The sequence below is a fragment of the Natronococcus amylolyticus DSM 10524 genome (assembly GCF_000337675.1).
GTDB lineage: Archaea > Halobacteriota > Halobacteria > Halobacteriales > Natrialbaceae > Natronococcus > Natronococcus amylolyticus.
This window is the reverse complement of record NZ_AOIB01000005.1, coordinates 1-54742: the sequence shown is the minus strand read 5'-3', so window position 1 is coordinate 54742 and position 54742 is coordinate 1. Positions and strand designations below refer to the sequence as shown.

Below are 54742 nucleotides of genomic sequence, written 5' to 3'. Positions count from 1 at the left end.
AAGAACCGTTACATTGTATCTAACGTCGGCTTGACCCGCCGAACGACTGCAACCGTTCCCGGAGCCGTCGGAAACGATTTCCTCGCTTTATTCGCGACGAAACCCTCCCTCGAGTCGTTTCGGTGACGGCGCGAAGCGGTCACAAACGATTCGATATGGAACGAACGGAACTCACGAGCGTCGACGAGGGAAAACGCGTGCTGAACGCCGACGGGACCGCGGTCGGCCGACTCGTTCGGGTCGACGACGGCTACGGGTACGTTGATCCGGATCCGACGATCGTGACCACGCTGCGAGCCAAACTCGGCCTTCGACCCGACGGGACGGCCGCCCACCCCTTCGATGCGGGAAGCATCGAGGAGATCACCGACGACGCCGTCCGCCTTCGGGGGACGCTCTGATCGACTCGGGGAGCGACCCAACCCGCTCGAGCAGCCGATCGAGCCGGGACTCCGCCCGACACTTGGCGATGATGACCGGACACTCGGCCTCGCGGCCGACGGCGTCCGCGACGGAACCAATCACGGGTGGGCGCACCAGTCCGGTGCCGGTCGCACCCAGCACGATCAGATCGTGGTCGGCCGCGGCCTCGAGGATCCCCGTCGTCGACGAGGGGGCGTCGACGAGCCGCTGGTCGACCGGCACGGCCGGGAACGAGGCTGCGGCGCGGCGAAGGCGTCGTTGCGCGGTGGCTCGGTCGGCCATCGGTCCCTCGTCGGTCATCACCGAGAGGACGGTGACTCGAGCGCCGTTCATCGCGGCGATCGCCGCGGCGACGTCGCTGGCCAGGCCCGCGTGAGGGCCGCCAACGGTCGGGACCAGCACGGTGTCGACACCGTCGGCAACTGTTCCCATCCGCTCGACCAGCACGTCACACGGGGGTCGGCGCAACACGGGATCGACGGACGTTCCCAGAACCGCGTCGGCGGTACTGGCGCGTTCGCGCCACCCCATGAGCAAGACGTCGGCGCCGACCTCGTCGACGACGTCCCGGATGGCTCCCGGCACGTCGCTGCCGACCCGGAGGTCGGTCGTGATCGGCACGTCCGAAACGCCCTCGGCTCGCTCGAGCAACTGCGTGCTCTCCTCGGCGTACTCCGCGGAGATGTAATCGTCGGAGAACAGCAAGAACGGAGAGTTGACCGGCTTGTGCTCGATCGCGATGGCGTGGATGCGACCGTCGTGTCGGGTTGCCAGGTCCGAGGCCGTTCGCAGGAGCTGCTCGACGGCCGCGGGGTTCGACAGCGCGACGAGGATAGTGTACTGTTCCCCCATACCACACGTTCGCGGGCCAGGGGCAAAAGGCTCACCCGCTGGCGTCGACGGTAACGGTACGTTCGGCCGCGTCGTCGGGGCTCTCGACCCGAACGGGGAATGTGTCCTCGGTAGCGACTGGGTAGGTCTCGTACCCGAGGGTGACCGTCTCGGTCGTTCCGAACGGCACGGTGACGGCAGCGGTGTCGACCCGCTCGCGATCCGTCCCGACCAGGAGTTCGATCTCCTGGGTCGTGTCGCCGACGACCATCATTCCGCCCTCGTTCTCGACCTCGACCGTGATCTCGAGCCGATCGCCGCCCTCGAGGGGTTCGTTGGTGCCGACGATCTCGACCGCGAACGGGGGTCTGATCTCGGGGCCGTCGACGACCGCCTCCGCGCTCGTTCGGCCGTCCTCGCAGACGACCCGTGCCCCGGTCGGGTAGCCGGCGGCGACCCAGCCCGGACCCATCCGGGCGAGCGTCGACTCGTCGCGTTCCCCCTCGAGGTCGTCGACTCGAAGCACCGTCCGGTTCTGTCCCTCGATCCAGACGACGCGGTCGAGCCGCCCCTCGGGATCGCGCGCGACGAGCCTGTTCTCGACGACGTCGTCGACCCCGACGGTCGCGTCCGCATCGGGGTCGCTGTCGAACGACTCGATCGTCGGCGGCTCTCGACCGGTGGAATCGACCTCGAGGATCCAGTCGTGGCTCGCCGATCCCGTCTCCGTGGGAACGGTCGCGCCGACGTCGTAGCTTCCGGTAGCCTCGGGCGCCGCGAGGTAGGCCCCGGTTCCCGTCAGGAAGGTGTAGTCGCTCGCGAGCGCGAGGTCGCCCGCGATCGCGTCGTCGGCCTCCCACTCGAGGTCGGCAGGCTCGAGCCGCCGTCCCGCCGCGACCTCGAACAGCACTGTGGTACCCGGCTGCACCGTAATCTCGTCGGCGTCGGGCCTGATCGCCGCGCTCTCGCCGTCGTCAGTGCCGAGTACGGTGACGGTTCGCTCGTCGGCGTCGGCGCCGGCCTCGAGTCGCACCGGAAACGACTGGGTACGCCGGACGCGGGGCGTTTCGTAGCCGAGCGTGATCGACGCCGTCTCGTCGGGCTCGAGAGCGACGGATCGCTCCTCGACCGTCTCGGGGTCGTGCCCGACCACGAGGCGCGCGTCGACCGTCGTCTCCGTTCGACCCTCGAGATCGGCCGTCACCTCGAGGCGCTCGCCGGCCGCGACGGGCGCGTTCGTCTCGCGGAGCCGAACCCCGACGCCTTCGGGTCGAGTTCGACCGACGGCGACCGACGTCGCCGCGAGCACTGCTCCGGCCGCGATACCGCCGAGGACGCGACGACGTCCGTATCGTCGCAGCTGTCGGTCCCCCCACATGGTGCTCGAGGGGCGTCTGGCCGGAGCGATAACTCCCTGGGATCGTTACCCGAATAAGGAGTGATTCACGGATCGTCGGAAGTCGAAAACGAGCCGTTCAGTCGAGGAGGCCCTCGTAATCGGTGCCTACGCCGAGTCTCAGACGCCGGTGGAGTACCGGAGGATGCCGGCGAACCCGCCGAAGGCGTTGTAGAGCTGTTCGCCCTTCTCGAAGTCCGTCGAGATGAACTTCGTCTCGGTGCCGCGCTGTTCGGCGATCTCGATGAGGTGGTCGATGGCGTCCTCGCGGTCCTCGTCGCTCGCCTCGACCTCGCTGCCGCAGTCGGTGCAGCTGTGCTCGGGCGTCGCCTTCCGTCGATCGACGACCTCGCGGTCGGTGTTCCCACACTCCTCGCAGTCGTAGGTGATGACGTCCCGTCGCAGGTCCTCGCTGATCAGCAGTCGGTCGACCGCGCCCATCATCAGATTGCGTCGGGTCTGCTCGAACCCGTACGTGGCGAGGTCGCCCGCGTTGAGTTCCTCGAAGAACTCCTCCATCTGCTTTTTGTCCTTCATTACCTCGGCGTCGGCCAGCGCGTCCTCGGCGTTGTCGACGAGGTCCTTGAGGCCGGACTCGTCGGTGTAGGCGACGTCGAACTTGCCGATGACGTTGTCCTGGATCTCGTGGTGGAGGTAGTCGCCGTCTAAGAACTCGTCCTTGGTGGGGGAGGGGCCGCCGACGAGGATCCCGTCCAGCTCGTGGCGTTTGGCGACGAACAGGTCGTTTGCCATGCCGGCGACCTCCTGGTAGAAGTTGTCGATCGCCTCGAGGCGCAACCGGGCGAATCGCTGGGCGGACTGGCCACCTTTCCGCTGCTTACCGGGCACCAGCGAGGAGGCGGACTTGACCGCCTCGACGCGTTTGCCCTTCAGCCAGCCGACGTTCGCTTCTCGACGGTCGAGGACGATCAGCCCGTAGAGGCCCTTGTCGGCCATCATCTCCTCGAGCGGCTCGATGAGGAAGTCCGAATCACAGTGATAGCGGAAGGACTCGACGGGCTGTGGCGGACTCTCTAAGACCTTCGTGACCATCTCGGTGCGGCCGCCGCCGGAGTCGACGGCGCCCGAGAAGATCACCATCCCGTTCTCCGGCGGGAAGGTGTCGTAGTAGCGCAACCGGTCTTTGATGCTGGTCAGCGCGTCCTGGACGGCCGTTCGGGTCTGTTTGGACTTGATGTTGGCCGCCTCGCTGTGTTCCTGCGTGACGTGTGCGACGACGTCGCTGATCTGGCGGTCCTCGGGGATGTAGATCGAGACGAGCTGCGTGCCGGAGCCGTCGAAGTCCTTGAGATCCTCGATGACCTTCCGGAACTCGTACTTTTTCCGGTCGGATTGCTCCTGTTCGGCCTCCTGGCTCATTGGGCGTACAAAACGGAGCTGTGGCTAAGTATCCTTTGACACGCGCTACGCGTCCGTCGATGGTTCACGCGGCCCGCGGGCACCGGAGCGGGCTGTGATCTGTCGGCCTACTGTGAGCCGCGGGCCTACATCGAACGCGGGGCCGCGACGCCCAGGATCGAGAGGGCGTTCGCGACCGTGTGTTTCGACGCCGCCACGAGCGCGAGACGGGCCTCCCGGACCTCGGGCTCGACGTCCTCGGCCAGCACCGGACACTCCCGGTAGAAGGCGTTGAACCGGTCGGCGAACGTGCGCGTGTAGGTCGCGATCTGGTGAGGCTGGAGGTCGTCGGCCGCCTCCTCGACGACCGCCGGGAAGCGGGCGATCGTCTCGAGCAGCTCCCGCTCTTCGGGGGTCTCGAGCAGGTCGGCGGCGACGGACTCGAGATCGATATCCTGGCCCTCGAGGTCGGCCGCGGAGTCGAGGCCGGCCTCCTCGAGGATACCGCAACACCGCGCGTGAACGTACTGGACGTACGGCGCGGACTGGGCCTCGAAGTCGAGCGCCTGCTCCCACTCGAAGGTGATCGCCTTCGAGGGCTGTTTCGAGACGATGTCGTACCGAACGGCACCGATTCCGACCTGGTGGGCGATGCGCTCGACGTCCTCGTCGTCCAGGTCGTCGTCGCGGATCCGATCGTCCAGGCGCTCCTCGACCTCCTCGCGGGCGCGGTCGATCGCCTCGTCGAGCAGGTCGTCCAGGTCGACGCCGGTCCCGCGACGTGTCGACATCTTCCCCTCCGGGAGGTTGACGTAGGAGTACAGCACCTGCCGGAGCGGTTCGGTGTCGTTGCCCAGCAGCTCGAGGGTCGTCCGGAGCTGGTCGGCCTGGAGGGTGTGGTCCTCGCCCAGCACCGTCACCGCGTTGTCGTAGTTCTCGAACTTCCACTCGTGGTGGGCCAGGTCCCGCGTCGGGTACAGGGAGGTGTCGTCGGCCCGCAGGAAGACGAGGTTCTTCTCGATCCCGTGGGCGTCGAGCTCGAGCTGCCAGGCGTCCTCTTCGTACACCGCCTCGTCGAGTTCCTTGAGCCGGGCGACGAGGTCGTCGGTGTCGCCGTTGCGCATGAACCGCGTTTCCTTGACGAACTCGTCGAACTCCGCTGGCAGGCGGGCGAGACACGCCTTCATCCCGCCGAGCACCTGGTCGACGACCTCGCTGACCCGCTCGTAGGCCTCGTCGTCGCCGGCCTCGAGACCCTGCATGATCGACTCGATCTCGGCCTCCGCGTCGGCGACCTTCGGCTCCGAGGCGTTCTCGAGGAAGGCGTTGCCCTTGCGGTAGTAGCGCACGAGGTCGTACTCCGGGCGATCCCGCTCGGGTTCGCCCTCGAGATCGTCCTCGTCGAACGTCTCGTAGGCCCAGGTGAAGACGGCCATTTGCCGACCCGCGTCGTTGACGTAGTAGTGGCGATCGACGTCGTAGCCGGCGTAGTCGAGCAGATTGGCGACGGCGTCGCCGATGATCGGGTTCCGCGCGCGGCCGACGTGGACCGGTCCCGTCGGGTTCGCGCTGGTGTGTTCGACGACGACGCTCTCGCCGCGGTCCTCGAGGGCGCCGTAGTCGGCTGCCGTCGCCGTCTCGAGCGTATTCTCGAGGTAGGCCTCGCTCGGCAGGAAGTTGAGGTACGGCCCCTGCGTCTCGATCGACGCGACGTACGTCAGCTCGTCGGCGTCGATCTCGTCGGCGACCGCCGCGGCGACCTGTGGCGGCGGGGCGCCGGCCTCGCCGGCCAGCCGGAACGCCACGCTCGAGGCGAGGACGCTGTCGACGTCCTCGGGCGGTTCTTCGATCCCGAGATCGTCGGTCGGGTAGTCGAGCGTCGACAGCGCCGTCTCGAGGGCGCTCTCGACCTCCGCGCGTAGGGAGAGGAACATACCCGCCCGTATTCAGGGGGCAAGTAAAGGAATGTCGGGTTCCGTTCCGGACCGCGGCAGGTTCGGTTTCGAACTGTGGCGTCGGCCCCGTCGGGCGATTCGTGTTCGCGCCCTGAAATGGACGGCCGCAACATCAACCGTAGTGGTTCCTTCCGGAGAGTGCATGACGACGCTAACCGAATCTGACGAATCCGAGTCCGAGTCCGAATCCGAGTTCGACGAACTGGAGGCGCTCGAGGAGACGCCGCTCTCGTCCGGGGACCCGGTATCGGTCGCAGCCGCGCTGTCGGTCGCGTACTCGTGGTACCTGTTCTACCTCAAGGAGGACAAGGTCGCCGGTCTGTTCGTCGGTCTCTGGGCCCCGACGCTGCTGGGCGCCGCGGCGTACTTCCAGCAGAAGGAGCTGTACGCGAAGCTCGAGAAGGGTCTCACCTTCGCCTAACTCCGGTCGACTCGAGCGCGAAGAGGCTGTAACCGCACGATTCTCACTCGATTTTTAACCCGCTGCCGGTCAGCGGGACGACGACGTCCGCATTAGCGTCCAGCACGCCGTCCTCGCGGTAGCGCTCTAAGGCGGCCGGGGCGACCGCGCAGGTCGGCTCGACGTAGAACCCGCTGCGGTGAAGCCGCTCCAGGGCGTCCTCGATTGCGGCCGGCTCGAGGGCGACGGCGTCGCCGTCGGTCCGCTCGATCGCCTCGAGGATCTCGTCGAGGCGGGCGGGCTCGACGATCTGGATCCCGTCGGCGACGGACTCGGTGTGGCCGGGTTCGGCCGCGACCGTCTCGCCGAAGCGGTTCGCGACGGGCGCGTAGCCCGTCTCCTGTGCGGCGAGCAGCCGCGGCAGCTCGTCGATGATCCCGGCCTCGGACAGCAGCGAGAAACCCCGGTAGGCGCCCAGAAACAGCGTGCCGTGACCGAGCGGGAGCACGACGGCGTCGGGCGCCGTCCAGTCGCGCTGGGCCGCGATCTCGAGGGCGAACGTCATCGTTCCGGCGTAGAAGGCGGGGTTCCAGGCGTGGCTGGCGTACCAGCCGTCGCCGGTCTGTCGGGTGGCGGCGCCGTCGCGGTCGTCCTCGCGTCCGCCCTCGACCGCCTCGATGCAGGCGTCGGTGACGTCCTGGCGCGTTCCCTCGATTCGAACCGGTCGGGCGCCGGTTCGCTCGATCGCCCCCAGCTTCGCCGCCTTGACGTCCGCGGGAACGTAAATCTCCGCGCCGATTCCGGCTCGAGCCGCGTACGTCGCGATCGCGGCGCCGGCGTTGCCCGAGGAGTCCTCGAGGACGCGGTCGACGCCGAGTTCGGCCGCCCGGGAGAGGGTCGTCGTTGCACCCCGGTCCTTGAACGACCCCGTCGGGAAGACGTACTCGAGTTTGAACGCGGCGTCCCACTCCGGGGCGTCGACCAGCGGGGTGAAGCCCTCGCCGAGGGAGACCCGCTCGTCGATCGGGAGCCACGGTGCGAAGTTCCAGAGGCCACGACCCGGCTCGAGTGCTAACGCGCTCGGATCGTCGGGAAGCAGTCGGTCGGCGAACTCGAGCGGACGTCCACAGTCACAGCGCCACGGCTCGTCGGGGCCGGCCGCGTAGACGGCGTCGCAGTCGGGGCAGACGAGGTCGCTCGCCATCAGTACTCGTCGATGTCGGTTGCGACCGAGCAGACGTACTCCCCCGTCGCGACCTGCGGAAGTCGACGGCTCCGCCAGAGGATCCCGTCGCTGTCGGCGGTCACCGTCTGCTTTGGCTCGCCAAACGGCGTCGTCACGGTAAACAGCGTGTCACCGGTGGTCACCCGGTCGCCGAGGTCGGGTTCGAGATCGACGAGCCCGCCGGCGGGCGCGCCGAACTGCTCGAATCCCTTCGCGCGCGTCTGGGGTTCGGGGCTCCGCTCGCCCTCGAGGAAGCCGTAGTAGCGAAGCACGTTGAACACGCCCTCGACGCCCTTCCGGATGCTCGTCTCGTCCCAGCCGACGCAGCCGCCGAGTTCGGGGTCGACGGTCGGGATCCCCTCGTCGGGCGCCGCACGGGCGAGCTGGCCGTCGGGGCCCTTCTGGTCGAGGATGTAGCCGCAGCCGAAGACCTTCGCGAGCTCGAGGCACTCGCCGTGGAGGCGGTGGCGGGTGCCACAGCGAACGCGGACCTCGTCGATCATCCGGCTGGTCGACCCCTGGTGGAGATCGAGGATGAGATCCGCGCGGGTGGCTGCCTCGAAGGTGGCCGCTGCGATCCGCTCGCTCGAGGTGCCCGCCGCGTTACCCGGGTACGCCCGGTTCATCTTCGTATCGTCGATCGGGTTGCGGTGTTCGGCGACCTGAAACCCGTGGTAGTTGACGATGCCGACGATCAGGATCGTGCCGCTGAGTTCCGTCGGATCGAGCTGCGGGACGACCTGCTGGACGACGCCGACGCCGTTGAGTTCGTCGCCGTCGCTGGCTGCCTGTATGTAGAGCGTCTTTCCGGAGTCCGCACCGTTTACGACGGCGACGGGAAGACCGAACGGGCTCCCGTCTCGAGTCTCGCCGACCTCGAGGCGACCCGTGTCGATCTCGCCGGGATCCGCGCTCGCCGTTCCGAGCGTCGTTGTCATGTGTAGAGGGGTTGAACCCGTCAGCCTTTATGGATTCGGTTAGACCTCACTACCACCGGAATCGCTCGAGCGAGCGGTCGGCGGTCTCGAGGGCGACGGGATGGCAAACGCCGTGAAAGCCTTTTAGCCGGCCGAATCGGAGACTATCGCGTGAATCGACGTAGGATCCTCGCGGCGTCCGGCGGTGCCCTCTCGGCGACCGTTGCCGGCTGCGCCGGCGTGCTCGAGACCGACGACAGCGACGGCGACGACGACCTCGCGGTCGAGGAGGTCGCCGACGGGTTCGAACACCCCTGGAGCCTCTCGGTCGTGCCGGACGACGGCCGACTGCTCGTGACCGAACGGGAAGGGGCCCTCTCAGTCCTCGACCCGGACGACGGCGACGTCGAGGACGTCGACGGCGTGCCGGACGTGTACGCGGAGGGCCAGGGCGGGCTACTTGACGCCGCTTTCCATCCCGACTTTCCGGACGAACCGTGGCTCTATCTCACCTACGCGACGGCCAACGGCGACGGCGAGTCGACGACGGCCCTTGGCCGCGGCGAGCTAGACCTCGAGTCGGGGAGCCTCGAGGGGCTCGAGGAGCTGTACGCCGTCGAGCCGTTTCTCGATGCGACCGACCACTACGGCTCCCGCGTCGTCTTCGGTGAGGACGGCGCAGTCTACGTGACCGTCGGCGACCGGGGCTCGAAGGAGTTCGGCCCCGATCACTACTCTCAGGATACGTCCACCGCCATCGGATCGACGCTGCGCCTCGAGCCGGACGGCTCGATCCCCGACGACAACCCGTTCCTCGACGACGACGACGTCCTCGACGAACTCTACAGCTACGGCCACCGCAACGCCCAGGGGATGACCATCCACCCCGAGACGGACGAGCTCTGGCAGTCCGAACACGGCGAGGAGGACGGCGACATGCTCCGGATCGTCGAGGAAGGCGCCAACCACGGCTGGCCGGTCGTCCACTACGGCTGCGAGTACGGCACCGACGACCCCGTCGGCGACGAGTTCGACGACCGCGACGACGTCGTCGACCCGGTCTACTACTGGGAGTGCAACAGCGGCGGGTTCCCGCCCGCAGGGATGACGTTCTACGACGGTGACGCCTTCGAGGAGTGGGAGGGCGACCTGTTCGTCGGCAACCTCGCCGGCGAGTACCTGGGACGGTTCACCGTCGACGGGACCGACGTCGAAGAAGTCGATCCGCTGCTCGAGGGACAGGGGTGGCGGATCCGGGACGTCGTGACCCACCCCGAGACGGGCGTGCTGTACGTCGCCGTCGACGACGCGGACGCCCCGATCGTTCGACTGACGCCTGAGTAGGACAACTGTCTCGAGGGGCGAACGCGAGTCGTAGCGACTCTATCTCCGTACTTCGGTGAGAACGGCGTCAGTCCTCGAGACGCATCGGCTGTCGCTTTCGGTACGTGAGCGTCCGCCACACCCACTCGACCGGTCCGAACCGGAACCGTTCCAGCCACCACACCGACAGCGGGATCTGAATCGCCCAGATCAGGACGACCATGCCGAGCAGCTCCACGCGGCTCAGCTGTCCGAACAGGCCGAGTCCGTGGCCGTAGAAGATCGTCGTCGCCAGGACGGTCTGGAGCAGGTAGTTCGTAAAGGCGGTGCGCCCGACTGCCGACAGTGCCCCGACGACGACGCCGTCACGGGCCCACCGACAGAGCAGCATGATCCCCGCGAGGTAGCCGAGTGCGAGCAGCAGGGAGCCCCAGTAGTTGAACTGGAACGCGAGCGTAATCACGGGTAGGGTCTCCCAGGCGAACGCCTCCCGAACCCACACCCCGACGAGGACGAGCGCGAGCCCGATTCCGCCGGAGCCGACGAACAGGCGCCGGTAAAAGCGCGTGCTCCGCCTGTTGGAGATCACGCCCCACCTGTAGAGCGCCATGCCGATAATCATCAGTCCGCCGAGCATCCAGAACGCCTCGAAGAGGAATCCGAGCGTGTGGAACTCGAAGAGGACGGGGACCCGGTGGGCCAGCTGATCGACCCAGCCGCTCTGGTAGATTTCGATCTCCCGCTCCGGCGAGAACCCGCCGCCGAACGAAGCGAGCAGCTCCGCCTCGAGTTCGGCCCGCCCGTCTTCGGGGAGCGCGAAGTAACCCAGGCCAGCCAAGAGGTAGAGGAGCGAGGGAATCGCGAACATCGTAATGCCGAGGGCGAACTGGCGGGCGGGCTGCCATCGCCACACCCAGACGACGAGGAAGCCGGAGAGGGCGTAGAGGACGAGGATATCGCCGTACCAGAGCAGGTACGCGTGTCCGAGACCGATGACGAGCAGCCAGAACGTTCTGGCGAAGTGGAGCCGCCGACCGGGCTGTTCCTTTCGGTCCTTCGACTCGAGGAACAGCACGATTCCGGCGCCGAACATGAACGTAAACAGCGTGACGAACTTCTGCTCGAAGAAGACGTGACTGACCAGCCAGGCGAGGTAATCCATCCCGGAGAAGTTCCCGTAGAGAGCCGGGTTGATGGCCGCCACCGCCGGCATGCCGAACAGCCAGATGTTGATCACCAGGATCCCGAGCAGGGCGAACCCGCGAAGCGCGTCGAGGGCGACGATGCGATCGGTCGGCGCCGTCGGTTCGGGATCGTCCGGAGCCGGCGTCGTCACGGGGTCGTGGGGTGTCACAGCCGACGCCGAACCGCCGTGTTCGTCAGTCATTCGCCGACGTACTGATACCGGACACTCGAACCTGTCGGGGGGAGTTCGCCGTCCGGCGGGGAAGGGAGTCGATCTTCAGTCGAGCTTCGTCGTACACGTGCTACAGCCCGCGGAATCGAGTCCTCGAGAGCCGCCGCGCGTGCGGACTGTGACATGATACGGACAGATACGAACGACGCCGTATATGTTTGTACTGTTATCTCTTCGGGAGCCCGTTTTCGGTACTGCGGACGATTCCCGCCGTCTCGCGTGCTCTGTAACTGGAAGCGGGGACCTAGATGAACGGCTGGTAGTAGTACGGGCTGACGAACCCCTCGATGAACGCCGCGACCGCGAGCACGATCCCGAGGCCGACGACGACCCAGAACGCCCGCTCGAGGGCCTCGACGACGTCCTGTCGGCTCGCGCGACCGCGGAACGCCCGCCAGCCGACGGCGCCGAGCCAGAGCCCGAGCGCGCTGGCGACGAAGATCGCGGGCACCTCGAGGATCCCGTGGGGGACGACGAACGCCGCGAGTTCGACGATCTCGACCTCGAGGCGGGCGACGGCGCCGAGCACGACCCCGTTGAACGCGAGCGAGAACAGCGCCGGAATCGCAAGGGCGAGCCCGCCGAAGGCAGTGGTGTACGCCACCATCCAGTTGTTCCCGAAGAACTCGAGGGCGGCCGTCGGCGGGACGTGCCCCTCGAGGCGCTCGTCGATGGAGGTCTCGACCGTCCCCGCGAGGGGCTCGGCCAGTTCCCAGCCGGCCCAGAACGTGCCGACGGCGGCAACGACGACGAACGCGTGCAAGAACGGCGTCGCCCGAACGAACGAGAACATCTCGGCCCAACCTCGGCGAAGCCCGTCCGCGAAGCGACTCCGGAACGGACGCTCCGGGGCCGACGGCGGGGAGAGTTTGTCCTTCGGGCCGCCGTACAGCGCCGTCTTCAGCAGATCGAGGAACGGGAAGACGATCAGCGTCGTGAGCAGCGTTCCGAGGGAGGCTACCTCGGCGACCACGAGCAGTCCCGTGAGGACCGACAGCGCGACCGACGCGCCGACCGCGAGGACGTAGTAGAAGCCGGCCGCGATCGGGTGTCGACGGAGGAAGCCGAGGGTCGCAGACAGTGAGCCGAACACGCCCGCGTCGTCGACGACGACGGCGACGGGAGCGAAGGCGAACACCGCTCGAATCGCCGCGATCGCGAGGCCCGCCACGAGAAGGGTCGGCAGGACCACGACGACGGCGGCGACACCGGCCCCGGTCGCAGGCGCGAGGGCGGCACCGAGCAAGACGGCGCCGACGAGCGCGATCGTCCCGACGGTGAGCCAGGCGACGATCTCGAGAACGTAGAGCCCGACGAAGCGGAGCCAGAACCGCCCCGCGCCGGCGAGGCCGATGACGAGCCCGCGGTCGTCCCGCAGTCGCCCGTAACAGGCCGAGAGCTGGGCGGCCGAGACGGCTGCGTAGAGGGTTATCGCCAGGACGATCGAGGCGAGGATGACCGCAGCCGCGAACAGTTGGAGCTCGAGCGGCAACAGCTGCTGGGCCAGCGGGGCGACCTCCTCGGCCCAGGCATCGAACGCCTCCGGATCCGTTTCGGGGTCGGGAGGGTCGGGAACGCCGGTTTCGAGCTCGGTGAGGACGGCGTCTAAGCGTCCAGACAGTTCGAGGTAGACGAACGCGACCGCGATCCCCAGGAACGGAAGGACGCGGACGATCGCCGGTATCGCGGCGCCGAGCAGGTAGAACGGCAAGATGTCTGCCGGTCGACGCCGAAGGACGGCGATAGCAGCAGTAACGGATTCGGAGAGGGCCATACCGACGGTTCGGTCTTCCCCGGGTTAAAATCGATTGAATGTTCAGCCGAGGACGAACGCGATCCTCACTCGTCGGTCGGTTTCCCGCCGTCCGTGGCGACGTCTTCCGCGGACTGCATCGTCTCCATCGGTTCGGGGCTGTGACACTGGCGAACGAGACGTTTGACGTCCTCGGGTGGATCCTCGGTGAACATCGAGACGACGATGATCGTGAGCATAACAGCCGGGACGCCGACGAGCGACGACGATGTCGCGGGAACGACCACCGCAAACGTCGGAAAGATCGCCTCTCCGGAGAGCGCGGCGACGTACTGCGGGAGGATCTCGTTGAGGATCGACCCGAAGCCGAAGAAGAGGCCGACGAACATGCCGGCGATCGCGCCCTCTCGAGTGGCGTCTTCCCACCAGAGTCCGAGGAAGAACACCGGGAACAGCACGGTCCCCGCGAGCGCGAAGGACATCCCGACGACCTCGGCGATGAGTGCGGGCGGGTTAAGCGCCAGGTAGGTAACGATGACGCCCAGCCCGAGGATCGTCGATCGACCGACGATCAGCTGTTCGCGCGCGGTCGCGTCCTCTTTGTAGAGGTTCGTGTAGATGTCGTGTGCAGCGGCGGACGACGCGGAGATGAACAGGCCGGCGGTCGTCGCCAGTCCGGCCGCGATCGCACCGGCAGCGACGATGCCGACGAGCCACTCCGGAAGATCAGCGAGGTACGCGGTCAGCACGACGAGCGTGTCGGACTCCGTCCCGGTCATCTCGGTGTACTCGCCGACGTTGTCCTGGTACAGCAACGAGCCGAACGCGGCGTACGCCGTCGTTCCCAGGAACAGCAACAGGGTGAAGAGCAGCCCCCAGACGGTCGCCCAGCGGGCGTTGCGCTCGTTGTCGGCGGTGTAAAACCGGACGAGCACGTGGGGCAGACCGCAGGTTCCCGCGATCAGGCTGACACAGAGTGCGATCCAGTGGTAGTACCCGGCGTCCTGGAACGGCTCGGTGTACTGGCGCTCGATTTCGGCCATCGCGGTCGCCTGTTCGCCGTACTCGACGAACGGCACGACCGTCGACCATCCCTGCGTCCAGCCGGTCGCGTACAATCCGAGGAGGAACGCACCGATGAGGATGACGTACTGCAGTGCCATGTTCTTGGTCGCACCGAGCATCCCCGAGAGCGCGACGTACCCGATGGTGATCGCCATCAGCAGAATCACGCCGACCTCGTAGGAGACGCCGAAAATGTACTGGGCCATCAGGCCGAGTCCGTTTCCTTGTGCGATGATATAGACGAACGCGATCAGCAGGGTCGTCGACGCCGCGATCGCGCGACCGAGGTCGGAGTAGTACCGATCGCCGACGAAGTCGGGGGCGGTATACTTCCCGAACCGGCGGAACTGCGCGGCCAGAAAGATAAGCAGGATGAAGTAGCCGGCCGTCCAGCCGACGACGTACGCCAGTCCGAAGTAGCCGAGCAATGCGACCGTCGAGGCAACCCCGAGGTAGGCGGCGACGCTCATCCAGTTCGCCGCGATCGCCATCCCGTTCTCGATCGCCCCAATCGAGCGGCCGGCGACCCACATATCGTCGACCGCCGCGACGCGGAAGAACCAGCCGACGCCGAGAAACAGCGCCAGCATCACCGTGAGCGTCAGCGCCGGAACGAGCTTGAAACCGCCGTCGAAGAGTCCGGTGTTGATCTCGAGAGCCGCCGCTTCGATCACGGGCGTTCACCACCGTCGGCAGCGACGTGCTGGCCGGCATCCCCGTCGGCTTCGGCCGGCACCTCGTGGCTCACGCCGTACTGCGCGTCCAGTCGATCGCGCTGCCACGCGTAGGCCACACACAGAACGAACACGCCGATCGGGGAGCCGAGCGCGGTCAGGAAGTAGTGAAGCTGAAATCCGAACACCTGCGTACTCGTCATGGTGTCCGTCGCGATCCAGGTCGCCGTCACCGGCCCGAACGTGACCAGTACCCAGACGGCGAACAGTCCCCAGATCACCTTCAGGTGATCCCGCATAAACGGCGTTGCCGGCTTGAACATGTGTATCCTGCTGTCGAGGTAGTCGGCAGTCTCACCGTTCGGCGTCTCGTCGTCGGTCATCGACCGGCCCTCACCGTGGAATTGGTCAACGACGTTCCGGTCGTCTTTCCGCCCGATTGGAGCCGCTGTCGTGGCTTCCGCCTCTCGAGGTGAACGCAGTGGGATTCGGTATCGCGGCTGTCTCGCATACGGGTCGTTGTTGAATTATAGTGATCGTTAAACCGCACTTTGATCACAATTATTGCACGGGATTCCTGCAGGAAAGTTCATAGTTAACACGTACCAGTATCGCCACCCGTAGTTCGGATGTGGGGACGAGCAGGTCGGGCGACGAAGCGCCCGGAAAGTGACGACGTCGTCGATCGAGATCGAACGCGACACGCGGTACCCCTCTCGAGTCGACGACCGGCGTGTAAGGGTGTGAAACCGCCACTACCGAGATGAACGGTTAGGAACGTCTACGACGAGGTCGCGGTCGGATCGTCGTCGGTCATCGGTTCGCCCACAAGCGCCGCACAGATCCGGGCGCAGACGTAGGTGGCGGCGTTCGCGAGGTGAACGAGGACAATCAACCCCACCGCGCCGAGTGCGCCCGCCAGCGCGGCTTCGGGCGCCATCTCGATCGTCCACGTGGCCGGTTCGTCGTTCACCCCGCCGCACTCGGCGGTCGTCGGATATCGGAGCGGCGCCGCGAGCAGCGACGCGACCGACGCCAGCAGGAAGAGCCCGAGGACGGCGACGATCGCGATCGGGACTTTCAGCGAGATGAAACCGACCGCCTGCCAAGTCGAGGGAGCCTCGAGGTACGCCCGGAGCCGCGAACCGCGCGGCCGTCGCGAGGATCAGTTGTACGTCCGATCGTCGAACGTGGCGTCGTCGCTCGAGCCCTCGGACCCGGAGTTCGACAGCCGGGGCGTGAACCCGCCCGTGAGGATGACGGCGACGACGACCAGCGCCGCCGAGAGGACCACGAAGTCGGCGCTCGGGTCGTAGCCGGCCAGCCCCGCGCCCGTCGAGACGACGAAGATCGCGACCGTGAAGACGACCGTCGCCAGCGCCCCGACGACGACGATGCCGATCACGCTGCCGAGCAGCCCGCGGAGGACGTTTCGTACTGCTGTCATGGCTGTCCGTTTCCGGTCCGGGGTCGTAGTGGTTGCGACTGGCCGTCGGCGTCGCGAGCCGTTTCGCACCGATACGCCGGCACATGTCGTAGAGACGTTTAGGTGACTCACCGGCGTACCTCGCGTATGGTTACCACCCTCACTGCGGATCGGCTCGCGGAGCTACAGGACGGCGACGAGGAGTTCGCGCTCGTCGATACGCGTCCCGAGGACAGCTACGAATCCTGGCACGTCTCCGGCGCGCTTCACTTCCCGTTCGGCCCGGAGGAGGAGCTCGACGGCCGCCTCGAGGAGTTCGAGGAGCTGGTCGGCAATACGGAGCGGGTGATCACCATCTGCGCGAAGGGGATCTCTTCGGGAAACTTGGCGACCCAGCTCGAGTCGGCGACCGACGCCTACGACGTCGAAACCGTCGACGGCGGGATGGAGGGCTGGAGCGGCGTCTACGACGCGGTCGAGTTCGAGGGGACCGGCGACGCCCGGATCGTCCAGGTTCAGCGCCGCGCGAAGGGGTGTCTGGGCTACGTCGTCGGCTGCGCGTCGAGTGGCGAGGCCGTCGTCGTCGATCCCACCGCGGACACCGACGAGTTCGCGGTCGCCGCCAAGGAGGCCGGGCTCTCGATCGCCGGGGTGATCGACACTCACGTCCACGCCGACCACGTCTCCGGGGGCCGCCAGCTCGCCGACGAGCTCGAGGTGCCGTACTACCTGGGCGAACGGGCCGAGAAGCGCGACGTCGAGGTCGAGTACACCGCCCTCGAGCGCAACGAGGTGCTCGCGGTCGGCGAGCGCAAGCTGAAGGCGATCGCCGCGCCGGGCCACACGAGCGAGATGATCAACGTCCTCGTCGACGACCGGGCGCTGCTGACGGCCGACACCTTGCACGTCGACTCGACGGGACGGACGGAGCTCGAATTTAGTGAAGACGAGGGCGAGGCGCCACGCGCCTCGGAAGGCTCGAGCGGTGGAACCGCGAGAGAGGGCGAGGAGGGCGCGCGAATGCTCTACGAGACGCTCCATCGGACAATCCTGGCCGAACCCGAGAGCGTTCGTGTCCTCCCGGGACACGTCACCGTTACGGCCGACGGGGAGTTCGAACACGGCTCGCCGGGCGGGGAGATCTCGACGACGATCCGGGAGGCACGCACGGGGATCGACGTTCTCGAGCTCGACGAGGAGGCGTTCGTCGACCGGTTGGCCGACGCCGGCGAGAAGCCGGCGAACTTCGAGGAGATCATCGAGCGCAACCGCGGGGCGCTCGAGCTCGCTCCAGAAGATCGGGTCGAACTCGAGATGGGGCCGAACAACTGTTCGGCGTGAGCGCCGTCGGTCGGTCGGGGCGGCGCTCGAGAGTCGACTCAGTGAGTCGTTACCGGCTCGCCGAGCAACGCGGCGCTCATCCGTCCGCAGACGTAGGCGATCGCGTTTGCGACGTGGACGAAGACGACCAGCAGCACCGCGCCGAGCACACCGGCCAGCGCCGCCTCCGGGACCGTTTCGATCGTCCAGACGAGCGGCTCGCCGTTGAGTTCGCCGAACTCGGCGTCGGTGGGGTATCGAAGCGGCGCGAGGAGAAGCTCGGCGATCCACGCGAGCGCGATCACTCCCAGGAGGGCGACGACGGAGACGAGCGTCTTCATCGAGAGGAAGCCGACGGCCCGCCAGGTCGAGGGTGCGTCGACATAGGCGCGGAGCCGGGAGCGAGCCCCGGGAGCGTCGGCGACGTCCCCGTACCGCTCGAGGTCGAGCCCCAGTAGTGCGTTCGCGAGCCGTCGTTCGAGCCCCGCGGCGATCCTGGCGCCGAGGAGGGCGACGAAGAGGATCGCCACGCCGACGAGAACGAGCGTCAGGAGCAGACCCAACAGGACGCCGAAGCCGAACGTGAAGTAGTACAGAAAGCCGAGCGGGATGGCCAGAAACAGGTACAGGAGGTTCTTGTACGTCTGGCGGGCGCCGAGCGCGCCGACCGCCCGTCGTCCGGCGCGCCCGATTCGTGCGACAGATGTCATCGGTAGCTGAACAGTTCAATTCTGACAGCAAAAACCCTCGGTCGCCAGCTACCGGCTGTACGTCTCGAGGCGAACGATCGCTCCGTCCTCGAGCTCGAAGACGTCGGCGAACTCGAACAGCGCCGACCCTGTTTCGTCGTCGACCACTCGCCCCCGAACCGCGACGCGTTCGTCGTCGACGAGGACGTCCTCGAGGTCGTGGCGTGTCCGCTTGTTCGGCCGGCCATCACGCATGAACTCGACGAACGCTTCCCGATTCTCGAACCGGCGGTCCGGGCGCCGCTGGACGAACTCGGGGTCGAGGACGTCCTCGAGGGCGTCGTACTCGTGAGCGTCCAGCGCGTCGTAGTAGCGTTCGACGAGGGCGACGGCGTCCATACCCCACGTAGCGGCCCGACTATCAAAAACGGCGGCGGTCCGGACGCGGCCGCTGCCTCGCGTTTTGTCGTCCTGCTCGCGTTTTGCTGCCCTGCTCGCGTTTTGCTGTCCTGCTGTCGCTCCCCGTACAAAAGCGAGATTCAGCGAACCCTTACGACCGTGCGTGTCGATTCCACGCACATGGCGACGACCGACGAGTTCCGGACGGCGATCCCGCTCGAGGAGCTACGAGAGCAGGGGCGCGCGCAGGTCAGCGTCGACGGGACGCCGCTGGCGCTATTCCACCACGAGAGCGAGGTTCGAGCCGTCGACAACCGCTGTCCCCACATGGGGTTTCCCCTTTCGGAGGGGACCGTCGACGACGGCGTCCTCACCTGCCACTGGCATCACGCGCGGTTCGAACTGGCCTGCGGCGACACGTTCGACCCCTGGGCCGACGACGTTCAGACCTACCCCGTCGAGATCCGCGACGGCGACGTCTACGTGAATCCGAACCCCGAACAGGACCTCCCACCCGACGAGCACTGGGCAGGCAGACTCGAGGCCGGACTCGAGGAAAATCTCGGGCTCGTCCTGGCGAAGGCGACGATCGGGCTGCTCGATGCCGGCGTCGACCACCGTGAGCCGACGGCGACGGTCCTCGACTTCGGCACCCGCTACCGCGAGGACGGCTGGGGACCCGGGCTGACGATCCTGGGCTGTCTGGCGAACGTGATCGACGACCTCGCAGCCGAGGACCGAAAGCGGGCGCTGTACGTCGGCGCGCGCCGCGTGGCGAACGACTGCGCGGGCGAACCACCGAACTTCGACCAGCCCTCGTTTGCGACCCGCGAAGTCGAGTTCGACCGGCTGAAGCGCTGGTTCCGCGACTGCGTCGAGGTCCGGGACGCCGACGGCGCGGAACGGTGTCTGCGAACCGCCGTCGCGGCCGACCGCTCGGAGCGCGAACTCGCCGAACTCGTCTTCGCCGCCGCGACCGACCACCCCTACCTCTCGACGGGCCACGTGCTCGACTTCGCGAACACGGCCTTCGAGAGCCTCGAGCACGCCGGCCAGGAGCACACCGACGACGTCCTCGCAAGTCTGGTCGAGCCGCTGGTGACCGCTGATAGGAGCGACGAGCGATCGTCGTGGCGCCAGCCCGTCGACCTCGTCGCCCTGCTCGAGGCCGTCTACGGCGGTGACGTCACCGAGACGAGCGGGCTCGAGGCGCTGGTCGCCGAGGCCGCGAACGCGGACTGGGAGCCGCCCGCCGACCTCCGGGAGACGCTGCTCGCGGACGACCCCGAGGCGATCGTCGATGCGCTGGCGGACGCCGTTCGGGGAGGCGCAACGAGCGAGGAGCTCGCGAGCGAGGTTGCCGGCGCTGCTGCGATGCGGGTCGCACAGTTCGGTACCGCCAACGAGTTCTCCGACTGGAACACGGTCCACCACACGTTCACCTACGCGAACGCGGTTCACGGGGCGACCCGCCGGACCGACGCCGCCGAGCTCTACCGGGGAGTCTTCGACGCCGCGATGAGCGTCTACCTCGATCGCTTCCTTAGCACGCCGCCCGCGCCAGTCCCGGAGCCGGGTGCGAACGAGACCGGTCGAGATCCCGAAGACGTTCTCGAGGACCTGCTCGAGACGTTCAACGTCGAGGGCGAGGTCAACGAGGCGGGGCGGCTCGTCGGCGAGTTCTTCGACTGCGGGGGCGACCCCGGGGAGCTGAAGCGGACTCTCGGTCACGGGCTCCTGCGGGAAGACGCCGGCTTCCACACGATCCAGAACTTCGAGGCCGCAGTCCGGCAGTTCGACCTCGCGGACGAGCGCGCGGCGGAGGGGACGGACGAGGCGTCCCATCTCGAGTCCCGCCGGCGAATTCCGATGGTCGCGACGGCGCGGTACATGGCCGCGCACTTCCCGACCAGGCGCGAGGCCGAACAGACGTTTACGATCGCTGCGCGGCTCAACCGCGGCGAGGCGATCCACGAGGGGTAATGGGACGAAGCGACGCACGCACAGGAGCATCGACGAGAGTTCGAGGGGCCGCTCGAGGAGACGGACTCGGCGAAATGGCCTCGAGGAGCGGTCGGTATCGGCGGGAGCGCCAGTACCGTTTTGACCACACCGGTCGTATGGCTGTCATATGCGAGTTCGCTATCTCGGGTTTGTTCTCTTCCCCGTCGCGATGCTCGCCTACCTCGGCGCGGTCGGCTACGACCTCTCGCTTACGGCGTCGACGACCACCCTGTTCGTCGCCGCGACGGGCGGATTCGCCCTCGCTGCCGCCCTCGCGGTCCGTGCCGGCGCCTGGGTTGCGGTCGCAATCTCGCTCGCGGTGTTCGTGCTCGTCCCCCACCTCGGCGACCTCGGGCTCGGTCCACACTTCGTCTCGTTCGCCGCGGTCGTCCACACGCTCCTGTTCGTCGCCGTCGGCGGCGTCGTGCTGATTGCCCTCGAGCACGCCGTTCGAAACCGAAAGCGGGTGCTCGAGTCGGTGTCGAGGCGGGGGCTCCTCGCGAGTCTCGCGGTCGGCATCGGTCACCTCTTCGCAGTGACCCTCGTCGCCGAGGCGGCCGGCGACGGCGTCTCCGGGATCGCCACCGAACTGTTCGCCGCACAGCCGGTCGAGTACGCGATGCTCGCGCTCGTGGTGGCCGGCCTCATTGCGCTCGGTACGGTTCCGTCGCTGCTGTTTGCCCGGTGGGGGCTGCGATTACCCGCGGTGGTCGTCGCGGGCGGCTTCGCGCTCGCGATCCTCCGGACGTGGCGCTACGTGCAGGAGACCGTCCACCTGGGCGCCTCGCCGTCGCCGATGCTCACCTACGCGGTGTTCTGGTTCGTTCCCCTCGCGCTCGCGCTGCTCGTCGGCGGCCTCGAGTATCGCCGGTTACACGGTCGATCGAAACTGGGTGCGACGGCGAACTGAGTCGTCGTGGACGCATCGACCGGCTTTTCTCACCGGCGCGCCTATCTCGCATCGACCGTGGACTGTCACGTCTACTACGAGGGTGACGACGACCCGAAGAAGTGCACCGCGCGCCGACTCGAGCAGTTCGACGAGGCGACGCTGTACCGTACCATGCGGCAGGTGCCCTACGGCGTCGTCCTCAACCCCCACGCCGAGCAGGCGCTCTCGCCGGCCGACGGCGACGAGGCGCTGGGCACGCTGGTCGCCCTCGACTGTTCCTGGGAGTCCGCCGAGGAGGCCGCCTTTCGGATGAACGGCGTCCACCGCGCGCTGCCCTTTCTGGTGGCCGCGAACCCGGTCAACTACGGCCGTCCGTTCCAGCTGACGACCGTCGAGGCGCTCGCGGCCGCCTGCTGTATCCTCGGCGACCAGGAGCGCGCCGAGGAGCTCCTCGAGCCGTTCCGCTGGGGGGAGACGTTCCTGACGCTAAACGAGGAGCCGTTGCGACGGTACGGCGAGTGTGCGGACTCGAGCGAGGTCGTCGCGGTCCAGGACGACTACCTGGCCGACGACGAATCGGCGTAGGGTCGGTGTCGCTCTCGACCCGATCGTTCTGATCGGCTACTGCCGTGAACGGATTCGCTCCCGATGCGCGAGCAGCGGCTGGTAACCGGCGTACCAGAGCGTGAGCAGCTCGAACAAGAGCAGCGTCGAACGACAATTCGTGTCGCCGAAACATAATTATTCGGCTCGGGACGGGTTCGCGACCACAGCGGTTATATGGACGACGGGCCAACGGAGCGACATGCCAAGTTTCGACGCCGCCAAAAACCGGACGCTCCAGAAGATGATCTGCATGCGCTGTAACGCTCGCAACGCGAAGGACTCCGACCGCTGTCGCAAGTGCGGTTACAAGAACCTCCGACCGAAGGCGACCGAGCCGCGAGCGGCCTAACTCGGTTCTCTGCGGCGTTTTCGATCCTCGAGTGAGTTCTCTCCAGTCCCAACCTCGAACGGCTCCGTCGGTTGCTCCTCAGGCGAGCGGCGGTAGCCGAATCCGTTCGGCAGCAGGGCCAGGGAGCCGCCGCCCGTACGCTCGGATATGAACCCGCTCTCGCGCGGCCGATCAGACGACGCCAACGCGGCGTTCGACGGCTGGGACGAGTTCGTCCCCGCTCACCTCCCCGATCCCGGGCCGTTCCTCGAGGGCCACGCGCTCCTCGAGGACGGGGATCACGCGGCGTTTCACCGACTCACCCACGACCTCTTCGAGGAGCGGGGCGTGTACGACGCCACCTTCGGCTACAACCTCGCCAGACTCAACCTCGACCGCCGACAGCCCGAGGCCGGCTTCAGGTACGCGGTCGACGCCGACGACCCCGGCGTACTCCGGGCGGAGTTCACCCCGACGACGGCGTTCTGTCCGATCGCCGACGCGCTCGTCACGGGGTCGTTCCGGGCGTGGAACGCGCTCGCGGACCGACACGAGTACGATCGGGTTCGGGTGCGCGTCCACCCGATGCACCAGCAGGCCGACGCGCTCGAGGCCTCGCTCGAGCGGGCCGAACGGGCGCTCGAAGCGGGCGAACCGCTCGAGTCGGCGCTCTCGGACTGAACCGTCAGCTCGTTCGCCAACGTCTCTTCTGTCGAAGATCGATCGTCGGCCTGGAGTGCGGTCGAAAATGATTCGTCCGGGGACCTAATCGCCGACGCGGTCGACCTCAGTCGCGTCGGGCTCCGAATCGCTACCGGTTCCGCGGACGACGTCGCCCACACCCCCGGGACCGTGTCGGCGGAGTGTCCACACCATATTAGCGGCGAAGAGCGCGAACCCGACGCTCGCGAGGGCGCCACCGACCGCGGCGAGCCAGGTCGGCAGCGAGAGCAGTCCGGCGACCGCGAGGACGAGGAAGCCGGCGAGCGTGAGCCCGAAGTCGGCACGCTCGAGCCGGCTCGAGTAGAGGTCGTCGATCGTCGGGACGGGTTCGAGTCCGATCCGATCGCTGTAGTGCTCGAGCCAGACGATAAACGGGATCACGTGGTAGAGCGTGCCGACGACGACGAAACCGAACACGCCGAGGACGAGCAGGTCGGTCGTTCCGGGTGCGCCGAACAGCCCCGCCTGGCCCGTCGGATCGCGCCACCACGCCGGTACGGCGAGGACGGCCCAGGCGAGCAGCGATCCGACGACGACCCAGTACCGTGCGGTCATCGGGCTGCGCTCGACGGTCGACCGGAACAGCGCTCGAGCGATCACGAGCCCCAGCGCGGCCGCACCGACGAGTACCGCCAGCGCGCCGGCGCGGGCGAGGGACTCGAGACCGACCCCGCGGCCGACGGCAAGCGCCGCGACGCCGCCGTAGAGGGCGAGTTCCTCGAGTCCGAGGAGATGTCGGTCGATCGTCGCGTACTCCGTCTGGGTGAACATCGTCGCGAGCTGTGACAGTGCGCCGGCGATCGTCACGAGGACGGCGCCGTAAAGCGCGACGGTCGCGTGAGCGAGGAGGATACCGCCTCGTGTGACGGGCAGGCTCTCGAGCACCGACGTCGAGAACGAGGCCGCGAGCAGCGTCCCGAGGGGGGCGAGCGCGGCGAAACAGAAGAGGGCGAACGCGAAGTGTCGCTCCGTCCGGTCGAGCGGCCGGGCTCGCAGCAGGGTTCGGCCGATCGTGTAGACGAAGAGCCACACGCCGGCGAGCAACAGTCCCGCGGCGATCGGCAGGAGCGAGACCGACCCGGTCGCGAGGGCGGCCGCGAAGCCGACCAGTCCGCCCACGACCAGCCAGAGCTGGGCCGTCGCGAGTCGCTTCGAGTGAAGTGCTACGCCGGACCAGACGGGGACGAACTGCGTCATCGCGCCCATGATGGTCAGCGCGATCCAGCCGACCAGAAGCAGGTGGAGCTGGGCGACGTCAGCCAGCCCCGGCAGCGCGGTGACCGACAGGATCGTTCCCGCGCCGATCCCGACGACGAGAAAACAGAGCCCGACCAGAAAGTGCTGGAGCGGGATCGAGATCGGTGGCGTCCGATCGGTCCGCAACCCGTCCGGAATCGTGCTCATACCTCGTCGTTCGGACCGGTCGACCGTCGCCCTGCTCCCGAACGGGTTCGGCGGACGTCGTCGGGCTGCGCAGCGAGGGGCCTCGCGATGCTCGAGTGGAGACGACCGGTTCGGAGCGGGAGCACGATCGGTTCGGGGCGGGTGGCCGACTCAAGGCGGGAGGGAGACCGCCTGGAGGCGCAGTCGAACCTGTTCGCACGAACGTCATCCTTGGGGCACGTGCTATCGGTCGCGTATGGGAACGACCACGACCGAGACGACCCTCGACGTTCGCGAGATCGACGGCCCGCCGTTCGCGCGAATCACCGCCGCACTGGACGCGCTCGAGGCCGACGAACGACTGCGGCTGATCGCGGGGTTCGAACCGGTGCCGCTGTACGAGGTGCTCGAGGGACGCGGGCTGTCGTTCGAGACCGAACGGTCCGGCGAGAACGAATGGCACGTGCTGATCGAGCGTCCCTGAGCGAGCGAGTCGGTCGAGTCCGTCGCTTCGAACGCCGCGCTCGAGGACGCCCGAACGGGTTCGGACGAATACCAATACGACCGGAGCCCGGAGCTCTACCCGTATGACACGACTCGACGTCAGGGAGGTTCCACCGCCGGAGCGCCACCCGATGATCCACGAGGCCTTCGAGGACCTCGAGGTCGGCGAATCGCTCACGATCGTCAACGACCACGAACCGAAGCCGCTGTTCTACGAGTTCCAGGCGGAGGTCGACTCGTTCGACGCGGACGGGTACGCCGTCGAGCGGGTCGCCCCGAACGAGTTCGAGGCGACGTTCCCGAAACGAAGCGATTGACGGGGGCGACGGCCGGCGCCCATCACCTGTCCGAACGCGTTCGGCACGAACGTCTGGTACCGTCGGCACGATCGTTCGAACATGGAGTCACACGTCGATGTCCTCGACCAAACCTGTGCCCCGACCGATCGGCCGACCGACCACCTCGACGTTCGGTCGCTCGGACCGCCGGAGCCCCTCCAGCGGACCCTCGAGCGACTCGCCGCGCTTCCCGACGAGACGGTGCTCGTCCAGCGCAACGACCGCGTCCCGCAGTTTCTCTTCCCGAAGCTCGAGGAGCGCGGCTACACACATGAGACGCTCGAGCGAGAAGAAGACGTAGTAACCGTCGTCTGGAAGCCCTGAGAGTTCGGTCGTTCGTCGCTCGCGGGTGCTACTCGTCGGGGTACTTCGGCTCCCGCGTCTCCGCCCGCGAGAGCGCCGTCTCGGACCCACCTTTTTCCGCTCGGATTCGCTCCTCGCGGTCGCGAACCCCTCGCGGAAAATCTGGACCAAAAAGCCGCTCGCTCCCGTCAGTCGCTCGCGGGTGCTACTCGTCGGGGTACTTCGGCTCCCGCGTCTCCGCCCGCTCGAGGGCTGTCTCGACGACGTCGCGGACGTCCCCGTGGAAGACGTCGCCGTGGCCCGCGTACATGTGCTCGACCCTGTCGGGCATGCGCTCGAGGAGGTCCTCGATGCTCTCGATGAGTCGCTCGCGGGACTGGCCGGCCATGTCGGTGCGGCCGAAGCTGCCGTAGTCGAAGGCGCCGTCGTCGTGGACGACCACGTCGCCGGAGAACAGCGTCGTCTCGGAGACGAACGAGACGTGGTCGTCCGAGTGGCCGGGCGTGTAGACGACGTCGAACTCCTCGTCGCCAATCCGAACGGTGTCCCCGTCCTCGATCGCGTGGTCTCGTTCCGGGTGGTGGTCGTAGGCGTACACCTCGGGGTCGAACGCCTCGCAGACGGCCTCGAGCTGTTCGACGTGGTCGCCGTGCTGGTGGGTCATCACGACGGCATCGAGGTCGTCGGTGTGCTCGCGGATCTCCTCGACGATGCCGTCCCACGACCCGGCGTCGACCAGCGTGGTTCGGTCGCCGACGACCAGATAGGCGTTGCAGGTGAACGTCTCGGCGTCCTCGGTGACGTGGTAGACCTCCATACGGAGTCGGTCGTGAGCCGACGGCAAAACGGTACTGCCGGATCCGTGAACGTCCTCTCCTCGGAGCGGGCGCAACTGTGGCGTCGTCGGAACGCCCCGAGGGAACGACGTTGGCCCGAATATGTGCTGTTTAAGGGGATTGAAGGTGGGTCACCCCGAGACTTTTCAGTTCCGCTCTCGAATGTGACACTGTATGGGATTCGGGAGCTACGACGAGTCCGAACAACAGGAGGTCGACACCGATTTTGATGATAACGACGCTGTCCAGTCGGAACAGAACCATCACCACGGCTCGATCGAGTTCGAGAACGGCGCCTCGAGCGACGAGCTGCTCGACCGTCTCGAGGAGATCAAGGACGACCCCGAATGAAGGCTGGGACGCGGGCGCTCGGCGTCGCCGAGTCGTTCCGCGTCGAATCGAACGCCCCGAGCGAACGGGGTCGGAGCACGGTCGCCGGTACCGTCGTCCGCGCCGACCGCGTTCTGGACGGCGTCGGCTACCGCAGGTGTACCGTGGGTGACACCGACGCGACCGAGGCTATCTGCCGGCTCGTCGACGACCTCGGTCGCCCCGACGTTCGGTACGTACTGATCGGCGCCGTCGCACCCGCCTGGTACAACGTTCTCGATCTTTCGGCAGTGTACGAACACGCCCAGCGACCGGTTCTCGCGGTGACCTTCGAGGAGAGTGAGGGACTCGAGGCCGGTCTCGAGGACGCCTTCTCCGGAGCGGCGCTCGAGGAGCGTCTCGAGCGGTATCGCCGGCTTCCCGAGCGACGCGCCGTCTCGGTGAACGACGAGACGGTGTACGTCCGCAGCGTCGGCCTCGAGTCGAGCGAGGGGGCCGACGTCGTTCGCAACTTCACCCCCGAGGGCGGGCGCCCGGAGCCGATCCGGGTCGCCAGACAGGCCGCTCGAGCGGCCGACGCGTACGCGGACTCGCTCGTCCACAGCGGGTGAGGGCGCCGTCAGCCGACGGCCGTTGATCCTCGATTCGTCGACCGGCAGCTGCGACCCGAAAGGCGTAGTAGGAAGCCGTCTGAGGGACGGCTATGGGAACGATGGAGGATCTCTGTGTCACCGAGTGTACCCGGTGTCCGAAACTCGTCGAGTCGCGAAGTCGGATCGTCAACGGCACCGGTCCCGAGGACGCCGACGTGCTGTTCGTCGGCGAAGGACCCGGTGCAAATGAGGATGAACAGGGCGAGCCGTTCGTCGGGCGAAGCGGCTCCGTGCTCGACGATAAGCTGCGAACGGTCGGGCTGGACCGCGACACCGTCCGGATCACCAACTGCGTGCGCTGTCGCCCCCCGGAGAACCGCGACCCAACGAAAGAGGAACTCGAGAACTGTCGAGGCTACCTCGAGACGGAGATCGATCGGCTCGAGCCGGACGTGATCGTCACGCTCGGGAAGGTGCCGACCGAACACCTGCTGGGCCGATCGGTGTCGGTGACGAAGGAGGCCGGCTCCGTCGAGGAGGTCCGCATTGAGGGAACGCCGCGCCGACTGCTGATCTGCGTCCACCCCGCGGCGACGCTGTACGACCGCAGCCAGGAGGAGACGTTCGCGGACGCGATCGAACGCGCCGCGGAACTCGCGGACGTCGACGGGTCGGAGGGCGGTCAGACGCGTCTCGACGGCTTCTGAGAGCTCGTACCACTTCGGTCGTCGACAGTGATCGTCTATTGATCGGGCCACGCTGCGGTGGCGCGCGCCGGACGATAGCGAGCGAACGGCGAGCTATCGGCCGAAGCTGTGCGAGGGATGAGGGAGGGAGCGCTGTGACCGAACGAATCGGATGGGGAGGGTGTGGAAATTTCCCGTTGTCAGCCTGGGCAGAACGCTCAATTCAGTTTCGGTAACACGTCCAGTGTCGGTTTTCCGACACCACGTTCGCTTCTGCTCCCTAAACCTCGTCGCGATCGGTAAACGAGTAGCGCCGTGCGATCTCCCCGTCCTCGAACTCGTGGAAGTCCGCGAAGGCGAAGGCGACGTCCTCGCCGCCCTGGCGACCCGTAAACGTCCCTCGTACGGCGACCGTGTCGCCCTGGACGACCAGGTCGTCGACCTCGTGGCTGCCCTCCTCGAGCGGCCGCTCCTCGAGGTAGAACTCCCGGAGTTCCGCTCGGCCCTCGATCGCACCCTGTCCCGGACGCTCGTAGCGGACGTCCTCGGCGAACAGCGCGACGAGGTCGTCGTAGCGTTCGTCGTCGACGGTGTCGTAGTACTCCCGGACCACCGTTTCTGGTTCGCGGTCGGCCATACCGGAGCTACGGGTCCCAGCACGTAGTTCCTGCGTTCGGTGGTCCCGAACGTCCTCGATTCCTTGCGGGATGCTGCGGCAATGGCAATACACTTCTTTCCGCCCCACCCAGATCGGGGCATGAGCACCGTCACGTCCGACCAGCAGCAGTCGCTCGCCGACGTCGTGGTCGTCGACTACGGCCTCGGCAACCTCCGCAGCGTCACCCGCGGGCTCGAGCGCGCGGGCGCCGACGTCGAGATCACCGACGATCCCGAGGCGTTCGCCGACGCCGACGGGGTCGTCCTGCCCGGCGTGGGCGCGTTCCGCGAGGGCGTCGAAAACGCCGACCCGCTCCGGGAGGACTTACTCGAGGTCGCCGACTCCGGCACGCCGCTGTTCGGGATCTGTCTCGGCATGCAGATGCTGCTGACGACCAGCGAGGAGGGAGCGAACGAGGGCGAGTCCGCGGTGCAGGGACTCGACCTGATTCCCGGAACGAACGTCCGCTTCGCCGAGGGCCAGAAGGTCCCCCACATGGGCTGGAACCAGCTGTCGGTCGAGCGCGACCACCCCCTCGTGAGAGGAGTCGACGGCGTCGAGTCGGAAAGCCAACGAGAGGACGGATCCGCCGCTGGCGGATCCGTCGACGGCCGGTACGCCTACTTCGTCCACTCCTACTACGCGGTTCCCGACAACGAGGACGCCACGGTGGCGTCGACCGACTACGAAATCGACTTTCCCGCAATCGTCGCGAACGAAGCCGGCAACGTCTTCGGTACCCAGTTCCACCCCGAGAAGAGCGGCGAGACGGGCCTGAGAATCCTTCGGAACTTCGTCGAGATCTGTAGCGAGGAGTAGCGGTCCAGGACTCGCGATCTCGAGTAACGTTTTAAGATCGTTCGCACGGCACTGAGAGCCATGTACGCCATCCTCACGGACGACCGCGACCTCGCTCGAGCCGGGGTCGGCGACCGAAGCTACTACTTCACGGAGTACGTCGACGGACGTCGGCAGGAGCCACTCGAGGGAGCGGTCAGCTCCGTCGCCTGCTGGGGTGACACAGCGACGGTCCGCGACGAACCTGAGCGGGCGGCCGTCGACGCCGACGGAACGCGGGCCGCGCCCGACGTCGAGGGCCACCACTGGGGCACCGTCTGTCCGACCGATCCGGACTACCGCGAGGGGCTGCTCGAGCGGCTGGGAGGAATCGAGGGCGACGTTCGGCTGACGACGCTTGGCTTTCCTGGACCGGGGTTCTGTCGGTGCGAGCGCTGCGACCGACGGTTCGGACGAAGTGGGTTCGACGAGCGCGACGCGTGGCGAGCCGATGTCCTTACGGCCTTCGTCGCGGAGGTCGCGAGCCGGGTCGACGGCGATCTGACCGCGACGCTGTACCCCGATCCCTACCCGGGGAACCTCCGGGCGCGTGCAGGGATCGAGCCGGAGGCGCTCGCGACCCACGTCGACGGCTTCCTCGTCCCGCTCTGTGACCCCGGTTACGGGACGAGCTACTGGGTCGAGTCGCTGGCTCGCGGGTTCGCGCGTCGCCTCGAGGGACTCGAGGTCTCGCTTTCGATCCAGCTGTCGGGAGCGGAGATCGACCCCGAGCGACTCGCGGGGGTCACGCGGCGGGTCGAACGCCACGCGGACGAGATCGTCTACGGCACGTACCCGGACGACGCTGCGACGGTTCGGGAGGCGATCGAACGACTGCGCGAGGAGAAGGCAACGCCTGCCTGAACCGGGGCCGTGAGCGAAACCGCTGGGAACTCGTGAGGAAGGTCGTCGCTCGGGGGCGTTCGGAGATCGATGAACCGCCTGTGGACTCAGGTGGGCGAGCCAACTGCGGACGTGAAAGTGGAAGAGACACACCCCGCGTTGCCGCTGTATAGCTCACGGAGAGGAGACGGGGTGGAAGACCGGACGGTCGCTGCGTGGAGGGGAAACCACCTCTCGAGCGGTCGTGAGACTTCACGACCCGCGATTTGGATTATCACTTCCCGACCAAGGGCGTCGATCCGCCCGGCAGGGCTCTTCGCTACGGATATCACCATACCTAAATACCATCACTGAGTCAAAGTCCATTAGCAGTATCGAACGTTACTTCGGTCGATCGTATCGAACGAGGAGAGGACTCGAGTCGAATCCGGGGTTCGGACTCGGGCCGGGTTCCGTTTCGGTCGCGACCTCCGACTTGTCACTCGAGCCCGCGGTGCTTGTCACTCGAGTCTGGGCTGGGAGTCTCCGTGAAGTTCCTCGCGGTCGGACGGGTCTTTCGTTGTGTGGCTATCGACGGCCGTTTCGAGGCACCTGCGATCCGTTTCGGAAGCTTCCCGGTATCCCTCGACGATATCGTGCAGCAGTCGAAGTCGGCGTCCGCTATCGCGTCGCCGCGAACGCCGGTTCTCGAGTACCCTCCGTTTCGACTCCCCCACCTCCGTCCTGTTACAGCGGCACTGCGGGGTGTGTGTGTATCTATACAGCGGCACCGAGGGGTGAGAAGCGAGCGAGTACGACCGTCTACCGAGAAATTTGTCCACATACAGAAGAACTCCGGTGTGTGCCCGCTCCTCGAGCCCCGTCGGAGAGGCTGCAGGCTCGCCCATCCGCTCGCCAATACAGCGGCATCGAGGGGTGGTCTCGACCCCATCTTGCACAGCGCCTCGCTACGAGAGGCCCGTTCATACAGCGGCACCGTGGGGTGTTTCCTCGAGCACCCCCCGACCAACTTACCGCGAGAGACACACTCATACAGCGGCACTCCGGAGTCCCCGGACGGCCTATACAGCGGCATCGAGGGGTGTCGTTCCCGTTTCTCAGAACGCGACACAACGAAACCGAGGGAATTACAGCGGCAATCCGGTTCCGAACGTTTACAAGCACCCCCTCCCGATAGTCGGAGTAGCTGAATGTCGGATTCGATGGACTACTTCGGCAGCGAAACCGAGATTTTCCGGAACAAGGAGCTGCTGCAGGTGTCACACCTCCCCGACGGCGACCGTATCATCGGTCGCGAGGACGAGTTGACGAACCTCGCGAACGCGATCAAACCGGCCACGCGGGGAAACACGCCGAACAACGTCCTCGTCTACGGGAAGACCGGGACCGGCAAGTCGCTGTGTTCGAAGTTCATCACGAATCAGGCGATCGACCGCGCCGAGGGTAACGACATCTCGATCGGCGTCGCCTACGTCGACTGCCTCCAGGAGTCGACGGAAACCCAGGCCGTCCAGTCGACGGCTCACCAGCTCAACGACCAGCCCGAGACGGGGATCTCGATCCCCCACTCGGGACTGAGCACCGCCGAGTACTACCGTCGGCTCTGGCGAATCGTCGACACCGAGTACGACGTCGCGCTGATCATTCTGGACGAAGTCGACAAGATCGAGGACGACGACATCCTGATGCAGCTCTCCCGGGCGGTCGAATCCGGCAAACTCACCGACAGCACGGTCGGCGTCATCGGCATCTCGAACAAGGTCCGGTACAAGGACTCGCTGGACGAGCGGATCAAGTCGAGCCTCTGTGAACGCGAGTACGTCTTCTCGCCGTACGACGCCTCACAGATCCGCGAGATCCTGCGCTCCCGCTCGGATGCCTTCCACGACGGCGTCCTCGAGGACGGCGTCGTCCCCCGCGTCGCCGCCCTCGCCGCACGCGAACACGGCGACGCGCGCAAGGCGATCGACATCCTCCGCTTTGCTGGCGAGATCGCCGAAGAGGACGACCTCGAGGCGGTCACCGAGGCCTGCGTCGACCACGCTCACGAGCGCGAGGAGACCAGCCGGCTGGCCGAACTCATCTCGAAGAGCCCGAGCCACGCGAAGCTCGTCCTCGAGGCGATGGCACTGCTTACCCAGCAGAAAGAAGGCGAGGACGCACCGGTGACGACCAACGAGGCCTACGACCTCTACAAGCGCCTCTGTGACCGGGACCGATCGGATCACCTGAAGCTCCGGCGGGTGCGGGATATCCTCTCGGAGCTCGAGTTCCTCTCGATCATCGAACAGGAGCGCAAGTGGGCGGGGAAGGGGAAGGGAAACTACATGGAAAACCGGCTGATCGACGATCCGGAGGTCATCATTGCGGCCTGTAACGAGTCCGACTAACAGTTCTGACTCCGACGAGCGGTTCCACCTCGCACGTGCGGTTTTCAGAGCAGTTCACGGACGTCGGAGTACCACATATCGTGGTAGTCGACATGGCCGACGCGACGGGCGATCGCCACCGCGAGGGCGTGCCAGCACAGCTCCGTGGGATCGTCGTCGTCCAGGTTGTACTCGCTGTCCTTGCAGGTACAGCCGCCGTCCTCGACGATGTACTCGTCGTCGTAACCGACGACGATCGTAAAGTCGCGGTAGGACTTCACGCGGTGTTCGCCGACCGCCTCGATGGCGCGAACCCCGCGGTCGCCGTGGATCGTTGAGACCCGGTCGACGATCTCCGGCGTGAGCTCGCCGGTCTCCTCGAGTCGGGCCTGCCAGCGCTCGACGGGGTTCGCTTCCGACACGTCCGGAATTCGGGAACGGACCGTCAAATCGGTTTGGTTGTTCGCCCGGGACCGACCGGGGGATNGATCGGTGTCGGTCGCTCGGCCGACGAGAGAATGCGGATCCCGTCGATGGAGAGAACGCGGATCTCGTCGACGAAAGCGTCGCTCAGCGTCCGAAAGAAACCGAGAAAGGGCTTCGGCGCGCGAGGCGGACGTGCTACTCGTCTTCGCCGTCCTCGTCGTCGGTCTCGTCGCCCGCCTCGTCTTCATCGTCCTCGTCATCTGCTTCACCGTTCTCGTCGTCGGTCTCCTCCTCTTCGTCATCCGCTTCGTCTTCACCGTCTTCCTCGCCGGCCTCTTCCTCGTCTTCGACCTCGGAGTCGGGCGTCGCGCCCTCGAGGACGATCGTCTCCTCTTCGTCTTCCTCTTTCTCGAGTGTAACGGTCTCCTCGACGTCGTCGAACTCGCCGTCCTCGCTTTCGACAGTGATCGTGTACTCGCCCTCGTGGAGGAGGTTGACGTCCGAGAGTTCGCCGTCCTCGATCTCTTCGGCGTGGGTGGAGCTGTAGTCCTCCTCTTCGTGTTCGATCAGGACGCTGAACCCGGTCGAAACCGGCTCGCCGTCCTCGGTCTCGAAGAAAAGCGTGAGGGCGCCGGGGTCGTCCGTCTCGAACGTGTCGTCGTCGCCGTTGTCGCCGTTCTCGTCGTCGTCGTCCGAACAGCCGGCAAGTCCGACCGCGGTCAGGGCCGCGGCAGTCGTCGTGAACTGTCGCCGGGTGAGCGGTTGTCGTTCCATACGCTATCACGTTCGGTCCGCGTGATAAATTTTCAGATTTCCTACCTATTGGGTGTTGATACCATTCACCATTCCCATGCGAGAGCCCGCGAGCCTGACGGAAGATCACGCGCTTTTTCGACCTCCGCGGACGAGAGACGGTATGCGCGTCACCGAGGGCGGAATCGAGCTCGAGGTCCCCGGGGAACAGACCGAGGGGATCGAGGAGTCGGTGTTCTACAATCCGCGACAGGAGCTGAACCGGGATCTGACGATCGCGACGCTGCGGGCCTACCGCGAGCGCGAGCCGCGCGCCGAGTCGTACCTCGACGCCATGACCGCGAGCGGCGTTCGCGGGACGCGCGCCGCCGCGGACGGCTGGGATGTCACGTGCTGTGATGTCGACGAGGAGGCCGTCTCCCTCGCCCGCGGAAACCTCGAGCGAAACGGCTGTGAGGCGACCGTTCGCAACCGCGACGTCAACGCCCTCATGCACGAGGACGTCTTCGACGTGATCGACCTCGACCCCTACGGGACGCCGATGCCGTTCGCCGACGCCGCGTTCGCGAACTGCCGGGATCTGGTCTGTGTCACCGCGACCGACACGGCACCGCTGTGTGGCGCCCACTTCAACAGCGGCGTCCGCTCCTACTCCGCGGTGCCACAGAACACCGACTACCACGCCGAGATGGGCGTTCGGATCCTGTTGTCGGCGCTTGCGAGAAGCGGGGCCCGCTTCGACGTCGGCGTCGAGCCGATCCTGACCCACGCGACGAGTCACTACGTCCGGACCTACCTCGAGCTCGAGCACAAACCGACCGCGGCCGACGCCGCCCTCGAGGAGCTGGGCTACCTCTCTCACTGCGAGGACTGTCTGTATCGCGAGGCGAGTCCGGGACTGATCGCCGACCCGCTCGAGCGCTGCCCGTACTGTGACGGCACCCGGATCCTCGTCGCCGGTCCGGTCTGGCTCGGTCCGATCCGCGACCGGGCGTTCGTCGCCGACGTTCGCGAGCGCGTTCCCGAGTCGTTCGGCACCGCCGGAAAGGCTCGAGAGCTGTGCGAGACGCTCGAGGCCGAACTCGACGAGCCGACCCACTACGACCAGCACAAGCTCTGTCGCAACTGGGGGCTGCCCGCGAACGCGATGGACGACTTCCTCGCCGATCTCCGGGAAGCCGGTTACGACGCCTCGAGAGCCCACTACGGCGGAACGACGTTCAAGACCGACGCTTCGGTCGGGGAGATCCGGGCGGCGACTGCGGATTCGCTGGAGTAGTCCGACCCGGTCTCAATCCGTCCGTCGAACCGAACGCCAATCGCCCGTTTCGGCAGGCGCTGCAGGCCAGTGCCACACGACCGCATATTTGAGTTCGACCCGAACGTACCCTCGTGCTCGACTACAGCCGCGCGCACGAGCTCGGAACACGGCTCGTCCGACTGGCCAGACAGGAGCAGCTGACGCTTCTGGCGGCCGGGGTCGCCTTCTACGCGTTTCTCTCGCTCGCGCCGTTAGCACTGCTCTCGCTGGCGCTTGCGGCCTCGGTCGGCGGAGAAGCGCTCGCGGCACAGGTGACCGACACGACCGAGGACGTACTGACACCGTCGGCACAGGCACTCCTCACAGAGACGATCGTCGACGAGACGGGCCAACAGGGTGCGACCGTCGTCGGGGCACTCGGTCTCCTCTGGGGCTCGAGCCGCGTGTTCCGTGGCCTCGATCGCGCCTTCTCGTCGGTGTACGGTACCGTGGCTTCGAAGTCGCTGATCGATACGTTCTGGGACGCGACGATCGCCGCCGCCGCGATCGTGATCGGGCTCTCGATCGTCACCGGTATCGAACTGGCGGTTCGATTCGTCCCCTTTACTGGACACCTCGTCCTCGGCCCGCTGTTCGTCCTGCTGGGGCTGATCGCCGCCTTCCTGCCGCTGTACATGATCTTTCCCGACGCGAACGTCGACGTTCGCGAGGCGCTTCCCGGAACGCTCCTTGCGGCGGTGGGATGGTTCGTCCTCAGTCGCGTGTTCTCGCTGTACGCGGGCCTCGCCGGGCAGTACGCCGTCTACGGAGCGCTCGGTGCCGTCTTTCTCGTTCTCGTCTGGCTGTACGCCGGAGCGATCATCCTCGTCTTCGGGGCGACCCTCAACGCGGTGCTCGCGGATCGGGAACTGGATCGGCAGCTACAAAGTCCCCGCCCTCGACAGCTTTCGACAGAAGCGATGACTGACGACGCCACGGGTGCCGACGAGGGGACCACGAGAGATCGTCCGGATCCGGACGATGCGGATCGGACGAGGACGTACTCGAGCGCCCGCACTCGCGATCGGGCGGACGACGCCGACGCGCTCCGCGAGGAGATCGAACGGCTCCGCGACCGGGTCGACGAGTTCGAGACGTCGGTCGAGCGACGCACCGTCGAGAAGGAGTCGCTCGAGGCTGAACTGAAACGGTACGTCCGTCGTCGGGTGCGACGCGGCCACGCCCACGGCTGGGGTCCCTACCTCGTCTTGTTGTACGGAACGGCGATGTCGATCGCGGCGTTTTACTTTCTCAGCGGGGGCTGGGCGATCCTGGCGCTACTGGTCGTCTTTACCTCGACGCTCGGGCTGTACGTCCTGATGGTGTTGCTCGGTGCCGGCCTCACCGTCCTCGGCGTTCCCGGCCGCATCCGAAACGCGATCGGCGAGCGACGGTCCTGAGAACAGACCGAACCGGACAGACCGTTGATTATAACCTCCCGTCCGCTGTAGGTGCTTCCGATGTGGTTCGAGTCGACGCGGGTCGAAGCCGTCAGGGATGCGTTCCCTGAGTGGCTGGCGTTTCTCGTCGCCTTTCTCTCTCATCTCGGCAGCGTCTGGTTCGTCGCGCCAGCGGTCGTCCTCGCGTTCTGGTATCTCGACCCTCGCCGGTTCGCCTCCTGGATCGGGATCGTGCTGGGGTGTTACGCCGTCATGATCGGGCTTAAGGGGTACTTCGAGACGCCACGGCCCGGCGTCGACCCTGCGGTCGCGGTCGAGTCACTCCCCCTGCCGGTCGCGCTCGTCTACGCCCCCGCCGTCGAGATCAGCACCTCGAGCTTTCCGAGCGGCCACGCGATGGCCGCGGTCGTGATCTGGACGATGCTCGCGCTCGAACTCGACGTCGGGACGCGGCGCCAGCGAATCGCAACCGCGGTCGCGATGGTCGGACTCGTCTCGCTCTCGCGGGTCGTCGTCGGCGTCCACTTCCCCGTCGACGTCGTCGTCGGGACGCTGGTCGGTCTCGGATACGTCGCGGCGATGCTAGCGATCCGACGTCGGATGCGGACTCGAGGCCGTCACGCGGCCACGACCGCCGTCTTCGCGATCGGCGTCGTCCTGGCGTTACTCGCGCTGGTGACCGACGGCCGAACCGATGCCGCCGCCCTGTTCGGCGGGTCGATCGGTGCCACACTCGCCTGGCGGTACGTGACGCCGCCGCGGGAGCCCTGGGATCGGACGCTTCGAGGGGCACTCCCGGCCGTGCTCGGGTCGGGGCTGCTCGGCGGAATCGCCCTGACGCTGCTCGTCGTCGACAGCCATCTCGTCTGGTTTCTCGTCGGGCTGATCGGTGGCGCAGTCGTCGTTGGCCTCCCCGCACTCGCCGCGACGCGATCGTCGGTCGCCGCGTTCCGGCAGCCGGCAAGCTAACGTCGCGTTCCCTATTCTGCGCGACGAGGCCTCGTCTCTCCGTTCGACCGAACTCCGAGCGACGTCGCGCAGTGCGTTCGAAATAAGCGGCGTGGATGTTCCCGCTTGTTAGCTTTCTCGGCTCGCTCCCCGAGCATCCCCATTACTAATTCTCACTGGTTCGAGCAAATCACTCGTCTACGGCTCGAAGTTGGATGTTCGTAAACTTCTAAAGGGCAGGGTGTGAGGAATTATGTGATGACGTACGAAAATCTCGACGCGAAGCTAGTAAACGCCCTTTTGGGCGACGGGCGGGCGAGCCTCCGGAGCCTCGCCGAGGAGCTCGACGTCTCGGTGACGACGGTCTCGAATCATCTCTCGGATCTCGAGGACGAAGGCGTGATCGAGGGGTACACGCCGCGAGTCAACTACGACGCGGTCGGTTACGACGTCACCGCCGTTATCCAGCTGCAGGTCGAGGGGAACGCCCTTCCCGACATCACGGACACGCTCCGGGAACACCGACAGATGACCAGCGTCTACGAGGTCACTGGCGACTACGACGTCATCGCCATCGGTAAGTTCAAAGATACCGACGGGATGAACGACCAGATCAAGCAGCTCCTGACCGATCCGGACATCAAAGCGTCGAACACGAGCGTCGTCCTCAACGCCGTCTCCGAGAACGAGCAGTTCGAACTCGAGATCGAGGACGCCTGAAAGGGCCTGCCGTCCTCGTCCGCCTTTCTCGTCCGAGCTCTCAGTCATCGCTCTCGAGCAGCGCCTCGGCCGCTCGCTCGCGGTCGCCCGCCTGGGCCGCCCACAGTCGGGCGTACGTCCCGTCCCGCTCGAGGAGCTCCTCGTGCGCTCCCCGTTCGACGACCCAGCCGTCCTCGAGGACGAGGATCAGGTCGGCGTCCTTGATCGTCGATAAGCGGTGTGCGATCGCCAGCGTCGTCCGATCCTCGGTGAGCCGGTCGATCGACCGCTGGATCTCGAGTTCGGTCTTCGTGTCGACGGCGCTGGTCGCCTCGTCGAGGATGAGCACCTCGGGATCGGCGAGCACGGCCCGGGCGAGCGCGATCCGCTGACGCTGGCCGCCCGAGAGCTTGATGCCGCGCTCACCGACGCGGGTCTCGTACCCCTCGGGAAGCTCGGCGATGAACTCGTGGGCTTGCGCTGCCCTCGCTGCGTCCCGAACCGCGTCGTCGGACGCCTCGAAGTGACCGTACCGAACGTTCTCGGCGATCGTGCCGTCGAAGAGGAACGTGTCCTGGCTGACGTAGCCGACGGCCGACCGCAGATCGGCGAGCGCGACGTCGCGAACGTCGTGGCCGTCGATCCGCACCGACCCCTCCTGGACGTCGTAGAGCCGCAACAGGAGTTTCAGCAGCGTCGACTTCCCGGCCCCGGTCGGGCCGACGAACGCCACCGTCTGGCCCGGCTCGGCCTCGAAGGAGACGTCCTCGAGGACGGGTTCCTCGAACGCAGCGTCCGAATCTCCGTCCGCGTCGGCGTGCTCGGTATCGGCGTAGCTGAAGGAGACGTCGTCGTACGCGACCCTGCCCTTCACGGGCTCGAGGGCGACCGGTTCCTCGGGATCGGCGACGTGGACCGGGATGTCCATCAGCCCGAACACTCGCTCGCTCGAGGCCTTGGCGTTCTCGTACTGGTCGACGATGTTCGACACCTCCGCGAGCGGGTCGACGATCCGCTGGGTCAGAAAGAGGAAGACGACGAAGTCGCCGACCGAGAGCGTTCCCGTCAGCGGGCCGGGCGCGGTCCCGGTCGTGAGCCAGAGCCCGCCGACGAGGAAGGTCCCAGCGAAGGCGATCCCCGCGAGCAGCTCCATTCCCGGCCGGTAGACGTAGCTCAATTTCAATACGGCCATCGTCCGATCGAAGAAGTTCCGCGAGGACCGGCGCACGCGATCGACCTCGTGGGCCTCGCTCGAGGTCGCCTTCGTCAAGCCCATCCCCGAAATCGCGTTCTCGAGGCGGGTGTTAAGCCGACCGACAGCCGAACGCTGGCTGACGTAGCGGGGTTCGGCGGCTCGCATGAACCAGATCGTGAAGGCGACCATCGCGGGGATCGCAAACAGCGTCACGAACGCTAGCTGCCAGTTGAGGTAGAAGAGCACGGCGGCGATGCCGCCGACCATCACCAGCAGTCGCGCCGAGTTCATCAGCGCGTCGTCCAGAAATCGCTCGAGGTTCTGCGTGTCGTTGTTCAGCACGGCCATGACCTCGCCGGTCTGTTTCTCGTCGAAGAAGGCCGTGTCGAGGCGCTGCATCTTCTCGAAGCTCTCGACCCGGACGGCGTGCATCACGTCGTGAGCGAACAGGTTGGCCGTGACGCCGTAGATCCAGGTGAAGACGGCGACGACGAGAAACGAGCCGGCGATAGCGACGACCGTAAACCAGAACTGCTCGGCGCTCTCGGTCGGCAGCCAGGCGTCGGGGACGATCGGCAGTTCGAACGGCCCGGCATCGAGGAAGATCGCGTCGATGGCGACGCCGAGGATCAGCGGCGGTACGAGGCTCGCCATCCGCGCGACGAAGTTGGCGAACATCCCCGCCGAGAACCAGCCCAGACGGCCGGGGGCGTACTCGCGAAAGAGCCGCGAGAGGGGGCGATCGACCGCCTCTCGGTAGGCGTCGAACGGGGTCTCGTCGTCGTGGGTACTCACTGACGACCCGCTACTGTTTCGAATCGTAAACGTTCACCGGTTCGACTCGTGGTGACGTGCCACGCTCACCCGAACGTCAGCGGATATAGAGGATAACGGCCCCAAGCGCGAGCAACAGCAGCCCCCACCAGAGCGAGTCACCGGGCATGACCTTGAGGATGAGCGTGACGATACCCGAGGAGAACAGCGACCAGCCGATCGTCGTCTGATATGCCATACTCGTTGTAGTCCGTCGAGCCCAATAGTTCACCGGCCTGCCGCCCCCTCACGGTCGCCGCGGAACCCACCGCGGCACCCGTTCCCGGTACCGCTCGTAGACCTCGCCGTGTTTCGCCGCCAGGTGGGGCTCCTCGTACTCGAGTACGCGGTTGTGAAAGCCGAGCCAGCAGCCCGCGGCCCACCAGGCAACGAGTACCGATCGGTACAGCAGGGCCTGTCCGCCGAGACACAGGAGAACGGCGACGTACATCGGGTTCCGGACGTAGCTGTAGACACCGCTCGTCACCAACTCCTCCGGCTCATCGGTCGGTGACGGCGTCCCCTCGTGTTCGGAAAATCGCCACGCGGTGTGGAGGTACAGGAGGACACCTGCGAGGAGAGAACCGATACCTGTCGCTCGAGCGACGCCCGCCGAAATCGGAAACGCGAGCTGATCGCGCCGGGCCAGCAACTTCGGGATGAGGCCCGCGACGGTACCCGGAACGACGACCGAGAACGCGGCGGTCTTCAGGAGGACGCGTGGCGATGCCATAGCGACGCCTCGACGCGCCAGCGTAAAGCGCTATGGACGCCTCGGCGGTGATACGTTCGAAAAAATCGGAGTGTGATCGGTGACGAGCGGTACGTGGTTCGGACGAGTGAGGGGGCGCTGACGGCCTACTTCACATCGCGCCGCCCATGCCACCCATACCGCCCATGCCGCCCATGCCGCCGCCGGGGGCGCCCTCTTCGTCGCCGCCCTTGTCGGTCGAGAGGTCGCCGGCGGAGATGATGTCGTCGATCTTGAGCACGAGGTTCGCGGCCTCGGCAGCGGAGGTGACGGCCTGGTCCTTGGCGTGAGCCGGTTCGACGACGCCGGCGTCGAAGGTGTCCTCGACGTCGCCCGTGAGGACGTTCAGGCCGGCGGTTACGTCGCCGTCGTCGTGGGCCGCACGCAGGTCGACGAGCGTGTCGATCGAGTCGAGGCCCGCGTTCTCGGCGAGAACTCGGGGAACGAGCTCGAGCGAGTCGGCGAAGGCCTCGACGGCCAGCTGCTCGCGTCCGGAGACGCTGTCGGCGTAGTCACGGAGCCGCGAGGCGAGCTCGACCTCGATGGCGCCGCCGCCGGCCAGCACGCGACCGTCGGAGACGGTCTGGGCGACGACGTCGAGCGCGTCGTTGACGCCGCGCTCGAGCTCGTCGACGACGTGGTCGGTCGAGCCCCGGAGCAGCAGCGTGACGCCGTGGGCGTCCTCGCCCTCGACGTAGAACAGCTCGTCCTCGTCGTCGCGGGTGACGTCGCCGTGGCCGAGGTCGTCGCTGGTGGCGTTCGCGAGGTCGGAGACGATGTTCGCGCCGACGACCTCCTTGAGGAACTCGAGGTCGGACTTCTTCGCGCGGCGGACGGCGAGGATGCCCTCCTTCGCGAGGTAGTGCTGGGCGAGGTCGTCGATGCCCTTCTGGCAGAAGACGACGTCGGCGCCGAGGTCGGCGATCTGCTCGACCTTCTCCTTGAGCTGTTTCTCCTCGCGGTCGAGGAACTTCTGGAGCTGGTCGGGGTCGGTGACGGAGACCTCGGTGTCGACGTCGGCCTCGTCGACCTCGATCGGCGTGTTCAGCAGGAGGATGTCGGCGTCTTCCGCCTCGGTCGGCATGTTGTCGTGGACGGGGTCCTTGTCCACGATGCCGCCCTCGAGCAGGTCGGACTCGCCGGCGCTGCGGCCGGTCTGGGTCTCGATGTTGAGGAACTCGAGGTCGACGACGTTGTCCCCCTCGTCGTTCTCGACGGTGACCTGGCTGATCGCGTCGATGATGAGCTGGGCGAGGTGCTCCTTGTTGACCTCGGTGCCCTTCCCGGTCATCGAGGTCTCGGCGACCGAGCGCAGGAGCTCCTCGTCGCTGGTGTCGACCTCGGTGGCGATATCGTCGATCTCCTCGCGGGCCTGCTCGCTCGCGAGGTGGAAGCCCTTGATGATCGCCGTCGGATGGATATCCTGCTCGAGGAGGTCCTCGGCGTTCTTGAGGAGCTCACCCGCGATCGCGACCGCGGTGGTCGTGCCGTCGCCGGCCTCGTCTTCCTGTGTCTCGGCGACCTCGATGATCATCTCGGCCGTCGGGTTGTCGATGTCCATCTCCCGGAGGATGGTGACGCCGTCGTTGGTGATCGTTACCGACCCCATCGAGTCGACGAGCATCTTGTCCATCCCCTTCGGACCGAGCGTCGAGCGAACGGCCTCGGCGACCGCTCGAGCGGCACGAATGTTGTAGTCCTGCGCGTCCTGGTCCTTGACGCGCTGGGAGTCCTCGCTCATCACGATCATCGGCTGTCCCTGCTGCATTCGCTGGCTCATAGTCAGCCGATTCATTGATTGTCCTTCTACATAAAAGCATCGCTATTGATCGTCGTAGTGCGCTCGGGTCGTTTCCGGCATGACGGCCAAAAACACGGTACTGCGGAGGGATGGAGCCGAGTCGTGCGACAGAATATCACAGCTACCGACGCCGGAGCGGTCCGATACCTTGGCTATATTTAAGTGCTTCCGTGCCAGTCTCACGGGTCGACCGGTTCGACCAGCGACGGCTCGTCCGTGCTCGGGTCGTTGACCGCCGTCGACACCGGGTAGGCTCGCAGGTCGTCGCCCGGATACGGCTGCAGACACGACCGTGGATCGTCGGCGGTCAGCCACTCCCGCTCCCGGCCGGGCTCGAGAATCACCGCCATCCGGTGGTGCAGCCGTGCGACCAGGTCGTTCGGCTCGGTCGTCAGGATGGTAAACGTCTCGAGGGGTCCCTCGTCGGCCCCGCCCTCGAGGCCGCCGCCGAACGCGTCCAACCCGGACTGGGTCGTCTCGGGCTCCCAGCGTTCCCACAGTCCCGCCATCGCGAACGGACGGTCGTCCTCGAAGGCGACCCGGTAGGGCTGTTGCCCACCGTCAGATCGGAGATCCGACGAGGATCGCGAATCTCCGATTCGCTCATCCTCCTCCGTCTCGACCCACTCGTAGAACCCGTCGGCCGGGACGAGACACCGCCGGGACTCGTAGGCCGCCCGAAAGCTCGGCTTCTCGTCGACCGTCTCCGCGCGTGCGTTGATGAGCCCGCCGCTGTCGTCGTCGGCCCACGACGGGATCAGCCCCCACTCGAGCCGGCGGAACTCCTCGGGTTCCTCGTTCGTGATCACCGGCAGCTCCTGGCCCGGCGCCGCGTTGTACCGCGGCTCGAACGGAGACTCCGAGTCGGGGAAGCGGGCGTCGAAGCGCTCCTCGAGCTCCTCTCGGTCGACGAACAGCGTGTAGCGGCCGCACATACGAGCGATTACGTGTCGAACGGGCAAATACGCCCCGCTCGAGGCTCGGTCGGCGATCGTTCCGCCGGGCGAAACGGTCGCCCAAGCGTCGCTTTCCCGACGTTCGAACTCGGTACGTCCCTCGTACTCATCACGACCCTCGTGCTCGAGGCGGGTATGGGAGCGAACGAGAAGTCGGAGTACGAGGCACGGTTCAGCGAGGACGGGTTCTTCGAGGTCCGCGAGTGTTCGGATCCGGACCGCTGGATCGCCTGCGACAGCCCGGTCGAAATCGAGCAGTAGCGCCCGATCGTGACTCGAGAGGGGTCTCGAGAGCAGAGCGGTCGGGCTGCTGTCGCTCGAGGGTTTGCTCGCGGCAGAATACGCCAGGACTGGGATTTGAACCACGGTCGGACGTGCTCACTTCGTTGCGCGCGACCTCTCTGATTCAAATCCCTTCGTTGTCGTTTTTCGCGGTCGATTGACTCGCGTCGCTACGCCCCGCTCGTCGGTGTGAAACGCGAAAAACGCCAGGACTGGGATTTGAACCCAGAATCCCAAAGGGAACACGCTTTCCAGGCGTGCGCCTTACCGTTCGGCCATCCTGGCTCGGGTTATCCTAACCGCGTCCGTCGTTTAACTGTTACGAGACGCGGTCACTCCGTGCGGCGAGTCGTCCAGGCGACGATGCGGTGCTCGAGCAGATAGCTGCCGATCCCCGCGCCGATCCCGACGAGGACGGCCACGAGCGCACCCTGGGCCATCGTCACGAGCCGTTCGACGAACAGGGCGTACCCCTGGACGAGCACCAGAAAGGAGAGCGCGCCGACGAGACCCCACAGCAGCGCTGACTTGGCCCGCCGTGAGAGGCCGAAGAAGCCGTTGGTCGAGGAGCCCATCATCGGTTCTCACTCGAGCGTCCGTCGCGTCGCCCTTACCCCGTTCGATCCTACGCGAGGACGTCGACCTCGTAGCCCTCGTCGCGCAGATCCGCGAGGAACCGCTCGACGTGATCGGTGCCCCGCATCTCGAGTTCGATCTCGACTTCAGTGTCGCTCATCTCGACGTCTCTCGAGGTCCGGTCGTGGTGGATCGCGTAGATGTTCGCCTGGTGGGCGGTCAGGATCGCCAGTAGCTCCTCGAGCGAGCCGGGGCGATCCTTCAGTACCGTCCGAATCTTGAGATACCGGCCCGTCTCGACCAGCCCGCGGACGATGACGTTGCTGAGGGTGTTGAGGTCGATGTTGCCGCCACACAGCGCGGGGACGATCGTCTCGCCCTCGTCGTAGTCGAACTTCTCGAAGAGGACGGCCGCAAGCGGCACCGCACCCGCCCCTTCGACTACCGTCTTCGATCGCTCGAGCAGGTGGACGATCGCCATCGCGATTTCGGGATCGGAGACCGTGACGACCTCGTCGACCCGCTCCTGGATGTAGGGGAACGTCCGTTCGCCGACGCTGCGGGTGGCGATCCCGTCCGCAATCGTGTCCACGCCGTCCAGCGAAACCCGCTCGCCTTTCTCGAGGGAGGGGGCGGCGCTGGAGGCGCCCTCGGCCTGGACGCCGATAACGCGCGCGTCGGGTTTCTTTCCCTTGACCGCCGTCGCGATCCCGCTGATGAGCCCGCCCCCGCCGATCGGGACGACGACGGTGTCGACGTCGGGACAGTCCTCGAGAATCTCGAGGCCGATCGTCCCCTGGCCGGCCATCACGTCCTCGTCGTCGAAGGCGTGGAGGTAGGTGCGGCCCTCCTCGCGTTCGATCTCGTGGGCTCGGTCGGCGGCCTCGCTGTAGTCGGTCCCCTCGAGGACGACCTCGGCGCCGTAGTTTCTGGTCGCCTTGACCTTCGAGATTGGGGCGTGCTGGGGCATGACGATCGTCGCGTCGACACCGGCCCGGGTCGCGGCGAGCGCGACTCCCTGGGCGTGGTTGCCCGCGCTGGCGGTGACGACGCCCGCTTCCTTCTCCGAGGGCGACAGCGTCGCGATCCGGTTGGTCGCCCCGCGGATCTTGAACGCGCCCGTCCGCTGGCTGTTCTCGAGTTTCAGGTGGACCTCGGCGTCGGTCATCGACGAGTAGGTGTACGAGTACTGCAACGGCGTCCGTCTGGAGGTTTCGCGAACCCGATCTTCCGCCTCGAGAATATCCGATAACTGAAGCATACGCTCGAGTAGTGGGCACGTACTGTAAGGATTTACTATCGGGAATAGGTGTATCGGCTACCCCCTCGACCCGATAGTCTGTGTTGCCGGTGGGGCAACACGACAGGGAATACAGGATTGCACGGCGTGTGACCTGCGACTGTAGTCGCGGGTGGAAACACCATAAAACCCATGCACCCGGAGCGGAAGTGAAACCGCAAGAGGGCGCCGCGGTCTATCGGCCGTCAGACGCTGGACCGACGTCCGTCATTCGCTCGTTCGTATCACGACATCCCGGTTCGAAACGTACGTTCGAATCCGGTCCTCGAGCGAGGAGCCGTCGGGCCAGTCGACCCGTTCGGCGACCCCGAGTCGGTCCGGGTCGCCGACGTAGACCCAGACTCCCTCGGCGTCCGGATCCTCGCGTGACACCGGGATCCGCTCGTACAGTCCCCGGTCGACACCCTCGTATCGGTCGAGGGCCTCGAGCCCGCGCTCGTCGACCGAGAGGAGTCGACCCTCGATGCGATCGCCGGGCGCCAGCGTCGGGTACTCGCCCTCGACCCGGTGAAGCCCCTCGAGGACGGCCGTCGAGCCGAGCTCGTACTCCGCGTTCGGGACGCTCCTGAGAACGGCTTCGACCCGATCGGGGTCGGTCAGCGTTCCGTAGACGAACACCGTCTCAGCCGTACGCGTCGTTGCCATGAACCGGTCACTCTCGCGCGTCGCAAAAAGTAGCGCCGGTTTTCTTCGAACGGTAGATCGTTCGGCCGACCGGTCGGCCTACCGCTCCTCGAGGGGGACGAACTCCTGATCCTCGGGGCCCGTGTACCGGGCGCGCGGGCGGATAAGGCGGTTGTCCTCCTGGTACTCGACGACGTGGGCGATCCAGCCGGGGGTGCGGCTCATCGCGAAGATGGGGGTGTAGAGATCGATCGGGATCCCGAGCTGGTAGTAGACCGAGCCGGAGTAGAAGTCGACGTTGGGCGCGATCCCCTTCTCGGCGAGGCCCTGCTCCTCGACCAGGTACTCCTCGATCGTCGTCGTGTAGTCGTACCACTTGCGCTCGCCCTGCTCGGCGAGCTCCTCGCTGCGCTCCTCGAGGATCTTCGCGCGCGGATCCTTGACGTTGTAGACGCGGTGGCCGTAGCCGGGGATGCGACGTCCCTCGTCGATCGCCTGTTCGATCCACTCGCGGTGGTCGAGGTCGCTCTCGTCGATCTCCATGAGAACCTCCATGACGTCCTGGTTGGCGCCGCCGTGGAGCGGTCCGGAGAGGGCGCCGATGCCGCCGGTGACCGCGCTGTAGATGTCGGCCATCGTCGAGCCGATGACCATCGAGGTGAACGTCGAGGCGTTCAGTCCGTGGTCGGCGTGCAGCGTCAGCGCCTGGTCGAACGTCTCGGCGGCCAGTTCGTCGGGTTCCTCGCCCGTCAGCATGTAGAGGAAGTTGGCCGCGAGTCCGAGGTCAGGGTCCGGATCGACCGGCTCCTCGCCGAGGCGGTAGCGCTCGAACGCCGCGAGGACCGTCGGGATCTTGGCGGTGATCCGTCGTCCCTGTCGCCGCGTCGCCTCGAGATCGTCGGGCTCAGCGTCGGCTTCGGGCTCGTACGCCGAGAGCATCGACACGGCCGTCCGCAGCGCCGCCATCGGTCGTTCGTCCGCGTCGGCGAGCTGCTCGATCGTCTCGAGAACGTCGTCGTCGACCGACCGCTCCTCGGTCAGCGACGCGGTAAACGACTCCAGCTCGTCTTCGGTCGGGAGTTCGCCGTGCCAGAGGAGGTAGACGACCTCCTCGTAGCTCGCGCCGCGAGCGAGGTCCTCGATCGAATAGCCACGATAGATCAAGCGTCCGGCATCACCGTCGACCGAGCTGAGCCCGGACTCTGCGACCAGAACTCCCTCCAGCCCTTTCTCGAGATCGTCAACCATACTCGGGCTTTCGTATAGTAATGGAAAAGTATTATCGTTTGCAGTCCCCGGGAACGGGGCCCTCGGCCGTGTCAGAGATTACACTCGTCGAACAGGGAATCGACGTCTGTCGACAGACGTTGGATTGGGGTTGGTGGAGGTCCGGGATCAGGAGTCCTGTCCCAGCTTCGTTCGGTTGATCCGTACGCCCGCGGGAGTGACGATGATCTGATCGTCGCCCTTGCGGACGATGTCGCCGTCGACCTCGTGGGCAACCTGTCGCAGCTCGTCGACGATGTGTTCGACGGTGCTGTCGTTGGTCCGCAGCCGAGTGATATCCGCGAACACGATGTCGCCGTCGTAGACGGCGTCCTTGATGGCGACCGCGTCGGCCTGACCGCTGATCTCGGCGATCCGAACCTGCATCCGCGCCTCGGCCGACTCGGTCGAGATGTCGCCGAGGTCCAGTTCGACGTAATCGTCGGTGGTGGTCGTAGGCTGGCCACCGGTGCCGACGATCTTATCCATGAATCCCATTGACGATATCCTGCGTGGCCGCCAGTATAGTTCTTGCGTCAGACGACGCAGTAGACCGACGCCGCTCCAGAAACTGTTCGTCTCTATCCTTTCCGGGAATACATTACATATATTACTAGTCAAGTATTTATACTATGGTCTGTACGATCATCATGTGATTTGAACACACATGCCCAGTGAAGATTTCGCACGACGGACGGTTCTTCGCGGCGTCGGCGCAGGTATCGCCGGGACGGCCCTCGTCGGACAGGCGTCGGCGACCGACGTCCGGGACGACGAGTACGTCGTCGGCGTCGAGCCCGACAGCGGACTCGAGCAGGCTCGCGAGGCCGCCGACGAGGTTCGGCGGGAGCTCGACTTCGGCTCGATCGGTCGCGCAGTGTCGGGCCGCTTCTCGGAGAACGCGGTCGAGGTCCTGGAGAACAATCCGAACGTTCGCTACGTCGAGCCGAACGGACTGATGTGGGCGCTCGAGCAGGAGACGCCCTACGGTATCGAGCAGGTCGATGCAGACCTCGCGATCGACGAGGGCGAGACGGGCGACGGCGTCAGCGTCGCGGTCATCGATACGGGGATCGACGCCCAGCACGAAACCCTCGAAGCGAACCTCGGCGAGGGGTACGCGACGGAGGACGCCGCGTGTACGACCGACTGCGGTGGTGGTCCATTCGGCGGGGGCAACGATATCGACGACTGTCTCGAGGAGTGGGACGACGACAACGACCATGGCACCCACTGTGCGGGAACCGCGGGCGCAGCAGACGACGGGACCGGCGTGCTGGGCGTCGCACCCGACGCGACGCTGCACGCGGTCAAGGTGCTGCAGTGCGACGGCGGTGGTACCCTCGACGACATCGCCGCGGGGATCCAGTGGTCCGCCGATCAGGGCCACGACGTCCAGAACATGAGCCTCGGTTCCGACACCGACTCCGACGTGGTCAGGGACGCGGTCCAGTACGCCGACGAACGGGGGGTCGTGATGGTTGCAGCCGCCGGTAACGACGGTCCGTGTACTGACTGCGTCGGCTACCCGGCCGCCTACGACGAGGTCATCGCCGTCTCTGCTACCGACGAAGACGACGACCTCGCGGACTTCTCCTCGACCGGCCCCGAAGTCGACATCGCGGCGCCGGGCGTCGACGTGCTCTCGACGATCCCGCGGGACGACTACGACGAGTTCTCCGGGACGTCGATGTCGTCGCCCCACGTGGCCGGCGCGGCCGCGACGCTCATCGCGGCGGGCACCGACCCCGCAGACGTTCGTGCGGAGCTGACGGCCGCAGCCGACGACGTCGGCCTCGACGACAACGAGCAGGGTGCGGGTCGACTGAACGTCGCCGACGCCCTCGACATCGAGGGCAGCGACGACGATGATGACGACGAGGACGACGACGATCCGGCCGACGCCGACCCGGTTATCGACACGTTCGCCGTCGAACGGTCCAGCTCCGGACCGTGGTCGAACGCCGACGTCGACTGGGCGGTCTCCCACGAGGACAGCGCCCTCGAGTCGGTCACCACCGAGCTGCTCGCGGACTCGAACGTCCTCGAGAGCGAGTCGTCGTCGGTCGGCGGTGCGAGCGCCGCCGGCGAGCACGAATTGCGCTCGCGCGACGACCCCGATACCGTCCGCCTGACCGCCGTCGACGAGTCGGGAACCGCGGTGACGGAGACGACCGACTACTGACGAGCCTGCCGGAAACAGCCGTTTTTTGCCGGATCGAGTCGTGTGCCCGACTATGACGTTCAGCATCTGCGTTCGCGAAGCGTACGAGACGCCCGACGGGGAGACACACGACCGGTTCGGGGTCGCGGTCACGACCCGCCTGCCGGGGGTCGGTACGCTCTGTCCGTTCGTCAGCGAGAACGGCGCCGTCGCGACCCAGAGTCTGGTCAACGTCGACCTCGGACGGGACGGGATCCGGTACGTCGACGACGGGCTCGCCGTCGACGACGCGCTCGAGGCCTTGCTCAACGCCGACGACGGCGCGTCCCAGCGCCAGCTCCACGGCGTCGACGCCGACTCGACGTTCGTCTTTTCGGGCGAGGACTGCGAGGGCTGGTTCGGCCACCTCGAGGGCGATCACTACACCGTCGCCGGGAACCTGCTCGTCGGCGAGTCGGTGCTCGAGGCGACTGCCGACGCCTACGCCGAGAGCGCGGTTCACGAGACGACCGACGAGACCGCGGGCGCAGGAGTCGGCGCCGACCCGCTCGCGAAGCGCCTGATCGACGCCCTCGAGGCGGGCCACGGCGAGGGCGGTGACAAACGCGAGGAGCTCCCGATCCAGAGCGCGGCCGTCGTCGTCGAGACGACCGAGGACTACGAGTTCACGCCGTCGTACAACGACCTGCGTGTCGATGCGACGGAGTCGCCGATCGAGGACCTGCGAGAGACGTACGAGCTGGCACTCGAGGGCTACGAGGACACCCTGGAACGGTACGCGGACGCCTTCGAGGAGGACTCCCTCGAGGAGGCCGCGGAGTAACCCGTGGAGCTGATCGAGAACGCGCTCGAGGTCGAGCTCGACGCGTGTCTGGCCCGACCGCTGTTCTGTTTTCTGGCCCAGCGGTCCGATAGCGGGCCCCGGGTCTCCCCGCTGTGGTTCCTGTGGGGGGACCAACGAGTGTGGCTCATCGCCCAGCTCGAGGGGCGCTCGTACCCGGATCGGGTCCAGCAGGATCCCGAGACCGCGCTCGCGGTCGTCGACTTCGACCCCGCGACGGGTCGGGTCGAACACGTCGGGATGCGGGGCACGGCGTCGCTCGAGCCGTACGACGAGAAGCGGGCCGGAGGGCTGCTAGAGAAGTACCTGGGGACGCGCCGCGAGAACTGGCCCGCGGCGTTCGTCGACCTCGATCCCGACGCGTACCGCCTCCTCGAGTTCACACCCGAGACGGTCGTCGCGCGGGACCAGTCGTATCCTGCACCGCCGACTCCGAAGGACTGCGGTTAGCCGGCGAACTCGTAGAGTTCGTCGCCGACGTGGTGCAGCGAGTCGATGACCTTCCCCTCGTTCCCGACCATCTCCGACCCCTCGACGCGGGCCCGGCCGACCGCCAGCACCTTCCCGTGGGACTCCTCGGCGATCAACACGAGGTCGTCGGGCGAGATGTCGTCGGTCGCCTCGGTGATGCCGGGACGCATCACGTCGGCCCCGTCGCTCACAAAGGAGATCGCGCCGCTGTCGACGGTGACCACGTGCTTTTCGGGATCGTACGCGTTCGCGCCACGGACCGTCAGGAACGGTTCCTCGTCGAAAAAGGCGACCTGCGGTTCGCCGTCGATCAGGACGACCTCCCAGTCGTTCTCCTCGAACTCCACGCGTTCGTAGGTGTCTCCCTCCGGGGAGACGCCGAGCTGCGCCGACAGCATCTCCTCGATCTCGGAGATGGCGTCGCTGCGGAGGTGGTGGCGAGACTTGACCTGCATACCCGGGGGGAGGATCGGTCGGAGTATAAAACGCCCGTTCCCGCGACCGACCGCCTCGGTGGAGACGCCGGTCGAACGTCAGGTGTGCCAATCGCTAAGTAGGTTCACGCGATGGTCGATAGTATGTGGTTCTCTCGGAACCGCGATCCGTCCGTTGTCTGTCCCGCGTGCGGATCCGAGATCCCGCGCTCGAGCGCCCGCGAGTACGACAAGTACGGCGACCGGTGGGACCGCGAGAACAAGCGCTTCGAATACCTCTGTAAGCCCTGTTACGGCGAGCTCTGCCACCTCCCACGCGAGGGACTCGAGTCGCTGCTCGTCGAACTCGAGGACGAGGAATACCCCTGGGAAACGTTTCTCACGCAGTACGTCGCCGCCGTCGAGAACCCGGACGGCCGACTCGAGGAGGAGTCCTGAACGTCCCCGTCCCGACACGACTTTGACCCCGACGTTCGTAGGCCAGCCCATGAGCGACGACGCACAGGCCCAGGCCGGTACGGCCGAGGGCCAGGGCCCGGTCGAAATCTCCGAGGAGGTCGCGCGCCACCTCGAGAACAAGCGCGAGGACCTGTTCGAGAAGTTCGAGATCCGCGACGAGTTCCCCGAGGCGGTACTCGAGGAGGCCCGCGAGCGAACGGAGGGCGTTCAGGCCGAGATCGAGGACGAGGTCGACGAACGCGAGGACCTCCGGGAGCTGACGACGTGGACGACCGACCCGATCGACGCCCAGGACTTCGACGACGCGCTCTCGATCGAGGAGCGCGAGGACGAGTACGTCCTCTGGGTCCACATCGCCGACGTCACCCACTACGTCCACCCCGACTCCGAAATGTGGGAGGAGGCCGTCGAGCGCGCCAACACGGTCTACCTGCCGGGGTACACCATCCACATGCTCCCACCCGTCCTCGCGGAGACGGTCTGTTCGCTCGTCCCCAACGAGGATCGGCTCGCCCACACCGTCGAGATGCACCTCGACAAGGAGAACCTCGGCTACGAAAACATCGAGATCTACAAGTCGGTGATCCAGTCCGACGAACGGCTCACCTACACGCAGGCCGAGAATCGACTCGAGGATCCCGACGCGCCGTTACACGAGGAGAACGTTCTCGTCCACGAGGTCGCCGATCAAATGCACGAACAGCGCAAGGAGGACGGCTCGCTCGTCCTGAACCCCGCCCGCGACCGCGCCCACACCATCATCGAGGAGTGTATGCTGAAGGCCAACAAGGCCGTTACGCACGAGCTCATGTGGTCTCGCGGCGTCGAGGCGATGTACCGGGTTCACCCCCAGCCCAGCCCCGACGAGTGGTCGGAGGCCCTGCGAGAGATCCAGGATCTCGAAGGTGTCTCGATCCCCGGCGACAAGTGGGACGATCCCCGGAAGGCGGTCAACGCCACCCTCGAGGAGGCGCCCGGTCGCCAGCTCGACAAAATCCAGTGGGCCGTGATGAAGGTGATGCCCCGCGCGAAGTACATGAACGACCCCTTCGGCGGCCACCACGCGCTGAACTTCGAGATCTACGGCCACTTCACCAGCCCTATCCGTCGCCTGTCGGACCTGATCAACCACTGGATCGTCTACCAGAACGACGTCCCGGAGAACCTGATCGAACTCTGCGATCGGGCCAGCGACAAACAGAAGGACGCAGAGCAGTGTGAACGCGAGTACAAACAGTTCCTCCAGGAGGTCGGCCTCGACCCCGCCGCGGTCAACAACCGGGGAATCGAAGTGGTCGACGACCCCGAGTAACCTCCACCCGTCATCGGGAACGGCCCTCCAATCGCCGTGAGCGGTTTGAGATGCGACTATCGGTGAGTTTCAACTAATGAGAAACTGACAAGTTATTTTATTAGATAGCATATAAATACGGCTGGAGTCTGGATCCCTGTCACACGCTCCACGACTCCGTTTTCCCGTTGCGGTTCACCGATACGTCACCTCGCTTCCCAGTGGACGGAGCGTCCCCTGTTGTCTCACTCGATCTCGATCCGGTGGTCGTCCTCGCGCTTGTCGTCGACGATCGGGAGTCGAACCTCGAGGACGCCGTTGTGGTACGTCGCCGAGATCCCCTCATCGTCGACGGCCGTCGCGATCGGGACCTGTCTGGCGACCCGTCGGGAACGACGCGCCCGGTAGCTCTCCGATCCCTCCTCGGCGTCGGCGTGAGCCCGGACCGACAGCACGCCGTCCCGGAAGGAGAGGTCGATGTCCGCCTTCTCGAAGCCGGGCAGGTCCATCACGAAGACGTACTCGCCGTCCATCTCCTCCAGGTTTGCTACCCCGTGATCCATCGCGGTCGGCTCGGCGGCGTCGGCCCCCTCGATCGCCGGTTGGCCGAACCCGCGATCGTCGGCCGGGAACTCCGCGTCCCAGCTCGAGCGGAACTGGTCGAACATGCGGTCCATCTCGCGGAACATGCGGTTCATTTCATCAAAGGATCTCATAACTGATCGAGATATATAGGCCACAGTTAATAATAAAGATTGCGAGAACCGGGATAGCACGCCGCTACAGCGCCAGATCGCGGGCGTCGGTGTCGTCGACGCAGTCCTGTTCGTCGCCGAGTTCCTCGCAGGCCTCCCGGAGCAGCCCGTCCAGAATTTCGGGCGTCGTTGGGTGGTAGGCTCGCTTGGGCACCTCGCGGACGTCGACTTTCATCTCGACGAGCATCTGCATCGTTTTGGCCATCACGTCGGCGTGGAGGTGGAGCCCCTGAAATCCGAGCACCGTTCCGCCCTCGGCGTCGACGATAATCGTCGCCCGTCCCTCGGGGTGACCCTTCGTTTTGAACACGCCGTCGTCGCTCGCCTCGCGGGTGACGACAATCGTCTTCATCTCCGTCCCGGCTGCCGTCTCGGGCGTGTGGCCGATGCGGGCGAACGGGTACGTTCCCAGCCCGGAGAAGATCACGTGGT

General features: G+C 66.4%; 58 protein-coding genes, 1 tRNA gene and 2 pseudogenes. 28 read left to right on the top strand and 33 right to left on the bottom strand.

What is annotated here, in order from left to right; genetic code table 11:
• Positions 1–155: 155 nt before the first annotated feature.
• A complete protein-coding gene (locus C491_RS00830; protein ID WP_005553026.1) occupies positions 156–401 on the top strand; it encodes a hypothetical protein in 246 nt (81 codons plus the stop codon).
• On the opposite strand, the gene C491_RS00825 is transcribed toward C491_RS00830, so the two are convergent.
• From C491_RS00825 to argS, 4 genes are all read right to left on the bottom strand, one after another.
• On the bottom strand, positions 364–1275 hold the full coding sequence (locus C491_RS00825; protein WP_005553025.1) for a universal stress protein: 912 nt from the start codon (positions 1273–1275) through the stop codon (positions 364–366). The two genes, C491_RS00830 and C491_RS00825, sit on opposite strands and share 38 nt — an antisense overlap.
• 31 nt (positions 1276–1306) lie before the next feature.
• Complete coding sequence (locus C491_RS00820; RefSeq protein ID WP_005553024.1) at positions 1307–2632, bottom strand: hypothetical protein; 1326 nt, start codon at positions 2630–2632, stop codon at positions 1307–1309.
• Positions 2633–2770: 138 nt separating this feature from the next.
• The gene (prf1, locus tag C491_RS00815) at positions 2771–4030 is read right to left on the bottom strand and encodes a peptide chain release factor aRF-1 (RefSeq protein ID WP_005553023.1); all 1260 of its coding nucleotides are present in this window, start codon (positions 4028–4030) and stop codon (positions 2771–2773) included.
• Between the two features lie 125 nt (positions 4031–4155).
• Positions 4156–5943 carry an arginine--tRNA ligase gene (gene argS / locus C491_RS00810; RefSeq protein ID WP_005553022.1) on the bottom strand — a complete coding sequence of 596 codons (1788 nt, stop codon included), beginning with the start codon at positions 5941–5943 and terminating at the stop codon, positions 4156–4158.
• Positions 5944–6106: 163 nt separating this feature from the next.
• On the opposite strand from argS, the gene C491_RS00805 reads away from it, so the two are divergent.
• Positions 6107–6385: a hypothetical protein gene (locus C491_RS00805; protein WP_005553021.1), complete on the top strand. Its 279-nt coding sequence runs from the start codon at positions 6107–6109 to the stop codon at positions 6383–6385.
• 43 nt (positions 6386–6428) lie between these two features.
• Here the strand turns inward: C491_RS00805 and C491_RS00800 are convergent, their stop codons facing one another.
• Positions 6429–7568 carry a pyridoxal-phosphate dependent enzyme gene (locus C491_RS00800; RefSeq protein ID WP_005553019.1) on the bottom strand — a complete coding sequence of 380 codons (1140 nt, stop codon included), beginning with the start codon at positions 7566–7568 and terminating at the stop codon, positions 6429–6431.
• Entirely contained in the window at positions 7568–8527 is a 960-nt protein-coding gene (locus tag C491_RS00795; RefSeq protein WP_005553017.1) for a succinylglutamate desuccinylase/aspartoacylase family protein, read from the bottom strand. The genes C491_RS00800 and C491_RS00795 overlap by 1 nt, the downstream gene beginning before the upstream one ends.
• A gap of 150 nt (positions 8528–8677) precedes the next feature.
• On the opposite strand from C491_RS00795, the gene C491_RS00790 reads away from it, so the two are divergent.
• A complete protein-coding gene (locus C491_RS00790; RefSeq protein ID WP_049891351.1) occupies positions 8678–9850 on the top strand; it encodes a PQQ-dependent sugar dehydrogenase in 1173 nt (390 codons plus the stop codon).
• A gap of 67 nt (positions 9851–9917) precedes the next feature.
• Here C491_RS00790 and C491_RS00785 read toward each other — a convergent pair whose 3' ends face one another.
• From C491_RS00785 to C491_RS00760, 6 genes and pseudogenes are all read right to left on the bottom strand, one after another.
• The gene (locus tag C491_RS00785; RefSeq protein ID WP_005553014.1) at positions 9918–11216 is read right to left on the bottom strand and encodes a DUF418 domain-containing protein; all 1299 of its coding nucleotides are present in this window, start codon (positions 11214–11216) and stop codon (positions 9918–9920) included.
• A gap of 274 nt (positions 11217–11490) precedes the next feature.
• Positions 11491–13020 carry a stage II sporulation protein M gene (locus C491_RS00780; RefSeq protein ID WP_005553013.1) on the bottom strand — a complete coding sequence of 510 codons (1530 nt, stop codon included), beginning with the start codon at positions 13018–13020 and terminating at the stop codon, positions 11491–11493.
• Between the two features lie 65 nt (positions 13021–13085).
• On the bottom strand, positions 13086–14738 hold the full coding sequence (locus C491_RS00775; RefSeq protein ID WP_005553011.1) for a sodium:solute symporter family transporter: 1653 nt from the start codon (positions 14736–14738) through the stop codon (positions 13086–13088).
• The gene (locus C491_RS00770; protein WP_005553009.1) at positions 14735–15121 is read right to left on the bottom strand and encodes a DUF4212 domain-containing protein; all 387 of its coding nucleotides are present in this window, start codon (positions 15119–15121) and stop codon (positions 14735–14737) included. Before C491_RS00770 ends, C491_RS00775 begins: the two co-directional genes overlap by 4 nt.
• A gap of 398 nt (positions 15122–15519) precedes the next feature.
• Positions 15520–15873: pseudogene (locus tag C491_RS22280) on the bottom strand (sensor domain-containing protein); the annotation flags it as partial.
• Between the two features lie 30 nt (positions 15874–15903).
• Positions 15904–16185: a hypothetical protein gene (locus tag C491_RS00760; protein WP_005553005.1), complete on the bottom strand. Its 282-nt coding sequence runs from the start codon at positions 16183–16185 to the stop codon at positions 15904–15906.
• A gap of 126 nt (positions 16186–16311) precedes the next feature.
• Here C491_RS00760 and C491_RS00755 point away from each other — a divergent pair, with 126 nt between their 5' ends.
• On the top strand, positions 16312–17505 hold the full coding sequence (locus C491_RS00755) for an MBL fold metallo-hydrolase (protein ID WP_005553004.1): 1194 nt from the start codon (positions 16312–16314) through the stop codon (positions 17503–17505).
• 38 nt (positions 17506–17543) lie between these two features.
• On the opposite strand, the gene C491_RS00750 is transcribed toward C491_RS00755, so the two are convergent.
• Positions 17544–18194 (bottom strand): sensor domain-containing protein, encoded by a 651-nt coding sequence (locus tag C491_RS00750; RefSeq protein ID WP_005553002.1) that lies wholly within the window; start codon positions 18192–18194, stop codon positions 17544–17546.
• Between the two features lie 48 nt (positions 18195–18242).
• The gene (locus tag C491_RS00745; protein WP_005553001.1) at positions 18243–18572 is read right to left on the bottom strand and encodes a nuclear transport factor 2 family protein; all 330 of its coding nucleotides are present in this window, start codon (positions 18570–18572) and stop codon (positions 18243–18245) included.
• A 180-nt stretch (positions 18573–18752) separates the two neighbouring features.
• Here C491_RS00745 and C491_RS00740 point away from each other — a divergent pair, with 180 nt between their 5' ends.
• From C491_RS00740 to C491_RS00720, 5 genes are all read left to right on the top strand, one after another.
• The gene (locus C491_RS00740) at positions 18753–20555 is read left to right on the top strand and encodes a Rieske (2Fe-2S) protein (RefSeq protein WP_005553000.1); all 1803 of its coding nucleotides are present in this window, start codon (positions 18753–18755) and stop codon (positions 20553–20555) included.
• 148 nt (positions 20556–20703) lie between these two features.
• Complete coding sequence (locus tag C491_RS00735) at positions 20704–21486, top strand: hypothetical protein (RefSeq protein WP_005552999.1); 783 nt, start codon at positions 20704–20706, stop codon at positions 21484–21486.
• A 57-nt stretch (positions 21487–21543) separates the two neighbouring features.
• Positions 21544–22053, top strand: a complete 510-nt coding sequence (locus C491_RS00730) for a DUF367 family protein (RefSeq protein ID WP_049891358.1) — start codon at positions 21544–21546, stop codon at positions 22051–22053.
• 220 nt (positions 22054–22273) lie between these two features.
• Entirely contained in the window at positions 22274–22423 is a 150-nt protein-coding gene (locus C491_RS00725) for a 50S ribosomal protein L40e (RefSeq protein WP_005552997.1), read from the top strand.
• Positions 22424–22570: 147 nt separating this feature from the next.
• On the top strand, positions 22571–23083 hold the full coding sequence (locus C491_RS00720) for a hypothetical protein (protein WP_005552996.1): 513 nt from the start codon (positions 22571–22573) through the stop codon (positions 23081–23083).
• Between the two features lie 84 nt (positions 23084–23167).
• Here the strand turns inward: C491_RS00720 and C491_RS00715 are convergent, their stop codons facing one another.
• Entirely contained in the window at positions 23168–24529 is a 1362-nt protein-coding gene (locus C491_RS00715; RefSeq protein WP_005552995.1) for a heme-copper oxidase family protein, read from the bottom strand.
• Between the two features lie 235 nt (positions 24530–24764).
• On the opposite strand from C491_RS00715, the gene C491_RS00710 reads away from it, so the two are divergent.
• The 3 genes from C491_RS00710 to C491_RS00700 all read left to right on the top strand — a co-directional run bounded on the left by C491_RS00710 (position 24765) and on the right by C491_RS00700 (position 25674).
• Positions 24765–24992, top strand: coding sequence for a DUF2249 domain-containing protein (locus tag C491_RS00710; protein ID WP_005552994.1), 228 nt, complete (start codon positions 24765–24767; stop codon positions 24990–24992).
• Positions 24993–25095: 103 nt separating this feature from the next.
• Positions 25096–25329 (top strand): DUF2249 domain-containing protein, encoded by a 234-nt coding sequence (locus C491_RS00705; RefSeq protein ID WP_005552993.1) that lies wholly within the window; start codon positions 25096–25098, stop codon positions 25327–25329.
• A gap of 81 nt (positions 25330–25410) precedes the next feature.
• Positions 25411–25674, top strand: a complete 264-nt coding sequence (locus C491_RS00700; RefSeq protein WP_005552992.1) for a DUF2249 domain-containing protein — start codon at positions 25411–25413, stop codon at positions 25672–25674.
• A 184-nt stretch (positions 25675–25858) separates the two neighbouring features.
• Here C491_RS00700 and C491_RS00695 read toward each other — a convergent pair whose 3' ends face one another.
• Positions 25859–26470: an MBL fold metallo-hydrolase gene (locus tag C491_RS00695; protein ID WP_005552991.1), complete on the bottom strand. Its 612-nt coding sequence runs from the start codon at positions 26468–26470 to the stop codon at positions 25859–25861.
• 193 nt (positions 26471–26663) lie between these two features.
• On the opposite strand from C491_RS00695, the gene C491_RS00690 reads away from it, so the two are divergent.
• The 3 genes from C491_RS00690 to C491_RS00680 all read left to right on the top strand — a co-directional run bounded on the left by C491_RS00690 (position 26664) and on the right by C491_RS00680 (position 28119).
• Complete coding sequence (locus C491_RS00690; RefSeq protein WP_005552990.1) at positions 26664–26840, top strand: DUF5786 family protein; 177 nt, start codon at positions 26664–26666, stop codon at positions 26838–26840.
• Complete coding sequence (locus tag C491_RS00685) at positions 26837–27430, top strand: endonuclease dU (RefSeq protein ID WP_005552989.1); 594 nt, start codon at positions 26837–26839, stop codon at positions 27428–27430. Before C491_RS00690 ends, C491_RS00685 begins: the two co-directional genes overlap by 4 nt.
• Before the next feature lie 92 nt (positions 27431–27522).
• Positions 27523–28119 (top strand): uracil-DNA glycosylase, encoded by a 597-nt coding sequence (locus C491_RS00680; protein WP_005552988.1) that lies wholly within the window; start codon positions 27523–27525, stop codon positions 28117–28119.
• A gap of 259 nt (positions 28120–28378) precedes the next feature.
• Here the strand turns inward: C491_RS00680 and C491_RS00675 are convergent, their stop codons facing one another.
• On the bottom strand, positions 28379–28735 hold the full coding sequence (locus tag C491_RS00675; protein WP_005552987.1) for a nuclear transport factor 2 family protein: 357 nt from the start codon (positions 28733–28735) through the stop codon (positions 28379–28381).
• Positions 28736–28855: 120 nt separating this feature from the next.
• Between C491_RS00675 and hisH the strand changes: the two genes are divergently transcribed.
• The 3 genes from hisH (at position 28856) to C491_RS00660 (ending at position 32826) form a co-directional block, all read left to right on the top strand.
• The gene (gene hisH, locus C491_RS00670; protein ID WP_005552986.1) at positions 28856–29575 is read left to right on the top strand and encodes an imidazole glycerol phosphate synthase subunit HisH; all 720 of its coding nucleotides are present in this window, start codon (positions 28856–28858) and stop codon (positions 29573–29575) included.
• A gap of 60 nt (positions 29576–29635) precedes the next feature.
• Positions 29636–30457, top strand: a complete 822-nt coding sequence (locus tag C491_RS00665) for a hypothetical protein (RefSeq protein WP_005552985.1) — start codon at positions 29636–29638, stop codon at positions 30455–30457.
• Positions 30458–31626: 1169 nt separating this feature from the next.
• Positions 31627–32826: a Cdc6/Cdc18 family protein gene (locus C491_RS00660; RefSeq protein ID WP_005552984.1), complete on the top strand. Its 1200-nt coding sequence runs from the start codon at positions 31627–31629 to the stop codon at positions 32824–32826.
• A 44-nt stretch (positions 32827–32870) separates the two neighbouring features.
• Here the strand turns inward: C491_RS00660 and C491_RS00655 are convergent, their stop codons facing one another.
• A complete protein-coding gene (locus C491_RS00655) occupies positions 32871–33227 on the bottom strand; it encodes a hypothetical protein (RefSeq protein ID WP_005552983.1) in 357 nt (118 codons plus the stop codon).
• A gap of 199 nt (positions 33228–33426) precedes the next feature.
• Positions 33427–34005: a hypothetical protein gene (locus C491_RS00650; RefSeq protein ID WP_005552982.1), complete on the bottom strand. Its 579-nt coding sequence runs from the start codon at positions 34003–34005 to the stop codon at positions 33427–33429.
• A gap of 142 nt (positions 34006–34147) precedes the next feature.
• On the opposite strand from C491_RS00650, the gene C491_RS00645 reads away from it, so the two are divergent.
• The 4 genes from C491_RS00645 (at position 34148) to lrp (ending at position 38352) form a co-directional block, all read left to right on the top strand.
• Complete coding sequence (locus C491_RS00645; RefSeq protein WP_005552981.1) at positions 34148–35263, top strand: tRNA (guanine(26)-N(2))-dimethyltransferase; 1116 nt, start codon at positions 34148–34150, stop codon at positions 35261–35263.
• Positions 35264–35376: 113 nt separating this feature from the next.
• Positions 35377–36684: a YihY/virulence factor BrkB family protein gene (locus C491_RS00640; RefSeq protein ID WP_005552980.1), complete on the top strand. Its 1308-nt coding sequence runs from the start codon at positions 35377–35379 to the stop codon at positions 36682–36684.
• Positions 36685–36744: 60 nt separating this feature from the next.
• On the top strand, positions 36745–37653 hold the full coding sequence (locus C491_RS00635) for a phosphatase PAP2 family protein (RefSeq protein WP_005552979.1): 909 nt from the start codon (positions 36745–36747) through the stop codon (positions 37651–37653).
• A gap of 237 nt (positions 37654–37890) precedes the next feature.
• Positions 37891–38352: an HTH-type transcriptional regulator Lrp gene (gene lrp, locus C491_RS00630; protein WP_005552978.1), complete on the top strand. Its 462-nt coding sequence runs from the start codon at positions 37891–37893 to the stop codon at positions 38350–38352.
• Positions 38353–38392: 40 nt separating this feature from the next.
• On the opposite strand, the gene C491_RS00625 is transcribed toward lrp, so the two are convergent.
• From C491_RS00625 to C491_RS00610, 5 genes are all read right to left on the bottom strand, one after another.
• Entirely contained in the window at positions 38393–40321 is a 1929-nt protein-coding gene (locus C491_RS00625; protein WP_005552977.1) for an ABC transporter ATP-binding protein, read from the bottom strand.
• 76 nt (positions 40322–40397) lie between these two features.
• Positions 40398–40538 (bottom strand): hypothetical protein, encoded by a 141-nt coding sequence (locus C491_RS23065; protein WP_005552975.1) that lies wholly within the window; start codon positions 40536–40538, stop codon positions 40398–40400.
• 48 nt (positions 40539–40586) lie between these two features.
• Positions 40587–41072 carry a methyltransferase family protein gene (locus C491_RS00620; protein ID WP_005552973.1) on the bottom strand — a complete coding sequence of 162 codons (486 nt, stop codon included), beginning with the start codon at positions 41070–41072 and terminating at the stop codon, positions 40587–40589.
• Positions 41073–41202: 130 nt separating this feature from the next.
• On the bottom strand, positions 41203–42870 hold the full coding sequence (gene thsB, locus C491_RS00615; protein ID WP_049891357.1) for a thermosome subunit beta: 1668 nt from the start codon (positions 42868–42870) through the stop codon (positions 41203–41205).
• 200 nt (positions 42871–43070) lie between these two features.
• Positions 43071–43826, bottom strand: coding sequence for an SOS response-associated peptidase (locus C491_RS00610; RefSeq protein WP_005552970.1), 756 nt, complete (start codon positions 43824–43826; stop codon positions 43071–43073).
• Positions 43827–43982: 156 nt separating this feature from the next.
• Between C491_RS00610 and C491_RS23925 the strand changes: the two genes are divergently transcribed.
• On the top strand, positions 43983–44108 hold the full coding sequence (locus C491_RS23925; RefSeq protein ID WP_275040000.1) for a hypothetical protein: 126 nt from the start codon (positions 43983–43985) through the stop codon (positions 44106–44108).
• 225 nt (positions 44109–44333) lie between these two features.
• Here C491_RS23925 and C491_RS00600 read toward each other — a convergent pair.
• The 6 genes from C491_RS00600 to C491_RS00575 all read right to left on the bottom strand — a co-directional run bounded on the left by C491_RS00600 (position 44334) and on the right by C491_RS00575 (position 48393).
• Positions 44334–44414: transfer RNA gene (locus tag C491_RS00600), tRNA-Ser, on the bottom strand.
• A 47-nt stretch (positions 44415–44461) separates the two neighbouring features.
• Positions 44462–44707: a hypothetical protein gene (locus C491_RS00595; RefSeq protein ID WP_005552968.1), complete on the bottom strand. Its 246-nt coding sequence runs from the start codon at positions 44705–44707 to the stop codon at positions 44462–44464.
• Between the two features lie 47 nt (positions 44708–44754).
• Positions 44755–45966, bottom strand: a complete 1212-nt coding sequence (gene ilvA / locus C491_RS00590) for a threonine ammonia-lyase (RefSeq protein ID WP_005552967.1) — start codon at positions 45964–45966, stop codon at positions 44755–44757.
• A gap of 246 nt (positions 45967–46212) precedes the next feature.
• On the bottom strand, positions 46213–46650 hold the full coding sequence (locus C491_RS00585) for a gamma-glutamylcyclotransferase family protein (protein ID WP_005552966.1): 438 nt from the start codon (positions 46648–46650) through the stop codon (positions 46213–46215).
• A 78-nt stretch (positions 46651–46728) separates the two neighbouring features.
• On the bottom strand, positions 46729–47877 hold the full coding sequence (gene citZ, locus C491_RS00580; RefSeq protein ID WP_005552965.1) for a citrate synthase: 1149 nt from the start codon (positions 47875–47877) through the stop codon (positions 46729–46731).
• A 147-nt stretch (positions 47878–48024) separates the two neighbouring features.
• Positions 48025–48393, bottom strand: a complete 369-nt coding sequence (locus tag C491_RS00575) for a cell division protein SepF (protein ID WP_005552964.1) — start codon at positions 48391–48393, stop codon at positions 48025–48027.
• Positions 48394–48562: 169 nt separating this feature from the next.
• Between C491_RS00575 and C491_RS00570 the strand changes: the two genes are divergently transcribed.
• From C491_RS00570 to C491_RS00560, 3 genes are read left to right on the top strand one after another with little or no spacing between them, the layout of a single operon-like run.
• Positions 48563–50080, top strand: coding sequence for a S8 family serine peptidase (locus tag C491_RS00570; protein ID WP_005552963.1), 1518 nt, complete (start codon positions 48563–48565; stop codon positions 50078–50080).
• Positions 50081–50132: 52 nt separating this feature from the next.
• Positions 50133–50882: a DUF1028 domain-containing protein gene (locus C491_RS00565; RefSeq protein WP_005552962.1), complete on the top strand. Its 750-nt coding sequence runs from the start codon at positions 50133–50135 to the stop codon at positions 50880–50882.
• A gap of 3 nt (positions 50883–50885) precedes the next feature.
• Positions 50886–51350 (top strand): pyridoxamine 5'-phosphate oxidase family protein, encoded by a 465-nt coding sequence (locus tag C491_RS00560; protein ID WP_005552960.1) that lies wholly within the window; start codon positions 50886–50888, stop codon positions 51348–51350.
• On the opposite strand, the gene C491_RS00555 is transcribed toward C491_RS00560, so the two are convergent.
• The gene (locus tag C491_RS00555) at positions 51347–51826 is read right to left on the bottom strand and encodes an RNA-binding protein (protein WP_005552959.1); all 480 of its coding nucleotides are present in this window, start codon (positions 51824–51826) and stop codon (positions 51347–51349) included. The genes C491_RS00560 and C491_RS00555 overlap by 4 nt on opposite strands.
• 123 nt (positions 51827–51949) lie before the next feature.
• On the opposite strand from C491_RS00555, the gene C491_RS00550 reads away from it, so the two are divergent.
• Positions 51950–52243 (top strand): DUF7562 family protein, encoded by a 294-nt coding sequence (locus C491_RS00550; RefSeq protein WP_005552956.1) that lies wholly within the window; start codon positions 51950–51952, stop codon positions 52241–52243.
• Positions 52244–52292: 49 nt separating this feature from the next.
• Complete coding sequence (locus tag C491_RS00545) at positions 52293–53576, top strand: RNB domain-containing ribonuclease (RefSeq protein ID WP_005552955.1); 1284 nt, start codon at positions 52293–52295, stop codon at positions 53574–53576.
• A 224-nt stretch (positions 53577–53800) separates the two neighbouring features.
• Here C491_RS00545 and C491_RS00540 read toward each other — a convergent pair whose 3' ends face one another.
• The gene (locus tag C491_RS00540; protein WP_005552953.1) at positions 53801–54253 is read right to left on the bottom strand and encodes an Hsp20/alpha crystallin family protein; all 453 of its coding nucleotides are present in this window, start codon (positions 54251–54253) and stop codon (positions 53801–53803) included.
• A gap of 82 nt (positions 54254–54335) precedes the next feature.
• Positions 54336–54742 (bottom strand): annotated as a pseudogene (locus C491_RS00535) (NAD(P)/FAD-dependent oxidoreductase); the annotation flags it as partial.

What these genes read in the sequence shown, in the direction of transcription:
- C491_RS00830 (WP_005553026.1), top strand. Translation starts at nt 156, where the DNA reads ATGGAACGAACGGAACTCACGAGCGTCGACGAGGGAAAACGCGTGCTG.
- C491_RS00825 (WP_005553025.1), bottom strand. Translation starts at nt 1,275, where the DNA reads ATGGGGGAACAGTACACTATCCTCGTCGCGCTGTCGAACCCCGCGGCC.
- C491_RS00820 (WP_005553024.1), bottom strand. Translation starts at nt 2,632, where the DNA reads ATGTGGGGGGACCGACAGCTGCGACGATACGGACGTCGTCGCGTCCTC.
- prf1 (WP_005553023.1), bottom strand. Translation starts at nt 4,030, where the DNA reads ATGAGCCAGGAGGCCGAACAGGAGCAATCCGACCGGAAAAAGTACGAG.
- argS (WP_005553022.1), bottom strand. Translation starts at nt 5,943, where the DNA reads ATGTTCCTCTCCCTACGCGCGGAGGTCGAGAGCGCCCTCGAGACGGCG.
- C491_RS00805 (WP_005553021.1), top strand. Translation starts at nt 6,107, where the DNA reads ATGACGACGCTAACCGAATCTGACGAATCCGAGTCCGAGTCCGAATCC.
- C491_RS00800 (WP_005553019.1), bottom strand. Translation starts at nt 7,568, where the DNA reads ATGGCGAGCGACCTCGTCTGCCCCGACTGCGACGCCGTCTACGCGGCC.
- C491_RS00795 (WP_005553017.1), bottom strand. Translation starts at nt 8,527, where the DNA reads ATGACAACGACGCTCGGAACGGCGAGCGCGGATCCCGGCGAGATCGAC.
- C491_RS00785 (WP_005553014.1), bottom strand. Translation starts at nt 11,216, where the DNA reads ATGACTGACGAACACGGCGGTTCGGCGTCGGCTGTGACACCCCACGAC.
- C491_RS00780 (WP_005553013.1), bottom strand. Translation starts at nt 13,020, where the DNA reads ATGGCCCTCTCCGAATCCGTTACTGCTGCTATCGCCGTCCTTCGGCGT.
- C491_RS00770 (WP_005553009.1), bottom strand. Translation starts at nt 15,121, where the DNA reads ATGACCGACGACGAGACGCCGAACGGTGAGACTGCCGACTACCTCGAC.
- C491_RS00760 (WP_005553005.1), bottom strand. Translation starts at nt 16,185, where the DNA reads ATGACAGCAGTACGAAACGTCCTCCGCGGGCTGCTCGGCAGCGTGATC.
- C491_RS00755 (WP_005553004.1), top strand. Translation starts at nt 16,312, where the DNA reads ATGGTTACCACCCTCACTGCGGATCGGCTCGCGGAGCTACAGGACGGC.
- C491_RS00750 (WP_005553002.1), bottom strand. Translation starts at nt 18,194, where the DNA reads ATGACATCTGTCGCACGAATCGGGCGCGCCGGACGACGGGCGGTCGGC.
- C491_RS00745 (WP_005553001.1), bottom strand. Translation starts at nt 18,572, where the DNA reads ATGGACGCCGTCGCCCTCGTCGAACGCTACTACGACGCGCTGGACGCT.
- C491_RS00740 (WP_005553000.1), top strand. Translation starts at nt 18,753, where the DNA reads ATGGCGACGACCGACGAGTTCCGGACGGCGATCCCGCTCGAGGAGCTA.
- C491_RS00735 (WP_005552999.1), top strand. Translation starts at nt 20,704, where the DNA reads ATGCGAGTTCGCTATCTCGGGTTTGTTCTCTTCCCCGTCGCGATGCTC.
- C491_RS00725 (WP_005552997.1), top strand. Translation starts at nt 22,274, where the DNA reads ATGCCAAGTTTCGACGCCGCCAAAAACCGGACGCTCCAGAAGATGATC.
- C491_RS00720 (WP_005552996.1), top strand. Translation starts at nt 22,571, where the DNA reads ATGAACCCGCTCTCGCGCGGCCGATCAGACGACGCCAACGCGGCGTTC.
- C491_RS00715 (WP_005552995.1), bottom strand. Translation starts at nt 24,529, where the DNA reads ATGAGCACGATTCCGGACGGGTTGCGGACCGATCGGACGCCACCGATC.
- C491_RS00710 (WP_005552994.1), top strand. Translation starts at nt 24,765, where the DNA reads ATGGGAACGACCACGACCGAGACGACCCTCGACGTTCGCGAGATCGAC.
- C491_RS00705 (WP_005552993.1), top strand. Translation starts at nt 25,096, where the DNA reads ATGACACGACTCGACGTCAGGGAGGTTCCACCGCCGGAGCGCCACCCG.
- C491_RS00700 (WP_005552992.1), top strand. Translation starts at nt 25,411, where the DNA reads ATGGAGTCACACGTCGATGTCCTCGACCAAACCTGTGCCCCGACCGAT.
- C491_RS00695 (WP_005552991.1), bottom strand. Translation starts at nt 26,470, where the DNA reads ATGGAGGTCTACCACGTCACCGAGGACGCCGAGACGTTCACCTGCAAC.
- C491_RS00690 (WP_005552990.1), top strand. Translation starts at nt 26,664, where the DNA reads ATGGGATTCGGGAGCTACGACGAGTCCGAACAACAGGAGGTCGACACC.
- C491_RS00685 (WP_005552989.1), top strand. Translation starts at nt 26,837, where the DNA reads ATGAAGGCTGGGACGCGGGCGCTCGGCGTCGCCGAGTCGTTCCGCGTC.
- C491_RS00680 (WP_005552988.1), top strand. Translation starts at nt 27,523, where the DNA reads ATGGGAACGATGGAGGATCTCTGTGTCACCGAGTGTACCCGGTGTCCG.
- C491_RS00675 (WP_005552987.1), bottom strand. Translation starts at nt 28,735, where the DNA reads ATGGCCGACCGCGAACCAGAAACGGTGGTCCGGGAGTACTACGACACC.
- hisH (WP_005552986.1), top strand. Translation starts at nt 28,856, where the DNA reads ATGAGCACCGTCACGTCCGACCAGCAGCAGTCGCTCGCCGACGTCGTG.
- C491_RS00665 (WP_005552985.1), top strand. Translation starts at nt 29,636, where the DNA reads ATGTACGCCATCCTCACGGACGACCGCGACCTCGCTCGAGCCGGGGTC.
- C491_RS00660 (WP_005552984.1), top strand. Translation starts at nt 31,627, where the DNA reads ATGTCGGATTCGATGGACTACTTCGGCAGCGAAACCGAGATTTTCCGG.
- C491_RS00650 (WP_005552982.1), bottom strand. Translation starts at nt 34,005, where the DNA reads ATGGAACGACAACCGCTCACCCGGCGACAGTTCACGACGACTGCCGCG.
- C491_RS00645 (WP_005552981.1), top strand. Translation starts at nt 34,148, where the DNA reads ATGCGCGTCACCGAGGGCGGAATCGAGCTCGAGGTCCCCGGGGAACAG.
- C491_RS00635 (WP_005552979.1), top strand. Translation starts at nt 36,745, where the DNA reads ATGTGGTTCGAGTCGACGCGGGTCGAAGCCGTCAGGGATGCGTTCCCT.
- lrp (WP_005552978.1), top strand. Translation starts at nt 37,891, where the DNA reads ATGACGTACGAAAATCTCGACGCGAAGCTAGTAAACGCCCTTTTGGGC.
- C491_RS23065 (WP_005552975.1), bottom strand. Translation starts at nt 40,538, where the DNA reads ATGGCATATCAGACGACGATCGGCTGGTCGCTGTTCTCCTCGGGTATC.
- C491_RS00620 (WP_005552973.1), bottom strand. Translation starts at nt 41,072, where the DNA reads ATGGCATCGCCACGCGTCCTCCTGAAGACCGCCGCGTTCTCGGTCGTC.
- thsB (WP_049891357.1), bottom strand. Translation starts at nt 42,870, where the DNA reads ATGAGCCAGCGAATGCAGCAGGGACAGCCGATGATCGTGATGAGCGAG.
- C491_RS00610 (WP_005552970.1), bottom strand. Translation starts at nt 43,826, where the DNA reads ATGTGCGGCCGCTACACGCTGTTCGTCGACCGAGAGGAGCTCGAGGAG.
- C491_RS23925 (WP_275040000.1), top strand. Translation starts at nt 43,983, where the DNA reads ATGGGAGCGAACGAGAAGTCGGAGTACGAGGCACGGTTCAGCGAGGAC.
- C491_RS00595 (WP_005552968.1), bottom strand. Translation starts at nt 44,707, where the DNA reads ATGATGGGCTCCTCGACCAACGGCTTCTTCGGCCTCTCACGGCGGGCC.
- ilvA (WP_005552967.1), bottom strand. Translation starts at nt 45,966, where the DNA reads ATGCTTCAGTTATCGGATATTCTCGAGGCGGAAGATCGGGTTCGCGAA.
- C491_RS00585 (WP_005552966.1), bottom strand. Translation starts at nt 46,650, where the DNA reads ATGGCAACGACGCGTACGGCTGAGACGGTGTTCGTCTACGGAACGCTG.
- citZ (WP_005552965.1), bottom strand. Translation starts at nt 47,877, where the DNA reads ATGGTTGACGATCTCGAGAAAGGGCTGGAGGGAGTTCTGGTCGCAGAG.
- C491_RS00575 (WP_005552964.1), bottom strand. Translation starts at nt 48,393, where the DNA reads ATGGGATTCATGGATAAGATCGTCGGCACCGGTGGCCAGCCTACGACC.
- C491_RS00570 (WP_005552963.1), top strand. Translation starts at nt 48,563, where the DNA reads ATGCCCAGTGAAGATTTCGCACGACGGACGGTTCTTCGCGGCGTCGGC.
- C491_RS00565 (WP_005552962.1), top strand. Translation starts at nt 50,133, where the DNA reads ATGACGTTCAGCATCTGCGTTCGCGAAGCGTACGAGACGCCCGACGGG.
- C491_RS00555 (WP_005552959.1), bottom strand. Translation starts at nt 51,826, where the DNA reads ATGCAGGTCAAGTCTCGCCACCACCTCCGCAGCGACGCCATCTCCGAG.
- C491_RS00550 (WP_005552956.1), top strand. Translation starts at nt 51,950, where the DNA reads ATGTGGTTCTCTCGGAACCGCGATCCGTCCGTTGTCTGTCCCGCGTGC.
- C491_RS00545 (WP_005552955.1), top strand. Translation starts at nt 52,293, where the DNA reads ATGAGCGACGACGCACAGGCCCAGGCCGGTACGGCCGAGGGCCAGGGC.
- C491_RS00540 (WP_005552953.1), bottom strand. Translation starts at nt 54,253, where the DNA reads ATGAACCGCATGTTCCGCGAGATGGACCGCATGTTCGACCAGTTCCGC.